This window comes from Ideonella sp. (genome assembly GCF_041287625.1).
Lineage (GTDB): Bacteria > Pseudomonadota > Gammaproteobacteria > Burkholderiales > Burkholderiaceae_C > Ideonella.
Genome location: NZ_JBGGNH010000025.1, coordinates 56,461 through 100,537, shown reverse-complemented (window position 1 = coordinate 100,537; position 44,077 = coordinate 56,461). Strand labels below are relative to the sequence as shown.

General features: G+C 66.6%; 32 protein-coding genes and 2 pseudogenes (1 of these 34 cut by a window edge). 11 read left to right on the top strand and 23 right to left on the bottom strand.

Translation table 11 applies throughout. The features are described 5' to 3' along the window. Window positions 1–789 precede the first annotated feature (789 nt). From ACAH41_RS09985 to ACAH41_RS09975, 3 genes are read right to left on the bottom strand one after another with little or no spacing between them, the layout of a single operon-like run. Complete coding sequence (locus ACAH41_RS09985) at window positions 790–1,572, bottom strand: citryl-CoA lyase (RefSeq protein ID WP_325652761.1); 783 nt, start codon at window positions 1,570–1,572, stop codon at window positions 790–792. A 9-nt stretch (window positions 1,573–1,581) separates the two neighbouring features. Further along, window positions 1,582–3,087 (bottom strand): AMP-binding protein, encoded by a 1,506-nt coding sequence (locus tag ACAH41_RS09980; protein WP_325652759.1) that lies wholly within the window; start codon window positions 3,085–3,087, stop codon window positions 1,582–1,584. 15 nt (window positions 3,088–3,102) lie between these two features. Then, complete coding sequence (locus ACAH41_RS09975; RefSeq protein ID WP_325652757.1) at window positions 3,103–4,098, bottom strand: tripartite tricarboxylate transporter substrate binding protein; 996 nt, start codon at window positions 4,096–4,098, stop codon at window positions 3,103–3,105. A gap of 103 nt (window positions 4,099–4,201) precedes the next feature. On the opposite strand from ACAH41_RS09975, the gene ACAH41_RS09970 reads away from it, so the two are divergent. Then, a complete protein-coding gene (locus ACAH41_RS09970) occupies window positions 4,202–5,020 on the top strand; it encodes an IclR family transcriptional regulator C-terminal domain-containing protein (protein WP_325652755.1) in 819 nt (272 codons plus the stop codon). Window positions 5,021–5,049: 29 nt separating this feature from the next. On the opposite strand, the gene ACAH41_RS09965 is transcribed toward ACAH41_RS09970, so the two are convergent. Next, a complete protein-coding gene (locus ACAH41_RS09965; protein ID WP_325652753.1) occupies window positions 5,050–5,973 on the bottom strand; it encodes a LysR family transcriptional regulator in 924 nt (307 codons plus the stop codon). Between the two features lie 198 nt (window positions 5,974–6,171). On the opposite strand from ACAH41_RS09965, the gene ACAH41_RS09960 reads away from it, so the two are divergent. The 3 genes from ACAH41_RS09960 (at window position 6,172) to ACAH41_RS09950 (ending at window position 11,617) form a co-directional block, all read left to right on the top strand. Further along, a complete protein-coding gene (locus ACAH41_RS09960) occupies window positions 6,172–6,816 on the top strand; it encodes an NAD(P)-binding domain-containing protein (protein ID WP_325652766.1) in 645 nt (214 codons plus the stop codon). Between the two features lie 300 nt (window positions 6,817–7,116). Continuing rightward, on the top strand, window positions 7,117–8,022 hold the full coding sequence (locus ACAH41_RS09955) for an ABC transporter ATP-binding protein (protein ID WP_325652751.1): 906 nt from the start codon (window positions 7,117–7,119) through the stop codon (window positions 8,020–8,022). A 1-nt stretch (window position 8,023) separates the two neighbouring features. Then, a complete protein-coding gene (locus ACAH41_RS09950; RefSeq protein WP_325652749.1) occupies window positions 8,024–11,617 on the top strand; it encodes a M1 family aminopeptidase in 3,594 nt (1,197 codons plus the stop codon). A gap of 40 nt (window positions 11,618–11,657) precedes the next feature. Here ACAH41_RS09950 and ACAH41_RS09945 read toward each other — a convergent pair. Continuing rightward, window positions 11,658–12,417, bottom strand: a pseudogene (locus ACAH41_RS09945) (SDR family oxidoreductase). A gap of 133 nt (window positions 12,418–12,550) precedes the next feature. Here ACAH41_RS09945 and ACAH41_RS09940 point away from each other — a divergent pair. After that, window positions 12,551–13,444 (top strand): LysR family transcriptional regulator, encoded by an 894-nt coding sequence (locus tag ACAH41_RS09940; RefSeq protein ID WP_325652747.1) that lies wholly within the window; start codon window positions 12,551–12,553, stop codon window positions 13,442–13,444. 70 nt (window positions 13,445–13,514) lie between these two features. Here the strand turns inward: ACAH41_RS09940 and ACAH41_RS09935 are convergent, their stop codons facing one another. Both ACAH41_RS09935 and ACAH41_RS09930 read right to left on the bottom strand, forming a co-directional pair. After that, window positions 13,515–14,849, bottom strand: a complete 1,335-nt coding sequence (locus ACAH41_RS09935) for an alkaline phosphatase PhoX (protein WP_325652746.1) — start codon at window positions 14,847–14,849, stop codon at window positions 13,515–13,517. A 264-nt stretch (window positions 14,850–15,113) separates the two neighbouring features. Then, on the bottom strand, window positions 15,114–16,061 hold the full coding sequence (locus ACAH41_RS09930) for a M14 family metallocarboxypeptidase (RefSeq protein ID WP_325652745.1): 948 nt from the start codon (window positions 16,059–16,061) through the stop codon (window positions 15,114–15,116). Between the two features lie 199 nt (window positions 16,062–16,260). Between ACAH41_RS09930 and ACAH41_RS09925 the strand changes: the two genes are divergently transcribed. Both ACAH41_RS09925 and ACAH41_RS09920 read left to right on the top strand, forming a co-directional pair. Further along, complete coding sequence (locus tag ACAH41_RS09925) at window positions 16,261–18,699, top strand: membrane-bound PQQ-dependent dehydrogenase, glucose/quinate/shikimate family (protein ID WP_325652744.1); 2,439 nt, start codon at window positions 16,261–16,263, stop codon at window positions 18,697–18,699. A gap of 25 nt (window positions 18,700–18,724) precedes the next feature. Beyond that, window positions 18,725–19,192, top strand: a complete 468-nt coding sequence (locus tag ACAH41_RS09920) for a MarR family winged helix-turn-helix transcriptional regulator (protein ID WP_141287270.1) — start codon at window positions 18,725–18,727, stop codon at window positions 19,190–19,192. Between the two features lie 17 nt (window positions 19,193–19,209). On the opposite strand, the gene ACAH41_RS09915 is transcribed toward ACAH41_RS09920, so the two are convergent. The 3 genes from ACAH41_RS09915 to ACAH41_RS09905 are packed head-to-tail and all read right to left on the bottom strand — an operon-like array spanning window position 19,210 to window position 21,780. Then, on the bottom strand, window positions 19,210–20,526 hold the full coding sequence (locus ACAH41_RS09915) for an Nramp family divalent metal transporter (protein WP_325652742.1): 1,317 nt from the start codon (window positions 20,524–20,526) through the stop codon (window positions 19,210–19,212). Window positions 20,527–20,583: 57 nt separating this feature from the next. Continuing rightward, entirely contained in the window at window positions 20,584–21,312 is a 729-nt protein-coding gene (locus ACAH41_RS09910) for a GNAT family protein (RefSeq protein ID WP_325652741.1), read from the bottom strand. A 15-nt stretch (window positions 21,313–21,327) separates the two neighbouring features. Next, the gene (locus ACAH41_RS09905) at window positions 21,328–21,780 is read right to left on the bottom strand and encodes a GNAT family N-acetyltransferase (protein WP_325652739.1); all 453 of its coding nucleotides are present in this window, start codon (window positions 21,778–21,780) and stop codon (window positions 21,328–21,330) included. An 83-nt stretch (window positions 21,781–21,863) separates the two neighbouring features. On the opposite strand from ACAH41_RS09905, the gene ACAH41_RS09900 reads away from it, so the two are divergent. Then, the gene (locus ACAH41_RS09900; protein ID WP_370538275.1) at window positions 21,864–23,366 is read left to right on the top strand and encodes a PLP-dependent aminotransferase family protein; all 1,503 of its coding nucleotides are present in this window, start codon (window positions 21,864–21,866) and stop codon (window positions 23,364–23,366) included. Here ACAH41_RS09900 and ACAH41_RS09895 read toward each other — a convergent pair. Beyond that, the gene (locus ACAH41_RS09895; RefSeq protein WP_325652736.1) at window positions 23,342–23,938 is read right to left on the bottom strand and encodes a flavodoxin family protein; all 597 of its coding nucleotides are present in this window, start codon (window positions 23,936–23,938) and stop codon (window positions 23,342–23,344) included. The genes ACAH41_RS09900 and ACAH41_RS09895 overlap by 25 nt on opposite strands. 30 nt (window positions 23,939–23,968) lie before the next feature. After that, entirely contained in the window at window positions 23,969–24,439 is a 471-nt protein-coding gene (locus ACAH41_RS09890) for an ester cyclase (RefSeq protein ID WP_325652734.1), read from the bottom strand. Window positions 24,440–24,506: 67 nt separating this feature from the next. On the opposite strand from ACAH41_RS09890, the gene ACAH41_RS09885 reads away from it, so the two are divergent. After that, on the top strand, window positions 24,507–25,499 hold the full coding sequence (locus ACAH41_RS09885) for a LysR family transcriptional regulator (RefSeq protein WP_325652732.1): 993 nt from the start codon (window positions 24,507–24,509) through the stop codon (window positions 25,497–25,499). On the opposite strand, the gene ACAH41_RS09880 is transcribed toward ACAH41_RS09885, so the two are convergent. Next, window positions 25,447–25,758 carry a transcriptional regulator gene (locus ACAH41_RS09880; RefSeq protein ID WP_325652730.1) on the bottom strand — a complete coding sequence of 104 codons (312 nt, stop codon included), beginning with the start codon at window positions 25,756–25,758 and terminating at the stop codon, window positions 25,447–25,449. The genes ACAH41_RS09885 and ACAH41_RS09880 overlap by 53 nt on opposite strands. A gap of 5 nt (window positions 25,759–25,763) precedes the next feature. Beyond that, window positions 25,764–27,098 carry a HipA domain-containing protein gene (locus tag ACAH41_RS09875; protein ID WP_325652728.1) on the bottom strand — a complete coding sequence of 445 codons (1,335 nt, stop codon included), beginning with the start codon at window positions 27,096–27,098 and terminating at the stop codon, window positions 25,764–25,766. Window positions 27,099–27,477: 379 nt separating this feature from the next. Here ACAH41_RS09875 and ACAH41_RS09870 point away from each other — a divergent pair, with 379 nt between their 5' ends. Further along, complete coding sequence (locus ACAH41_RS09870; RefSeq protein ID WP_325652727.1) at window positions 27,478–28,266, top strand: SDR family oxidoreductase; 789 nt, start codon at window positions 27,478–27,480, stop codon at window positions 28,264–28,266. A gap of 36 nt (window positions 28,267–28,302) precedes the next feature. Here ACAH41_RS09870 and ACAH41_RS09865 read toward each other — a convergent pair whose 3' ends face one another. Continuing rightward, window positions 28,303–28,581 carry a hypothetical protein gene (locus ACAH41_RS09865; protein WP_325652725.1) on the bottom strand — a complete coding sequence of 93 codons (279 nt, stop codon included), beginning with the start codon at window positions 28,579–28,581 and terminating at the stop codon, window positions 28,303–28,305. Window positions 28,582–28,850: 269 nt separating this feature from the next. Between ACAH41_RS09865 and ACAH41_RS09860 the strand changes: the two genes are divergently transcribed. Beyond that, entirely contained in the window at window positions 28,851–29,942 is a 1,092-nt protein-coding gene (locus ACAH41_RS09860) for a hypothetical protein (protein ID WP_325652724.1), read from the top strand. On the opposite strand, the gene ACAH41_RS09855 is transcribed toward ACAH41_RS09860, so the two are convergent. The 8 genes and pseudogenes from ACAH41_RS09855 to ACAH41_RS09820 form a co-directional block, all read right to left on the bottom strand. After that, a complete protein-coding gene (locus ACAH41_RS09855) occupies window positions 29,924–31,117 on the bottom strand; it encodes a YbaK/EbsC family protein (RefSeq protein WP_325652722.1) in 1,194 nt (397 codons plus the stop codon). The genes ACAH41_RS09860 and ACAH41_RS09855 overlap by 19 nt on opposite strands. 156 nt (window positions 31,118–31,273) lie before the next feature. Further along, window positions 31,274–31,480 carry an MbtH family NRPS accessory protein gene (locus tag ACAH41_RS09850; protein ID WP_325652721.1) on the bottom strand — a complete coding sequence of 69 codons (207 nt, stop codon included), beginning with the start codon at window positions 31,478–31,480 and terminating at the stop codon, window positions 31,274–31,276. Between the two features lie 78 nt (window positions 31,481–31,558). Continuing rightward, window positions 31,559–33,430 (bottom strand): non-ribosomal peptide synthetase, encoded by a 1,872-nt coding sequence (locus ACAH41_RS09845; protein ID WP_325652720.1) that lies wholly within the window; start codon window positions 33,428–33,430, stop codon window positions 31,559–31,561. 42 nt (window positions 33,431–33,472) lie between these two features. Continuing rightward, window positions 33,473–38,974, bottom strand: a complete 5,502-nt coding sequence (locus ACAH41_RS09840) for a non-ribosomal peptide synthetase (RefSeq protein ID WP_325652718.1) — start codon at window positions 38,972–38,974, stop codon at window positions 33,473–33,475. Continuing rightward, window positions 38,971–42,249, bottom strand: coding sequence for an amino acid adenylation domain-containing protein (locus ACAH41_RS09835; RefSeq protein ID WP_325652716.1), 3,279 nt, complete (start codon window positions 42,247–42,249; stop codon window positions 38,971–38,973). Before ACAH41_RS09835 ends, ACAH41_RS09840 begins: the two co-directional genes overlap by 4 nt. Before the next feature lies 1 nt (window position 42,250). Beyond that, window positions 42,251–42,610, bottom strand: a complete 360-nt coding sequence (locus ACAH41_RS09830) for a hypothetical protein (protein ID WP_325652715.1) — start codon at window positions 42,608–42,610, stop codon at window positions 42,251–42,253. A 348-nt stretch (window positions 42,611–42,958) separates the two neighbouring features. Then, window positions 42,959–43,153: pseudogene (locus ACAH41_RS09825) on the bottom strand (ATP-binding protein); the annotation flags it as partial. A gap of 16 nt (window positions 43,154–43,169) precedes the next feature. Further along, a protein-coding gene (locus tag ACAH41_RS09820) for a sn-glycerol-3-phosphate ABC transporter ATP-binding protein UgpC (RefSeq protein WP_325652713.1) crosses the window boundary here: on the bottom strand, window positions 43,170–44,077 show its 3' portion. 235 nt of this gene lie beyond the right edge of the window; only the last 908 of its 1,143 coding nucleotides appear in the window; its start codon lies beyond the right edge, outside the window; it ends in the stop codon at window positions 43,170–43,172.

Here is a 44,077-nt window from a genome sequence, read left to right as displayed (position 1 = left end):
AGCATTCCGCAGCCACACCGGACGTTGGGAGCCGCTGCCGGGCGCTGGCAACCTCCCCGAAGTCACAGCCCTGGTCGTCGACATGCTGGCTCCGTATCTCGACCTGAATAGTTAAACTTATTTACGGGATATTGTACTAGCGCGTCAACTGCCACATCGAGCGTGATGGAGCATCCGATGGGATGCGTACGAGACTCCGGGCGCTTTCCAGCGGCGCGCAGAGTCGAAACACCGATTGGTGCGGCCACAGTCGAGATGTGATGCCCGGACGTTTGCGGCCGGTCTGCTCTGCACCTGGTGCCGTATGCCGCAGTCATCATTGGGTTGCAGAGCTGGGCTCCGGTGCGACACGCCGCCGCGTTTGGTGACCTGTCGTACGGGACGTACCTGTGGGCGTGGCCGGTACAACAGGTGGGGTCCTCCTGCTCGGCAAGGATCGGCCCATCGCCTTGCTCCTCGCGGTGACGATCTCCGTGACGTTACCGCTTGCATATCTCTCGTGGAGGCTCATCGAGAAGCCTGCATGGAAGCTCAAGCCACGACGGAAGCCTGCGCTTGCTGCATCGACAATGCCCGAAGGCCAGCCGGCGAGTTGAACAGGGGGCAACGACAAGATTGAAGCTGCATGAGTTCTACGCCTTGAGCGCGCCAGGAGAAGCACCTGAGAAGGCCAGACCCACAGCGCGCAAGAAGAAAGATGCCGCGGCGTGATCGCCGATCTCAGGCAGCACACGGCGTATCAGGATTGCCGCATCCACTGCGTTCCGCGCACTTCCTCCACGCCCGGTCCTACGCATCTGGCGCCACAAACGGAATCGCCTGCTCCACCGTCTCCCAGATGAAGCGCCCCGACGGGCTTTGCTGTTCCTCCACGACGTGGGCGACGAGCCCGGCGGCGCGCGAGATGACGGCGAAGCCGCGCATGACTTCGGTCGGCACGCCGATCTCGCCGAGCAGCGCGGCGACGGCGCCGGTGGCGTTGAGGGTGATGGGCTTGCCGGCCACGGTGTCGACCGCGCGGGACAGGGTTTCGAGGGCGCGCAGGTGGGCGCCGGGCAACTCGGGTTCGGCGCGGGCCAGGTCCAGCAGCTTGTAGGCGCGCGGGTCCACCGGCTTGTGCAGGTGATGGCCGAAGCCGGGCACGGGCTGCTTGCGGGCCTGGTGTTCGCGGGCGATGAGCAGCGCTTCAGCTTGCGGGTCGGCCGCGGCCTGCAGGCGGTCCAGCAGGCGTGAGCAGTTTTCCATCGTGCCGACGAAGCTGCTGCCCACGGCCATCAGGCCGGCGGCGACGGCGCCCTGCAGGTTTTCCGGCGCGCTCATGTAGACCAGCCGGGTGGCAATGGCGCTTGGCGTGAGGCCGTGTTCCATCAGCACGATGAGCACCACATCTGCCATGCGCATGTCGACCGGGCGCGGCGTGCGGCCGAGGATCTGCATCAGCAGCACCTCGGTGAAGGTTTTCTGGCCCATCAGGTCGTCGACCAGGTTGGCGCCGCCGTAGTGCAGGCTGGTCAGCGTGTGGCGGCACAGGCTTGTGGTGGGCGCGGCCCGGGTCTTTGAAGAAGTGGTCATGGCTGACTTTCAGTTCGAGGGCGCCAGCGCGAGTTCGCGCACGGCCGCCTTCAGCACCTTGCCAACGGGCGAGCGCGGCAGGCTGGCGTGGAAATGGATGCGCTTGGGCGTGTGTACCGGCCCCAGGCGTTCGCGCACGAAGGCGATCAGCTCGGCCTCGGCCGCATGCTGGCCCGGCCGCAACTGCACCGCGGCCTGCACGGCCTCGCCCCACTTGTCGTCCGGCACGCCGAACACCGCGCATTCGTGCACCGCCGGGTGCTGGCCCAGCGCGTTTTCCACATCCACCGGGTAGACGTTGAAGCCGCCGGTGATGACCAGGTCCTTCAGCCTGTCCTTGAGGTACAGGAATCCGCGGTCGTCGATCAGGCCGCGGTCGCCGGTGTGCAGCCAGCCGTCCACCAGGGTCTCGGCGGTCTTCTCGGGCAGGCGCCAGTAGCCGCTCATCAGCAGGTCGCCACGGGCCACGACTTCCCCGACATCGCCGCGCGGCAGCAATTCGCCGGTCGGCGCCATGACGGCCACGTCGCTGAACCAGGTGGTGCGGCCGACCGAGGCCCAGTTGGCCTCGTCCTCGAAGTCCTCTGGCCGCATCACGGTGAGGATCTGCGGCGCCTCGGTCTGGCCGTAGGTCGTGCCCAGCACCGGGCCGAAGAAGGCACGCACCGCGCGGATCTTCTCGGGGGGCATGGCTGCACCGCCGTAGATCAGGCGGCGCAACTGTGGGAAGTCGGCCCGCGAGGCATCGGGCAGCGCCATCAGCATGTAGATCAAGGTGGGCGGCATGAAGCAGGCGGTGCCGCCGCGAGTCTTGAAGGCCTGGCGCACGGCCTCGGCGCCACCACCGGCCAGCACCACATGGCAGCCGCCCTGCGCCAGGATGGGCAGCAGGTAGGTGGAGGTTCCGTGCGTGATGGGCGCGGCCAGCACGTAGCGTTCGTCTTCGTCGAAGCCCCAGGCCTGGACCTGGTTGGCAATGTTGGCCAGCCAGGCGCGGTAGGGCTGCATCACGCCCTTGGGCGCACCGGTGGTGCCGCCGGTGAACTTGATGGCCTGCGTGGCTTCCACTGGCAGGTCGATCACCGGGCGCGGCGCGCCGGCGTGCTGCGCGGCCAGCGAGGCGATGTCCAGGCTGTCCTGGCCCGTTTCGCAATGGATGCGCGTGCCCGGCGCGTCGCCCAGCAGCGCCATGCCGTCGGCGTCGGCCACCAGCAGCGTGGGTTCGGTCGCGTCCACCAGGCGCCGGATCTCGGGGGCGGTGCTCTTCACGTTCAACGGCACCCACACCTTGCCGCTGGCCAGCACCGCCAGCAGCGCAACGATGTGGGCCGTGCTATTCGCCGCGCAGATGCCCACGCGGCTCTGCGGCGTCGGGTCCAGCGCGATGAAGGCCGCCGCCAGTGCGCTGACGTGCGCGGCCAGCGTGTCGTAGCGCAGCAGGCCCTCGGGCGCGTCGATGGCGATGCGCTCGGGCCAGCGGTCAGCGGCGCGCCAGAAGAAGTCGATCGGGTGCATGAAAGGTGGTCCTGCTCAGTCGGGTTTGATGCCGGCCTGCTTGATCACGTCGCGCCAGCGCTTGGCTTCGGCGGTGATCAGGTTTTGCAGCTGCGCGGGCGTGCCGGGTTCGGGCGTGGCGGCCATGTCGCGCAGGCGCTGGGCGATCTCTGGCTCGGCCAGCACCTTGTTCAGCTCGCTGTTGAGCCGGGTGATGACGGCGCGCGGCGTGCCGGCGGGTGCCGCCAGGCTGAACCAGGACTGCACGTCGAAACCGGGGAAGCCGGACTCGGCCAGCGTGGGCACGTCCGGCAGCAGCGGCGAGCGCTGCGCGCTGGTGATGGCCAGCGCGCGCAGCTTGCCGGCCTTCACGTGCGGCAGCACCGAGGGCGTGTTGTCGAACATGGCCTGGACCTGGCCGCCCATCAGGTCGGTCAGCGCCGGTGCACTGCCGCGGTATGGCACGTGCAGCAGGTTGGCCTTGGCGACGATCTTGAACAACTCGCCCGACAGGTGGATGGTGGAGCCGCTGCCGGAGGACGCGAAGCTCAGGCCCGCAGGCGCCTGCGCCAGCTTCACGAACTCGGCCACGTTCTTCGCCGGCAGCGCCGGGTTGACCACCAGCAGGTTGGGCACGCGGGCGATCAGGCCGATGGGCTCGAAGTCCTTCAGCGGGTCGTAGCCCAGCTTCTCGTAGAGCGAGGCGTTCACGGTGTTGGCGACCGTGTAGACGTACAGCGTGTAGCCGTCGGCCGGCGCGTGGGCCACGGCTTCGGCGCCGATGTTGCTGTTCGCGCCGGTGCGGTTGTCCACCATCACCGGCTGGCCCAGGCGCTCGCCCAGCTTGCCGGCGACCAGGCGCGCGACCACGTCGGTGGCGCCGCCGGCGGCGTAGCCCACCACCAGGCGGATCGGCTTGGTCGGCCAGGGCGTGGCGGTCTGGGCCCGGGCGAACGGCACCGCCGCGAGGCCCAGGCTGCACAAGGCGGCGGCCAGCCAACGGCGGCGCGGCGCAAGGGAGGAAATCTTCATGGCTTGTCTCCTGTTCTGATCTTGGCAAGCCCGCAGCACGACCGCGCCCGGCTCGGTCGGCACCGCGGCACACTGCAGCTTCCGACGACACCGATTCTTCGCCATGCCCACCCGCACTGCGAGTCAAAACGTCCGCCAGCCGGACGTTGAGTCTTCAACACCCGTACCCGATGACCCCGGCGCACGCACGCTGCGCCGCGGCCTGCAGCTGCTGGACCTGGTGATGGACGCGCCGCCCGAGGGTCTGCGTGTGGTGGACCTGTGCCGCGCCGCCGGCCTGGAGCGCGCCACCGTGCACCGGCTGCTGCACACGCTGCTGGAAAGCGGCCACCTGGCGCGCCAGGGGCGCTTTCGCCTGGTGGTCGGCCCGCGCCTGGGCGCGACTACCCGCGTGCGCCCCGGCCCATCCGGCATCGCCGCACGGCTGCAACCGGTGCTGGCGAAGATCAGCGCCGCCAGCGGCGACGCCGCCTTTGCCATCGTCCGCGAGGGCCCCACCTCGCACTGCATCGCCCGCCAGGTCGGCACGCACCCGGTGCAGATCCTGGTGATCGAGGTCGGCTCGCGCCAGCCGCTGGGCGTGGGCGCCGCCGGGCTGGCCTTGCTGGCCGCGCTGCCGGACGAAGAAGTCGCCCACACGCTGGCCGCCAATGCCCCGCTGCTGCCCACCTACGGCGGCATGAGCCCCGAGCGCATGCAGCTGCTGGTGCGCGCCACCCGCGAACGCGGCTGGTCGCTGATCGGCAACCACGCCGCGCGCAACATCCTGGCCGTCGGCATGGCCGTGCGGGACGCCCGCGGCGCGCCACTGGCTGGCATCAGCGTGGCCAGCACGGTGGCGCGCATGCAGAAGGACAGGCAGCAGCAGATCGTGAAGTGGATGCGGGGAGCACTGGCGGAGGTGGTGCCGAAGGGGTTGTGACCGGCCAGCAAGCGCGGCGCTTGCCTCGCTCAGGCCGGGCCGTAAGCCGCCGGCAGTTCTTCGACCGCCCCCAGCTTGTCGACCACCAAGTCAATGAACGCCGAGACGGCGGGTGGCAGATGGCGCCGGCTTGGGTAGACCAGGTTCACGCCATGGCCCTCGCGGTGGTGCCCGGGCAGCACAGGCACCAGCAGACCGGCCCGCAGGTCACGCCGGGTCAAGGTGGACGGCAGCAGCGCGATGCCCAGCCCGGCCAGCGCGGCCTTGCGCAAGGCCTGCACCGTGTTGCCACTGAAGCGGCCCGCCACCTGCACTTCTGCTTCGGTTTCACCGGGCCCGGACAGCCGCCAGGTGACACGGCCACTGGCATGACCGAAGCCCAGGCAGTCGTGGTCCGCCAGGTCCTGCGGCGTGCCCGGAGCGCCGCGCGCGGCGATGTAGGCAGGGCTGGCCACCAGGCCGTCGAGGCCGGCGTCCAGGACCTTGCGCGCGAACAAGCCTGAGTCCTCCAGCGGACCGCCGCGGATCGCGACGTCGACGCGTTCGGCGATGAGGTCGGCTCGCGCATCGCTGAGCACGAAGTCCACGCGAACCCGGGGATGTGCGGCCAGGAACTCCGCCAGCCACGCCATCAGGAAGAAGTCGAAGAAATCGGCCGGCGCGGCCACCCGCACCAGGCCGCCGGGCGCCTGGCTGCCAGACATCAGTTCCTGGCCTGCATCGACCAGCCCGTCCACCGCGCCGGCGCAGCGGTCATGGAAGGCCTGCCCGGCGCTGGTGAGCGCCAGCTTGCGCGTGGAGCGCTGCATCAGCCGGGTGCCAAGCCGCGTTTCGAGCTGCTGCACGCGACGACTCAGTGTGTTCGGAGGAACACCCAGGCGCCGCGAAGCCTCCGCGAAGCTGCCAAAGCGCACCACCTGCACGAACACGGCAACGTCGTTGAGGTCCAGCATCTGAATGATTCCTTGCACAAATGGATGAGTGAAATCCAATTGTGCCGGCTAGTCACCCAATGGCGGATTTCCTAAGCTGCGGGCATCGGATCCACCAAGGCAAGGTCAAGCATGTCCTCCACCCAATCCACCCAAGCACCCACCGACATCACCACGGGCTCGACGCAGCAGGGCCCCAACGAATCAACGGACAAGACCATGAACATCGGCATCATCGGTTCCGGCGCGCTCGGCGCCAACGTGGCACGGGCGCTTGCGCGCAAGGGCCTGTCGGCCACGATCGCCAACCAACGCGGACCCGCTTCGCTGGCAGCCCTGGTCGAGGAACTGGGGCCCACGATCAAGGCAGGCACGGTGGCGCAGGCCGCCGCCGCCGACATCGTCCTGGTCGCCGTGCGCTGGGTTGACCTCGGCCGGGCCCTGGGTGGCCTGCCGGCATGGAACGGCCGCATCGTCATCGACGGCACCAACCCGGTCGAGTTCCTCGACCCCGACTCGCCGGACGCGAAGGACCCGAGCAACCCGCTCGCCGCCTACGGCATCAAGGCCATTGATCTGCAGGGCAGGTATTCGAGCGAAGTCTTTCGCGAGTTCGTTCCCGGCGCACGGGTCGTCAAGGCGTTGAACCACCTCGATGTGAAGGTGCTGACACAGCCGGAAGTCTCGGGCGGCCAGCGAGTCCAGTTCTATTCGGGCGACGATGCCGAAGCGAAGGCCGAAGTTCGGAAGATCCTCGAAGCCATCGGCCACTTTGCCGTCGACCTCGGTTCCCTGGCGGTCGGCGGACGACTGGCGGAACTCCCCTTCGGACCGCTGGCGGCGACGAACTTCATCAAGATCTAGCACCGCGGCTGCCTGTTGCGCTCCTGCGGTGGCGTGGGAATGACGCCTCCTGCGGCCAGGAATGGATGTGGGAGGAAGTGACTGGCTGGGCCTCGGCGACACATCAAAGGCCTGCTGAGGCAGGTGGCTGAAGCTGGCGATTGATGCGGGACGCATGGCGCCCGCCACGCCGCCGATCTCGCCTGCGGACAGCCTGTACCCCGCTCCTCGCTGTTCATCGCAGCCCTGCCCTGTTGGCCCCGCCTGCTCTTTAAAGTGCACCGCCATGCGCGGCCCGTCGGCCGCACCGCACGGTGCCCTATGCTTGCGATCCGCCAACTCACCCACACCTACCCCAACGGCGTGCGCGCCCTCGACGATGTGTCGCTGGAGATCCCCGCCGGCATGTTCGGCCTGCTGGGCCCGAACGGCGCCGGCAAAAGCAGCCTGATGCGCTGCCTGGCCACGCTGCAGGTGCCCAGCGCCGGGCAGATCCGTTTCGGCGACATCGACGTGATTGCCCAGCCCGATGCGTTGCGCGCCACGCTGGGCTACCTGCCGCAGGACTTCGGCGTCTACCCGCGCGTCTCGGCCGCCGACATGCTGGACCACCTGGCGGTGCTCAAGGGCATTGCCAGCCGCGGCGAGCGCCGCGAGACGGTTGAAGCGCTGCTGCGCCAGGTCAACCTGTGGGAGGTGCGCAAGTCGGCCATCGCCGGCTTCTCAGGCGGCATGCGCCAGCGCTTCGGCATCGCGCAGGCGCTGATCGGCAACCCGCGGCTGATCATCGTGGACGAGCCCACCGCGGGCCTGGACCCGGAGGAGCGCAACCGCTTCAACAACCTGCTGGCCGAGATCGGCGAAAACGTGGTGGTCATCCTCTCCACTCACATCGTCGACGACGTGACCGACCTCTGCCCGCGCACCGCCATCCTGGTCGGCGGGCGCATCGTGCAGGCGGGCACGCCCACCGCGCTGATCGCCGAGCTGCAGGGCCACATCTGGCAGGCCAGCATCGACAAGCAGGAACTCGACACCGCGAAGGCGCGCCACGCGGTGATCGCCACCCGCCTGCGCGGTGGCCGCACCGTGATCCGGGTGCTGGCGGATGCCTCACCCGGTATCGGCTTCACGCCCGCCGAGCCGGGGCTGGAGGACGTGTACTTCTCCACCCTCTACCGTCACCGCGCCGCCCAGCCGGCCGCTGCCGACATGAAGGCGGCCTGACATGTCTGCCCGCATGTTCGCCCCCGTGGCCGCCTTCGAATGGCGCTACCAGCTCAGGAGCCCGGTGTTCTGGGTCGGTTGCCTGATCTTTTTCCTGCTGACCTTCGGCGCCACCACGGTGGACCAGATCCAGATCGGCAGCCGTGGCAACGTCAACATCAACTCGCCCTACGCGATCCTGCAGACGCTCAGCATCATGAATGTCTTCGCAGTCTTCATCGTCGTGGCGATGGTGGCCGGCACGGTGTTGCGGGACGACGAGACCGGCTTTGCGCCCATCCTGCGCAGCACGCGCGTGGGCAAAGGCGCCTACCTCACCGGGCGCTTCACCGGCGCGGTCGCGGCGGCGCTGCTGGTCCTGGCGGCCGTGCCGCTGGCGATTGCCGTGGGCTCGGCCATGCCCTGGCTGGACGCCGAGAAGATCGGCCCCTTCGTGCCGGGCGACTACCTGTACGCGCTGTTCGTGTTCGGCCTGCCGACGCTGCTCATCACCGGCGCCGCCTTCTTCGCGCTGGCCACGGCCACGCGCTCGATGATGTGGACCTACGTGGGCGCCGTCACGCTGCTGGTGCTGTTCTTCGTGACCCGCGGCCTGCTGCGCGACGTGCAGCACGACACGCTGGCAGCCCTGAGCGACCCCTTCGGCCTGACGGCGCTTCGCATCGTCACCAAGTACTGGACCGCCGCCGAGCGCAACACCCGCCTGCCCGAGATCACAGGCCTGCTGCTGGCCAACCGCGTGCTGTGGACCGGCATTGCCCTGGCGCTCTTCGCGGGCGCCTGGTGGCGCTTCCGCTTCGAGGTGCGCGGCAGCAAGGCAGCGCCCAAGCCGGCCCGCGCAGGAACGGCACCCGTGGCACGCAGCGGGCCGCTGCCCATGCCGCGCAGCGACGCGGCAACCCGCCGTGCGCAGTTCGCCGCGCTGGCGCGCTTCGATATGGCCTTCGTGTTCCGCAGCCCCACCTTCTTCGTGCTGCTGTTCATCGGCGTCATCAATGCCGCTGGCACGGCCTGGTACACGGGCGAGTGGTACGGCGCGAGCAACATCCCCGTCACGCGGCTGATGGTGCAGGCCTTGCAGGGCGCGTTCACGCTGATGCCCGTCATCATCGCCATCTACTACGGCGGCGAGCTGGTCTGGCGCGACCGCGAACGCCGCATGCATGAGATCGTGGACGCCACCGCCGCGCCGGACTGGGCCCACCTGGTGCCCAAGATCGCGGCCATCGCCCTGGTGCTCGTGGCCTCTTCGCTGGTGGCCGTGCTGACCGGCATGCTGGTGCAGCTGCTCAAGGGCTACACACACTTCCAGCTCGGCGCTTACCTGCTGTGGTTCGTCTGGCCCACCGTCGTGGGGGCCTTGCAGCTGGCGGTGCTGTCGGTCTTCGTCCAGGTGCTGGTGCCGCAGAAGTTCATCGGTTGGGGGCTGATGCTGCTGTACCTGGTGGCCAATGTCGCGCTGGCTTCCGCGGGCTTCGAGCACAACCTCTACAACTACGGCGGCACGCCGCCGGTGCCACTGTCGGACATGAACGGCATGGCGCGCTTCTGGATCGGCCAGAGCTGGTTCCATCTGTACTGGAGCGCGTTCGCCACGCTGCTCGCCGTCTGCGCTCATGCCTTCTGGCGCCGGGGCGTGGTGTCGCCGCTGCGGCTTCGACTGCCAGGCGCGCGCCAGCGGCTGCGCGGTGGTGCGCTGGCCATTGGCGGCGCTGCGCTGGCCACCTTCGTGGCAAGCGGCGCGTTCATCTTCTGGAACACCAACATCCTGAACGAGTACATGCCCGCGCCGGAGCGCGAGGCATCCCTCGCCGAGGCCGAGCGCCAGCTGCTGCCTTTCGAGAAGTTGCCCATGCCGCGCGTCACGACCGTCACGCTCGATGTGCAGCTCTATCCCAAGGAAACCAAGGCGGTGACCAGCGGCAGCTACCGCATCGAGAACCGAAGCGGGCAGCCGATCTCCGAGCTGCACCTGAGCTGGGCCAAGCCCATGCAGCTCGATGAAGTGACACTGCCGGGCGCCAGCCTGCAGAAGGAATACGCGCAGTGGTCCTACCGCATCTACCGGCTGCAGCCGGCCATGCAGCCAGGCGAAGTGCGCACCCTGGCGTTCAAGACCACGCTGCAGCAGCGGGGCTTTTCCAATGGCGCGCCACTGACGCGGCTGGTCGACAACGGCAGCTTCATCGAGAACAGCGCCATCTCGCCCAGCATCGGCATCAACCGCGACGACTTCCTGAAGGACCGCGCCAAGCGCCGCAAGCACGGGCTGCCGGCCGACCTGCGTCCGCCAACGCTGGAGGACGAAGCCGGCCGCGCGCACTCGCTGCTGCGGGCCGACAGTGACTGGGTGGACGCCGACATCACGGTCACGACCGACGCCGATCAGGTCCCCATCGCCCCCGGCTACACGCTCAGCGACACGATGGCCAACGGCCGCCGCAGCGCGCACTTCAAGCCGGATGCGCCCATCAACCACTTCTTCTCCATCCAGTCCGGCCGCTACGCCGTCACGACCGACGCGCTCAGCGTGGCCGGCAGGAAGATCGCCCTGGCCGTCTACCACCAGCCCGAACACGCGTACAACGTGCCGCGCATGCTGGCGGCCATGAAAAGTTCGCTGACGCTGTTCAGCGAGAAGTTCTCGCCCTACCAGTTCCGCCAGGCCCGCATCCTCGAATTCCCGAGCTACGCCGACTTCGCGCAGAGCTTCGCCAACACGATCCCGTACTCCGAGAACCTGGGCTTCCTCACCAAGCTGGGCGACGAAGACAAGATCGACGTGGTCACCTACGTCACCGCGCACGAGATCGCCCACCAGTGGTGGGGCCACCAGCTCGTGCCCAGCAGCCAGCAGGGCGGCACGATGCTGGTCGAAAGCTTCGCGCAGTACTCTGCCTTGCTGGTGATGGAGCGGCTGTACGGCAAGGAGCAGATGCGCCGCTTCCTGAAGTACGAGCTGGACCGCTACCTGCGCTCGCGCGGGGGCGAGGTGGTCGAAGAACTGCCGCTGGACCGCGTCGAGAACCAGCCCTACATCCACTACCAGAAGGGCTCGCTGGCCATGTACTGGCTGAAGGAGGTGGTGGGCGAGGACGTGGTCAACCGCGCCATGGCCGCGCTGCTGAAGCAGCATGCGTTCAAGCCCGCGCCGTATGCCAACTCGCTGGATTTCCTGCGCATCCTGCGTGCCGAAGCGGGCCCGCAACACCAGCAACTGATCACCGACCTGTTCGAGAAGATCACGCTGCTGGACGTGAAGGCATCGCAGGCCAAGGCCGTCCGGCGCGCCGACGGCAAGTACGAGGTCAGCTTCGTCGTCGAAGCGAAGAAGTTCTACGCCGACGGCAAGGGCAAGGAAACCGAAGCGCCGCTGGCCGAGCCCTTCGACATCGGCGTCTTCAGCGCCGAGCCGGGCCGGCCGGGCTACACCGCCAAATCGGTGCTGTCCTTCGCGCAGCAGGCCATCCACACCGGCCGCCAGACGGTCACCGTGGTGGTGGACCAGGCGCCGGCCTGGGTGGGCGTGGACCCGTACAACAAGCGAATCGACCGCAACTCGGAGGACAACCTGAGCCGCATCGAAAGCCCTTGAGCGTTCGGCAGCGCGAGGCGCCTGCCCAGCAGCCAGACCCTCAGACCATGCCGCCGTTGGCGCGCAAGGTCTGCCCGTTGATCCAGCCGCCATCGGGGCCGACCAGGAAGGCCACGGTGTTGGCAATGTCCGCCGGCTCGCCCAGGCGCTCCAGCGGCGGCGCCTTGGCCAGCCGTTCGACCAGCTCGGGCGACTTGCCGTCCAGGAACAGCGCAGTGGCCGTCGGGCCGGGCGCCACGGCGTTGACGGTGATGTTCTTGCCGCGCAGCTCGCGGGCCAGCACCAGGGTCATGGTCTCGATGGCGGCCTTGGTCGCGGCGTAGACCGAATAGCCGGGCAGCGCGGTGCCGACCAGGCTGCTGGAGAAGTTGACGATGCGGCCGCCCGGCGCCAGGCGCCTGGCGGCTTCGCGCATCGCGTTGAAACTTCCTTTGACGTTGATCGCGAACAGCTTGTCGAAGCTCTGCGTCTTCGGTGTCGACCAGCATCGGCAGCTGCGGCGGCATCACGCCGGCGTTGTTGACCAGCACGTCGATGCGGCCGAAGGCCTGCGCCGCGGCGTCGAACAGCCCGCGCACCGCCGAAGGGTCGGCCACGTCGGCCTGCACGGCCAGCGCCTGGCCGCCGCTGGACTGGATGGCTTCGACCACGCGTGCGGCCTCGTCGGCGCGGCCGGCGTAGTTGACGATGACCGCGTGGCCGTCGGCCGCCAGGCGCTGCGCGATGGCGGCGCCGATGCCGCGTGAAGCGCCGGTCACGATGGCGACGCGAGGACTGGTGGAAGTTGCTGGGGTGTTCATGGCGGATTCCTGATGGGTTTGGTGGCAGGACCGTGGTCCGATCCCGTACCGCCAATTTATTGTTCTTCCCGATTCGAATAAATAAGCCGTTCAATCCATCAGAATCCAATCCATCTAAACAATCGAGGTGTGCATGGACCGGCTGGATGCGATGCACCTGTTCGTGCGCATCGTCGACCTGGGCAGCTTCACCAAGGCGGCCGACGAGCTGCAGCTGCCGCGCGCTTCCGTCAGCCTGGCGCTGCAGCAGCTGGAGCTGCGGCTGGGCGTGCGCCTGCTGAACCGCACGACCCGGCACGTCAGCGCCACGCTGGACGGCGAGGCCTACTACCTGCGCTGCCAGCAGATCCTGCAGGACGTGGGCGACAGCGAGGACCTGTTCCGCAGCGCCCAGCTGCGGCCCAAAGGCAAGCTGCGCGTGGACCTGCAGGGCACGCAGGCGCTGCATTTCGTGCTGCCGCACCTGGGCGAGTTCCACGCGCGCTACCCGGACATCGAGCTGGAGATCGGCCTGGGTGACCGGCTGGTGGACCTGGTGCGCGAAGGCATCGACTGCGTGCTGCGCTCCGGCGAACCGAAGGACTCTTCGATGGTGGGCCGGCGCGTGGCGCTGCTGGGCCTGGTGACCTGCGCCAGCCGCAGCTACCTCGCGCGGCGCGGCACGCCACAGACGCTGGATGAGTTCCGCCAACACGACGCCGTCAACTACGCCGGCAGCAGCGGCCGCGTGCTGCCCTTCGACTTCCTGGTGGACGGCGAGAAGCGCAGCCTGATGCTGCGCGGTCCGGTCACGGTCAGCAGCGCCTACGCCTATTCAGCCTGCTGCCTCGCCGGCCTGGGGTTTGTCCAGGTGCCGCGCTATCACGTCGAGGCGCAGCTGCAAAGCGGCGAGCTGGTGGAGGTCTTCCCGGAACTGCGCCCGGCCCCGATGCCGGTCTCGGTGCTCTACCCGCATGCGCGCCAGCTGTCCTCCCGCGTGCGAGTGTTCGTGGACTGGCTGGCGGAACGGATGGCGGGGGCGAGCTGAGGGTGCATGCAGGGCGAGACACGCTGCTGCCAAGCAAGGCCCGCTGCGTTGCCTCGCCCCTCAAGGCCGCTCAGAGCACGCCGCGCTCCCAGGGGCCGGTGATGGCGAGCGTGAGGCCGGGGTACTGGACGTTCAGGAACATCCACTTCCCGTCCGGGCTGAAGCACACGCCCGAGAACTCGCTGACGCCGAAGGACTTGCCGGGCTCCGGGTAGTCCTCATCGTCCACGAGGTTCAGGTCGATCTGCTTGATGTTCTGGGCGAAGTCGAACACCTTGCCCTTGGGCGTGAGCACGCGCAGCCAGTTGTCGCCGCCCTCGTCCTCGCCGTCGCCGTCCTCGCACATCACGACCGCCCCGTTGGGTGAGACGGTGATGTTGTCGGGCTGGTCCAGCACCGAGCCATCGGTCGACTCGTACAGCAGTTTGAGCGTGCCGCCGTCGCCGTCGGGCGTGAAGCTCCACACCTGCCCGAATTCCTTGTCGCCAGCCTCAGAGCCGACGAAGTAGGCCACGCCGTCCTGCAGCGCCATGCCCTCAAGGCCCATGAACTGGGCCCCGCCCAGGGCCAGCCCCTGGAGGAACACGGCGGCCGGCTCGTCTTCGGCGTCCACCGGGTCGGGATCGGCAATGTCGACCCATTCGGTCTTGTACTCCACGCCGACGGTCTGGCCCCGGTAGAGCACCAGCTGCGGCCGGCCCTTGACCGCCAGCATCTGCAATTGCCCGCCCTGGGACAGGTCCATCTTGTCGGCCGGCACGAAGCGGTAGAAGCCGTCGGCCGGGTCGCCGTTGTCCTCGGTCATGTAGACCACGCCGGTGCTCGCGTCCTGGCGCGCAGCCTCGTGCTCGAAGCGGCCCATGGCCTTGAGCGGCACGGGCGTCTCGATCAGCGCCGTGGTCGTGGCGGGCACCTCAAACACGTAGCCGTGCGGCTGGGTGTAGCCGGCGCCGATCCCATCGGTGGTCTCCTCGCAGCTGAGCCAGGCGCCGCTCAGGCTGGTGCCGCCGTTGCAGTTCTCGATCGTGCCCAGCAAGGCCGCAAAGCTCTTGACCGCCTTTTCGCTGGCAGGATCGAACACCGTGACGGTGACGCCGCCCGCGCCGAGGCCGTCGTAGAAGCGCGTGTCGTCGACCAAGGCATCGCTGGACGACAGCTCGTAGTTGCGCAGCAAGAGCAGCGTGCCGTCGGGTCCGGCGAAGCAGGTCATGCCGTCGTGGGCGCCGGGCATCGTGCGGCCATCGCTCATCAGGGAGCCGGCCGCCGCCAGCTCCACGTAGCGGAAGCCCTCGGGCAGCGAGATGGTGCCGTTCTGCGCCGACAGCGGGCCGTAGCTGTCGTCGCGACCATCGTCGTCCCCGCCGCCACAAGCGCTCAGGATGTGCGCCAGGCTGACCGCGGTCATGCCTCTCAGAACAGTCCGTCGTGAAAGCGTGTTCTTGTCGTCGAAAGGCACCTGGGTTCCCCGGGTTGGTTCAAAACCGGAGTTGTAACAGCCGCGCATGGCGCGCCGGTGACACGCCAAGCGTCAACGTCAACCTCACGACCGCGCGCAAGACTCGACATGAACACGCGTCGCCGAGTAGCAGGCGCGGTGCCCCACCCCGCCGATGGCGCAGCCGGCCCACAGGGTCCGGTTGCTTATGCGCTTCGGGGACGACAACCGCCCTCAAGCCCGCTGCAGATACTCGATCGCCGCGGTGACTGTCACGGCCTGCGCCTGGTTGCACTGGGCGGGACTGGCCGTGGGGCTGTCGGGGTAGACCTCGGTGGTGGTGACCAGGCGGGCAGCGGTCATGCCGCCGCACAGGCCGAGCGCGCGCTTGGGGTAGTGGATGACGCCGGCCTGCTGCAGCGGCGCGCCGATGATGCAGCCGTGTTCGTCGGCCTCGGCGATGTGGGTCACACGGCGGACGGCTTCGATCAGCGCGCGCTGGAACCCGGGCGCGGGGCGCTCGGTGTCGCCCACCAGGTAGAAGCCGTCGGGGATGGCGTGCCAGTCGAACGCGACGCCATCGCGCGCGGCCTTGGCGGGCCCGAACTCGCTGTTGTCGGTGTCGGTGGTTTCATGCAGGTCCACGTGCAGGTCGACCCGGGTGCAGTTGGCTGCCACGCAGGCCATGGCCAGCGCCGACTCGGCCGCCGGGCTGGCCGGCTTGAACTGCCGGTTCGGGTCCAGCGCATCGGGGTTCCAGCGGTTCACCGTCTCGTAGCCCCAGGGGCTGATGCACGGCAGCACCAGCAGGTTCACGCCTTCGGCATGGCGGCCGAATTCATGTTCAAGCCACTGCAGCGCGCCCTGCACGCCACTGGTCTCGTAGCCGTGCACGCCACCCGTGACCAGCACCACCGGATGATCGGCGCGCCATGCACGGCTGCGCACCGCCCACAGCGGATAACTGCCCAGGCCCAGGCGCGTGTAGTCCAGCGTGCCGTACTGGAACAGCTCGGCCTGGGCGGGCAGGCGGGCGGTGAGCGCCTTGAGCGGCGCCACGACCTCATCGGCGTAGCTTCTCCGAAGAGGCTGGCGGGCGAGCCAGGCGGCGCGTTCGGCGGCACCCCAGGGCGTGCCTGGCGTGCCGATGGGATAGGGCGTGATGGATGGAGAAGTGCTCACGAAAGCCACCCTGGTTTTGGCGCGATGCCGCGCACGATACACCGCGGCGTGCCGCCGCCAAGCCCCTTGGCCCGAGGCGAATTCCGCACGCTTCTACACTGGCCTGCATGCGGCGCGCGCGGGGTCCGCCCGCTGCAGCCGCCAGGCAGCAGTGGCCATTGCGCCCTGCCGGCACTTCTTCTTGCTCACCGGGAAGCCCATGCGCCATACAGGAACCTTCGCCGCCGCGCCCATCTCCACCCCCTGGCCCGCCGCAGCGCTGGGCGGTGTGCTGGTCCTGATCGGCCTCGCGCTGGCCGCGGGCGGCGCCCTGCTGATCGCCAGGGCGGGCAGCGCCTACTACCTGGCCATGGGCCTGGCGCTGGTGGTCTCGGGCGCGCTGCTGATGCGCGGCAAGCGCTCGGCGCTGGTGATCTATGCGCTGGCATTTGCCGCCACCGTGGGCTGGGCACTGTGGGAAGCCGGGCTGGACTTCTGGGCCCTGCATGCGCGCCTCTTCACCTTCGCCGGACTGCTGCTGCTCGTGCTGTTGGTGCAGCCGGCGTTGCGCCGCCGCGCGGCCCTCGCGCCGCGCACGGGCCTGTTCATGGGCCTGTCGGCACTGCTGCTAGCCGGCCTGGTGGGCACCGCCTGGGGCATGTTCCAGCCGCATGGCATCCACCACACGACCATTGCCTCGGGCCAGATGCCAGCCCCTGCCGAAAGCGCGGTCTCCAACTGGTCGCACTATGGCAACGGCCCGGGTGGCGACCGCTTCGGCGCGCTGGACCAGATCAACCGCCAAAACGTGGGCGATCTCACCGTGGCCTGGACCTACCGCACCGGCGACGTGCCGCAGTCGGACGGCAATGGCGCGGAGGACCAGCTCACGCCGCTGCAGATCGGCAACACCGTCTACCTCTGCACGCCGCACAACAACGTGATCGCACTGGACGGCGACACCGGCGCGGAAAAGTGGAAGCGCGTGATCGACGCCCATGCCAAGGTCTGGATGCGCTGCCGCGGGCTTGCCTATTTCGATGCCAACCAGCCGCTGCTGCAGCCGACCGACCCGGGCAGCAGCCCAGTGCCACCGGCCATGGCGGCGGAAGGCGCGCCGTGCCAGCGGCGCATCCTGATGAACACCATCGCCGACGAGCTGATCGCGCTGGACGCCGACACCGGCGACTTCTGCCCGGACTTCGGCCGCAACGGCCGCGTGGACCTGCGCGAAGGCATGGGCGACGCGCCAGACCCGCTGTACGCGCTGACCTCGGCCCCGACGATGGCGGGCACCACGGTGGTCGTCGGCGGGCGGGTGGCGGACAACGTGGCGCTGGACATGCCCGGCGGCGTGGCGCGCGGCTACGACGTCATCACGGGCGCGCTGCGCTGGGCCTTCGACCCCGGCAACCCGGACGACAAGCAGGCCCCCGCGCCCGGCAAGACCTACACCCGCTCGACGCCCAACGTCTGGGCCCCCATGTCCTACGACCCGGCGCTGAACACCGTGTTCATGCCCACCGGCAGCGCCGCCATCGACCTCTGGGGCGCCAAGCGCACCGCGCGCGACCGCCAGTTCGGCGCCTCGATGCTGGCACTGGACGCGACCACCGGCCAGCAGCGCTGGCTGTTCCAGACCGTGCACAACGACCTCTGGGATTTCGACGTGCCGATGCAGCCCACCTTCTTCGACTTCAAGAAGACCGAAGGCGGCACCGTGCCAGCACTGGTCTTCGGCACCAAGGCCGGCCAGCTCTACGTGCTGGAACGCGCCACCGGCAAGCCGCTGACCAACGTCATCGAGACTCCCGTGAAGCCGGCCGGCATTCCCGGCGAGCCCTACGCGCCGACGCAGCCGATGTCGGTCGGCATGCCGCAGATCGGTGCGCAGACGCTGACCGAGGCCGACATGTGGGGCGCCACGCCCTTCGACCAGCTGATGTGCCGCATTGCCTTCCGCGGCATGCGCTATGACGGCCTGTACACCGCGCCCGGCACCGACACCTCGCTCAGCTTCCCTGGCTCGCTGGGTGGCATGAACTGGGGCGGCCTGTCGATCGACCCGAACACCAACACCCTCTATGCCAACGACATGCGCCTGGGGCTGTGGGTGCGCATGGTGCCGCAGCAGCCGGCCAGCGGCGGCGCTTCGGCGCCTGCAGGGGCCGAAGCGGTGAACGCCGGCATGGGCGCGGTGCCGCTGAAGGGCACGCCGTATTCGGTGGTCAAGGACCGCTTCCTCTCACCCATCGGCATCCCCTGCCAGAAACCGCCTTTCGGCTCGCTGACCGCCGTCAACCTGGACACCCGCCAGGTGGCCTGGGAAGTGCCGCTGGGCACCGTGCGCGACTCGGTGCTGCACGGCGTGCGGCTGGGCCTGCCGATGCCGGTGGGCATGCCGACCATCGGCGGCTCGCTGACGACGCAGGGCGGCCTGGTCTTCTTCGCCGCCACGCAGGATTTCTACCTGCGCGCCTTCGACAGCGGCAATGGCCAGGAGCTCTGGAAGGCGCGCCTGCCCGTGGGCAGCCAGGGCACGCCCATCACCTACCGCTCGCCGAAGACGGGCAGGCAATACGTGCTGATCTCGGCCGGCGGCGCACGCCAGTCGCCGGAACGGGGGGACTACGTGGTGGCGTATTCGCTCTCGCACTGACCATCGTGCTCACTACACTGGCCGGATGTCCTCCGCCCCCGAACCCCACGCACCCGGCGTCGATCAAACCTGCCTGGCACACCTGCTGGGCTACCAGCTGGCCCAGGCGGACATTCCGCTGAAGAAGATCTTCTTCAAGCGCATTGCCGAGCCCTTCGGCCTGCGGCCGGTGGAGTTCACGACCCTGGTGCTGGTGAAATTCAATCCGGGCATCAACGGCAAGCAGCTCGCGCAGACGCTGGCTGTCACCGCCGCCAACATCACGCTGATGCTGGACAAGCTCAGCGAAAAAGGCCTGCTGGCGCGGGTGCGCAGCGAGACGGACCGGCGCGCACAAAACGTGCACCTCACGGCGGCCGGCGAAGTGCTGGCAGCGAAGGCGCACGAGGTGTCGCTGACGATGGAACAAGACCTGCTGAGGCACCTCAGTGCCGGTGAGCGGGTGATGCTGCTGGAGCTGTTGCAGAAGCTGGCGAAGCACCGCAGGGTCTGAGAGGCTGAGCCGCCAGCTCAGGTCAGCAGTTCACGCAGCAGCGCGACATTGGCCACGCAGATCAGCGCGAGCAGCGCCCAGGCGGCGAGCTTCAAGGCACCGCGCAACTGGAAGCGGCCCATCAGCTTCGCGTCCCCATTCAGGCGCAACAGCGGCCAGATGGCAAACGGCAGCTGCAGGCTCAGCACCACCTGGCTGCCGACCAGCATCGTGCCCACGCCCGCCTCGCCCAGCCACAACACGCCGAAAAAAGCCGGCACCAGTGCCAGCACGCGCGTGGCCAGGCGGCGCTGCCAGCACGGGATCTTCAGCTTCAGGAAGCCTTCCATGATGACCTGGCCGGCGATGGTGCCGGTGAAGGTGGAGCTCTGGCCTGCCGCCAGCAGCGCCACGCCGAACAGCACCGACGCGATGGATGCACCGACCAGCGGGTCCAGCAGGTGGTAGGCCTGCTGGATCTCGGTCACCTCGGTCTGGCCCTTGGCATGGAAGGCCGAAGCCGCCAGCGTCAGGATCGCGCCATTGACCAGCAGCGCAAGCGACAGCGAGATCACCGTGTCCCAGGTGGACAGCTGGATCGCCTCGCGCCTGGCCTTGTCGTCCGCCGCGAAGTGGCGCGTCTGCACGATGGACGAATGCAGGTAGAGGTTGTGCGGCATCACGGTCGCGCCGAGGATGCCGACTGCCAGCATCAGCGCCCGCGGGTCGTGCAGCACCAGGCCGGTCGGGACCAGGCCCTGCGCCACCGCATGCCAGTCCGGGCGGACCAGGACGATCTGCACCAGGAAGCACACGCCAATCGTCATCACCAGCCCCAGCACGATGGCCTCGACCTGCCGAAAGCCGCGGCCCTTGAGGCCCAGCACGAACAGCGTGTCCAGCGCGGTGACCGCAATGCCCGCCAGCAGCGACATGCCAAACAGCAGGTGCAGCGCCAAAGCCGTGCCCAGCACCTCCGCCACGTCGCAGGCCACGATGGCCAGCTCGGCCATGACCCACAGCGCGCGGTTCACCGCCGGCCCGTAGCGCGCCCTGCAAGCCTGCGCCAGGTCCAGCCCGGTGACCAGCCCGAGGCGCAGCGCGAGCGTCTGCAGCAGCATCGCCGCCACGCTGGACAGCACGACCACCCACAGCAGCGCCGGCCCGAAGCGCGAACCGGCCTCGATGTCGGTCGCCCAGTTGCCCGGGTCCATGTAGCCGACCGACACCAGCAACCCCGGCCCGGCCACCTTCGCCAGCCGCTTCCACAGCGGCTGCGAGGAGGAAACATCAACCGAGCCGCGAACCTCGGACGGACAGAACGGCGCCGTGGCCGTGGTGGGCAGACCAAACATGCCGCCGATTCTCGGCGACGCGGCCGCAGCTGCACCGCGACCAAAGCATGCGCCGTGTCAGCGACCTAACGCGCCCCTCACCAGTTCCCCCAACCGGCTGCGCTGCTGCCCTTTCGCGTCGAAGTTCTCCGGCGCCAGCCATTGCACGAAGGCCGGGCGGATGGCTGGCCATTCGTGGTCCAGCATCGAGAACCAGGCGGTGTCGCGGCTGCGGCCTTTCATGACGGCGGCCTGGCGGAAGATGCCTTCGAACTGGAAGCCGTAGCGTTCGGCGGCGCGGCGCGAGGGGGCGTTCAGCGCGTTGCATTTCCATTCGTAGCGGCGGTAGCCGAGTTCGTCGAAGATGCGCTGCATCAACAGGAACTGCGCTTCGGTGCCCATGGGGGTGCGCTGCACCAGCCGCGAATAGGCCACGGCGCCGACCTCGATGACGCCATTGGCGGGGTCGATGCGCATCAGCGCCAGCGTGCCGACGGCCTGGCCGGTGGCGTTGTCGATGATGGCGTGGTGCAGCGGGTCAGCCGAAGCTTCGGCCTTGGTGAGGTATTCGGTGAGCGCAGCCATCGAAGGGAACGGGCCGGCCGGCATGTAGGTCCAGTCGCGGCCGTCTGCCTGCACGCTGTAGGCGGCGTACAGCGCCTCGGCATGCCTGGCCACGCTGAGCGGCTCCAGGCGGCACCAATGGCCCGCCAGGGGCGTGCGCGGCGGTAGCGCGCGCGGCTGCCAGCCTTCGAGCCTGGGGCCGACAGGCTGGCCGTATTCGTTGAAGTGCAGGTCCTGGATCATGGTCGTCTCGGTGGGTCAGAGCAGGTGGCGGTATTGCACGAAGCCAGGCTTGCTGGCGATGCGGTCGTAGAGCTTCATGGCTTCGGTGTTGGTCTCGTGCGTGAGCCAGTGCACGCGCGAGCAGCCGGCTGCCGCGGCCTGGGCATAGACCCACTCGATCAGCGCGCGGCCCACGCCGCCGCCACGCACTTCCGGGTCGACGAACAGGTCCTGCAGGTAGCAGTAGTCGCCGACGGTCCAGCAGCTGCGGTGGCGGATGCAGTGCACGAGGCCGACGACCCGGCCGTCCCGCTCGGCCAGGGCCGCGAACATCGGCTCGGACGGGTCCAGGAAACGGGCGAACGTGGTCTGCGTGGTCGCCAGCGGGAGGTCGGTCTTGTAAAAGGCTTGGTAGCCGCGCCACAGCGGCAGCCACGCGTCGAAATCGGTTTCGGCCAGCGGCCGGACCTGCAGGGTGGAGGCAGTCATGCGGTTCTGCGAATGCAGTCAGTGGAAGCATGCACGATAGGCGCAACGTGGCATCATGAAAAGTACCACGCCATTGACTTTCGATGGAACCACGACCTTCCATGATTCCGATGACCCTGGACTCCCCACTGCTCGCCGGCCCGTTGGCACGCGGCCCCGGCGCCGCGCCGCGCCAGACCCAGCTGACCCAGCGCCTCAAGCTGGCCATCCTGGCCGGTGAGTTGCCGGCCGGCGGCAAGCTGCCGTCCTCTCGCGCGCTGAGCGAATCGCTGGGCGTGGCTCGCAACACCGTGTTGATCGCCTACGAGCAACTGGCCGCCGAAGGCTTTGTGGTGGCCGACACGCAGGGCACGCGGGTGGCAGCGCTGCAGGGCCGCCCGGTGGCCAGGCCGAAGCCCGTGCCTGCGGCGCAGGCGCCCACGCAGACCGCGCAGCGCCTGTCCCGGCTGCAGCCCACGCGCGGTGCGGCGCCCGGCCCGTTGCCGCTGGCGCCCGGCATTCCGGCGCTGGCCCAGTTCCCGCTCGCAGCCTGGCGGCGCGCCCACGAGCAGGTGCTGAAAGAAGCGCTGCCGGCCACGCTGGCTTATGGCGACCCTCTCGGCGAGCCGGCCCTGCGCGAGGCGCTGGCCCGGCAACTGCGCGCCTCGCGCGGCGTGCGCTGCGAACCGGCGCAGGTCATCGTCACCGAGGGCGCGCAGGAGGCGCTCGCGCTGTGCGTGCGCCTGCTCACCAACCCTGGCGACACCGTGTGGCTGGAAGACCCGGGCTACCGCGGCGCGCGAGCCGCCTTCAATGCCGGCGACCTGAAGCTGGTGCCGATGCGGGTGGACGCGCAAGGCCTGCAGGCGCCCCCACAAGCCTGGCGCGAGGCGCCACCGCGCCTGATCCAGGCCACGCCAGCCCACCAGTACCCCACCGGCGCCGTGCTCTCGGTGGCGCGCCGGCTGGACCTGCTGCAGCGCGCAGCCGAGGCCGGCGCCTGGATCATCGAGGACGACTACGACAGCGAATTCCGCCACCAGGGCGAGCCGATTGCCGCGATGCAGGGCCTGCGGCCCGACGCGCCGGTGCTCTACATCGGCACCTTCAGCAAGACCATGTTCCCCGCGCTGCGCCTGGGCTTCCTGGTGCTGCCGGCAGCACTGCAGGACGCAGCCGCCGGCCCCATGGCCGAGCTGCTGCGCGGCGGCCACCGGCTGGAACAACTGGCGATGGCCCGCTTCATCGAAAGCGGCCAGTTCGCCCGCCACCTCGGCCGCATGCGCCGCCTCTACCGCGAACGCCAGCAGGCCCTGCGCGAAGCGCTGGCCACGCAGCTGGGCGTGGCCCACGAGGTGCTCGGCGGCCAGGGCGGCCTGCACCTCACGGTGCGCCTGCCGCCAGCGCTGCGCGACCAGTCCATCGTCGACGCCGCCCGCCGGCAAGGCCTGGGCGTGGGCGCGCTGTCCAGCCATGCGATGCGGCCGCTGCCAGAGGACAACGGCCTGGTGATCGGTTATGGCAACACCTCGGCGGAGCAGATGGGGCCGATGGTGAAGCGGCTGGGGCGGATTGCGAAGGCTCAGGCGGGCAAGGCTGCTGGCTGAGGCAACCAGCGTTGCACCATGCGCGCCAGGTGCTCGCCGAAGCGGCGGGCGGACAGCGCGTCCGCCTCGCTGAGCGACGGTGCTTCGCCCGGACCAGCAGGGTTGTGGCCCATCAGGCCGAGGAAGCTGCCGAGGTGGTTGGTGCCGTCGGGCTGGCGTGGCAGCGCATCCCAGCTCAGCCAGTGCATGCCGTGCTGCGCGGCCAGCAGCGAGAGGTAGCTCAATGTGGCCAGCTTGTCGCCGCTGGGGCTGCCGCTGGTGGTGAAGCCTGCCGCGAGCTTGCCGGTCCAGGCGCGGCCGAACCAGAGGCCGGCGGTGGCGTCTGCAAAGGCCTTGAACTGCGCGGCCGGGCCGCCCATGAAGGTGGGCGCGCCGAAGACGATCAGGTCGGCAGCGCTGAGCTTGGCCAGCGCCGCGTCGTCCTGCCAGCGGCCTTCGTGGACCTGGGTGCCGTGCAGACGGACAAGCTGCACGCCGGCCTGGCCGGACTGGCGCGCGCCAGCGGCGATCTGCTCGGCCAGCAGGTGCGTGCTGCCGCCTTGGGAAAAATAGACGAGGGCGATGGTGGGCATGGGGTTGCGCATTGGAAAGGAACGTGGGGATCAGGCTTGGCGCGGCCAGGCGCCGAGCTGGCCCAAGAGGCCGAACCAGTCTTCAAGGTGGTAGGTGTGCGAGATGCGGCCGTCGCGCAGGTGGTGCACCTCGTGCATCACCACGTCGATGGGCTTGCCGGTTGGCGCAATGCCGAAGAACTCGCCGCGGTGCGTGCCGGTGATGCGCGCGCGCACTGCTGCGCGGCCCTGGTGGCCGAACATCTCCTGCACGGTGATGCGCACGTCCGGGAAGGCCTGCGCAAACATGGCAATGACGGGGCCGAGGCCGGCGGGGCCAGGCGCCTGGCCGGGGCCCAGCGGGATGTCCTGCCAGTCGGGCGTGGTGGCCTCATGGACCAGCGCCGGGGCCTGCTCGTTGAAGGCGCGGTAGAGGGTTTCGATGGCGCGCTGCTCGGCGGCACTGAGGCCGTTGGACTGCACCGCGGCGGCGGAGGAAAAGGAAGAGGTGTCGGAAGGCATGGCGCCACTGTAGAAACCGCGCCCACCCAGGTCCAATCGAATAACGGTATGCAGCAAAATCCACGGCATGGATCTTCATGCGGTGGACCTGAACCTGCTGGTGGCCTTCGACGCGCTGATGCGCGAGCGCAGCGTGACACGCGCCGGGCTGCGCATTGGCCGCACCCAGCCGGCGATGAGCGCTGCGCTTTCGCGGCTGCGCCACCTGCTGAAGGACGAGCTGTTCGTGCGCAGCGCCGCCGGCCTGCGGCCCACGCCCCGCGCCACCGAGTTGGCAGAGCCGATTGCCGCGGCCCTCGCGCAACTGCAGCAGACGCTGGCCTTCACGCAGCCCTTCGACCCAGCCACCAGCACGGCCACGTTCACGCTGGCCGTGTCGGACCACCCTGCCCTGGTGGTGCTGCCACGCCTGGTGCCGCTGCTGGCCCGTGCAGCGCCCGGCGTGACGCTGCGCGTGAAGGCCTTCACCGCACGCGAAGACGCGGTGGCGATGCTGGACGCAGGCGAGGCCGACGCCGCCGTGGGCGTGCCGGGCTCGTCCACGCCGCGCATCCTCACCGCGCCGATGTTCAGCGAGCGCTTCGTCTGCGTGCTGCGCCGCGGCCATGCCCAGGCCAAACGCCGGCTCACGCTGGAACGCTTCCTGGCCATGGACCACCTGCTGGTCTCGCCCGAGGGCGACGGCATTGGCCTGGTCGACCTGAAGCTGGCCGAACAAGGCCGGCAGCGCCGCGTGGCACTGCGGCTGCCCCAGCTTTTTGCCGCATCGGCCGTCATCACCCGCAGCGACCTGATGGCCACGCTGATGGCGGGCGCCGTGCAGGCCTCCGGCCTGGGCGAGCAGCTGGTGCAGATGCCGCCGCCACTGGCCGTGGACTCAGTGCCTTTCGTGCTGCACTGGCACCGCCGCAGCGACGCGCTGGCCAGCCAGCGCTGGTTCCGCGAGCAGGTGCTGGCGGTGGGCGGCGAGCTGGCGGTGGAACGGGCGGTTCAGACAGCAACGGACATCAAGTTTCGCGCGAAGCCTGTGCAGGTGCCGGCGCGATCCGGGCGACACTGAGCTTGAGCCCCAGCATGCCGAAGATGCGGTTCATCGTCTGCACGCTGCCTTCGCTGCGCTCCTGCTCGATGTCCTGCATCGTGCGGTAGGCCACGCCCGAGAGCTTGGCCATTTCCGCAGTGGTGAGCCGCATGGTCTTCTTGAGGTGGCGCACCGCCTGAGCCAGCGACCACTCGGGATGCGCGAGCACGTCCTCCACGGCCTTGCGGCGAAGTACCAGCTGCTCCGGGATGGAAAGGGTGTTGAAGCGCTTGTCCATGCCGGTCAGCTCAAAGCATCCAGTTCGCCGGCCCTGGCCAGCAGGTGTGGCCGCAGGTGATCCAGCACCTCGGCTTCCAGTCCCATGGCCAGCCCGTTGGCGGCGATCTGGCGCAGTCCGGGTGCCGTCTCCCGCAACCCCGCGACCAGCGCTTCTCGCACCAGCAGGCCCGTGCCACCCTTCTTCTTGCGCGGCGCCTTTCCGGCCTGCGCGGCGAGCTCGCATACCCGGTCCACCACGCGCCGCCAGTCCGGCTGGCCGTTGTCGTTGTTCTGCCAGCGAATGCGCCGTGCGATGCCGTCCGGATGCAGGTACATCGGCGCGAAGTCGTACAGCGGCGTGAGCGAAATGCTGCCCGCAAAGTCACGCTGGACGGCCGTGTTGCGTGCGTGGTTGTCCTTGTTGAGCAAGGCCAGGTTGGCCACGTCGCGCTTGATGTATTCGAGCACCTCGGCCTGCGGGTCCGTGCAATGGCGGATCAGCGCCTCGCAGACCTGGTCATGGCTTGGCGCCGCGTCAAAGCCTGGCATGCCAGTCAGCGTGGCAATGCTTTCCTGGGCCAACCTCGTCACGGCGCCGCCTTCGACGCGACGGTCAAAGCGCGGTATGAACAGCGCACGCTGGCGCAGCACCAGCGGCGCATGCACACGCAGGCCCAGCAACCGCGCAATGTCCATGTACGGTGCCTCGTGCCGGAGGATGCTGGCCAGTTGGGCATCCGTGCCACGGCCGAACTTGACGATGTAGTGCGCCACGGCGCGTTCATCGGGCAACGTGTGGTCCAGGTACAGCAGACCGTCGTCCGCCCGGGTCAGGAGGATCTTGGGCCACTCGCCCTGAACACCGGAGGAGCCGGCGACAAAGAGGCCATGCGAGGCGAGGTATTCCGAGAAGTCGTCGCTCCGTTGGGCAACCTCGTCGTCCGTGAAGCCGCGCAGCGGACCGGCATTCGCGGCCAGCCATTCGGCCGCTTCCTTCACCCGCAGGTTGCCCACCGGATTGCCAGCACCGGCAAGCAGCAAAGGCCAGTCCGCCGATACGCCGGCCAGGGGCGACTGCCCGATGCGGCGCAGCAATTCCTGGCGGCCGAAACCCTGCGGCAGCATGTCGATGAGGAACACCGGCCAATGCGGCACCTGCAAGGGCGCCAGGCCCACCGGCCAGTTCGCGCACAAAGCATGCGCGTCCGCCTCGCCGAGGTGCGCGAAGGCCCAGGCGTCGGCATAGCCCGAGTAGGTCGTGGCCCGCCAACCCTCGGCCTCCGGGCCGAACAGGCTGACACTGGCCACGTCGTGCCAGGCACCTTGTGCATGCAGCTGAAGGGTACAGGTCTCCGTCATTTACACAGAATTCTATCTATATTTAGATGTTCTTGCGATATGAATCGCCTGTTTTTTCGTGCACATACGGGGCTGGCTGCGTCACGCGCTGACGCACAGGCCTGCTGGCTTTGCTGAGCTTGCGGTTCGCAGGACCACGCGCTGCCGCCTGCTTGATTGCTCAACGTCTCACCGCAGCTGAGCCCTCCCGTCAGGGTCACGCCTGCCTCCCTCCACGGCATCAAGCGCCGTGCGGCCCATCTGTCGATCATGGGATCAGGCGCCGACCAGCCCGCTCCCGGGCCGCCGGTGCTTCAATCGTTCCACCAGATGCCGCGCAAGCAAGCAAACCAGCAAGCAAGCGGCCCACCACACTCCCCCTCCAAGGAACTGATTCACCATGAACATCGTCCTGAACGGCAAGACCGCCATCGTCACTGGCTCTACCCGCGGCATCGGCTATGCCATCGCGCTCGGCCTGGCAGGTGCCGGCGCCACCGTCGTGGTCACCGGCCGCAAGCAGGCCGACGTGGACCAGGCCCTGGCCAAGCTGCGCGCTGCGGTGCCCGGCGCCCAGGTGCGTGGCGTGGCGGCTGACCTGGGCGGCGCGGCGGGCTTCGAGGTGCTGAAGGCTGCCGAGCCGCATGCCGACATCCTGGTCAACAACGTGGGCGTGTTCAACCTGCAGCCCTTCGCGGAAATCCCGGACGAAGAGTGGACGCGCATGTTCGAGGTCAACGTGATGTCCGGCGTGCGCGCCAGCCGCGCCTACCTGCCCGGCATGCAGCAGAACAACTGGGGCCGCATCGTGTTCATCTCGTCCGAGTCGGGCCTGAACATTCCCGCCGACATGATCCACTACGGCTTCAGCAAGACCGGCAACCTGGCCGTCTCACGCGGCCTGGCCAAAAGCCTGGCCGGCACCGGCATCACGGTGAACGCCGTGCTGCCCGGCCCCACGCTCTCCGAAGGCGTGCAGCAACTGGTGGCACCTGGCGGCGACCTCGCCACCGCCGAACGCATCGCCAACGAGTTCGTCAAGGCCCACCGCAGCTCGTCCATCCTGCAGCGCGTGGCCACGCCGGAGGAAGTGGCGAACATGGTGGTCTATGTCTGCTCGCCGCAGGCTTCGGCGACGACGGGCGCGGCGTTGCGGGTGGATGGTGGGGTGGTGGACACAATTGCTTGATTGAACGGCCCGGGCGGGGCCGCAACAAACCCCGTCTCAACCCTGCTTGGCTTTGCGGGCTTCCATGAGCTCCTTCTTGCAATCGGGCGAGAGCTCCTTGCGGTGCTCCTTCATGCAAGCCTTGAGCGTGCCGTCGCCCGGCTTGATGCCGGGGCAGTACTTCTCGACGTCGGCCTTGCAGGCCGCAGCCACGTCGGCGGCCGATGGCGCGGCCTCAGCAGCGTGAGCGGCGACGGACACCAGAAGGCCGGCGCAGGCCAGGGACAAGGCAGAGAAAGTGATTTTCATGGGCGGGATCTCCAGGTTGGATGACACGGGATACGACGCGAACCGCGGCGAATTCTCCCACCCGACATGCACCGCTGCGGCAGAGAGCTGCGAGGGTCAAAACCTGCCGGAGCCCTGCCAGTGTCAGGTCTTGCAACACGACATCCCAAAGCCGATGAAAGACGTCCAGCGTCAAGACGATGTCGCTTCGCAAGACCTGACACCAAGCCCTCCTTGAGAGAGTTGATGGAGGCCATCCCGTATGCATGGCCCCGTACCACGCGATTGCCGCAACGGCGGGGCTGCATACTGAGTGCATGTCCATCCGACGCCGCAAGATCATCATCATCTGCGTGCTCGCCACCACCGCCGCGGCGCTTGGCGCCCACTTCGTCAGCGGCGCAGTGAAAGGAAGCGGGCGGGGCTGTGGTCGGAGCGCAGAGGTTCCGACCACAGCCCGTCTGGCCGACATGCACATCCAGCAACCCTTGTTGCTGTTCCTGGCACACGGCCGGATGGTGCGCCGCAATCTCACCAGCGGCTCGGACACCGTCCTGTCGGACCACGGCTTCCTCTTCGAGCCTTCGGTGGTCCGTTCGGCCGACGGACGCTGGATCAGCTACAGCGGCGAACTCACTGACGAACGGCGCACGCAGTACTGGCTTTACGACATGTGGTCCGGACAGGACAGGTTGGTGCTGGAGACGCCGGCCTGGGGCGGTTCGATTCCCGTGTTTTCACCGGATGGGCACTACCTGGCCGTCGCCGCCAACTACGACAGCCGCTGGCCCGACGCGAGCATGGCCGGCACCTACGTGTTCGATACCTCGACCTTAAAGGCTTCGCGCTTGGGCATCCCGGCAGCTGCGCCTGCAGACACGGCTTGGACTGACCCCGAATGGTCAGCCGATGGCTCGCGCCTTCTACTCATGACCATTGACGAACGCAGCGGCCGCGAGCATCCGCGGGAATATCGAAGCTGGGCACCCGGCACGCCAGCTGCGACACCCATCGAAGCGCAATGGGTGGAAGAGCCCCAATCGGGCATAGGGCACAGCGTATGGCGGTTGGACGGCGCGGAAGTGCCGGTATTCGAGCAGCGCCTGTTGCAAGGCCAAGGCGGTAATGCGCCCACGACTTCACCTGACGGATCGTGGACGGTGAAGGTCTTGGAGCCTGACGGCGAGGCCGCACTGGAGGTCACGGACAGGACGGGTAACACACGCCGCGTCGACACCGGCAACTACGACGGATGCGAAGGCTTCGCGTTCAAACTCGTTGGCTGGATCGACCCGGCGCATCTCGTCTATCGCAAGCCAGGCCCGGTCACGCTAGTGGTTGAGCCGGCGACGAGTCGTGTGGCGCCGCTGCTGCAAACGCATGATCAGAGTTACTTGCTCGGGTGGTAGGCAGACGCCGATTGAGTCGCAGCTGTCAATGACAGCGGTTGCGCATTGCATAGGGTCCTGAGATCCGTTGGGGCAAGCTCGATCTCCACCCGCGGAACGCCGGCGCCAGTGAGTATGGTGGCGTGGCTAAACAGCGTTTCGTCAACGAATACAGGGATGTCCGGCACTGCAATCGGCGTTACCGAAGTTGGAGGGTAGCCGACCAGATCGCGCAGTTCAGACAAGGATGCCATTTCCAGCCGCCCTTCATCCAATTTTGCCGCAAGGCTGTGCAGATCAATGCGTTTGTCCATGCCGCATACGACTAGATAGTGACGAGCCCCAACGCGCCCCTTCAAGAAAAGCGTTTTGGTGATGCGCGAAAGGTCATAACCCAGCGCATCGGCGAAGTCTGCCGGCGTCCGGATTGGTTGCTCGAAATCGTCATGGCGGCGTACGCTATAGAGGACCTTCGCTGTATTCAACACTTCCGTGATGCGAGGCGCAGCATGGACATGGTCTTGCGATGTGATCGTCATTTCAAACCGCTGGGCGGCCTCCTCGAAATGGCCTCGAAAGCGCTCGGGCACTGCGTTGCCATAGATTCTCGCGTATTCGTGAAAAAGCCGCGGGCTGTCTTTGAGGAACAGGATGTCCGTTGGCACCATGTGGCGGATGACCAGCATCGGTATCGGACTGTAGAGCGGACGGAACTCGGGATTCCAAAGGCCGCGCTTGTCTGGCGGCCCCGCATGAAACTCGCCGACCATCAGCCCATTCGGAACGAAGTGCAGTTGCAGGTCGGCTTGCGCTGCTTCGATCAGTTCCCCGACTTGCGTTTCGGCAACGCGAGGAAAAAGTACCATTAGGGACTTGAGCTGTGCTTCATTGCCAGATACAGGATCGAGTTCGATGAAGCGTTCCATCTCGCGCAGCAGGATGACCTTGATCGCATCGATGTCGAGGTCGTCATTTTCGTAGACGGTCGCGAACATGAGCTTCTTCATCAGCGCCACGGGTACAAACGGGCACATGGGACCATTGCGACCCAACTCCGGGTGCGGCGCGCACAGATAGTCCCGCGCCCAATGTGCGATGACCTCGGCAGCCGGGTGCCCTGCGGAAGCTGCGACATGCAAGGACAGCAGCGGAGGCATGCCGTGGTTCAACGGATTCCCGATCAATGTCTGAGTCATGGCGAATCGGTATCGGCGGTGTGATTGAATTGGTCGGCGGTGCGCCACACTGGCCCGCTGTTACTCTTCCAGCAGGCTGGCAACGTGTGTGCGGCCGACGTCCATTGCCTGGTCACGAGACTTCCGTGACCGCTGCAGCCATCGACGGCCGGGCGCTCATGTGCCAACCGCCATGTGGCGTCGCACGCTGAGAGGGCGCATGTCAATCCATTCCCTGTCGATGTGCGCCAAGCAGTCGGCTCGCGAGCCCTGATGGCCTTCGGCCCGCCAGCCCAGAGGGATGTCGCGCCCGCAGGGCCAGATCGAATACTGCAACTCGTCATTGATGACCACGACAAATTGGTCTTCGCTTGTGGTTTGCATGTGGATCCTTTTGACAACCAGTTCATCGCAACATGGCGAACAGGCAGTGGTGCGGGTACCGAGACTCGGCTTCGAATTTCAGGTCGGCCATGCGGCAGTGCGTCTTGCAAGCTTGAGCGCATGCACATGTGCAAACAGTTCTTCGAGCGAGTCCGCTTCAAACAAGGTAGCAAGCGGCACATCGACACCGTGCTGTTCGCTGATGACAGCGCAGAATCGCATGGCGCTGAGCGAATCGCCGCCGACGTCCATGAAGTGGTCGCTCGCCCGGATCTGCGGCTGTCCCAGCAACCGGCGCAGCCCTTCGAGAAGCTCCTTGGTCAGCTCGGCCGTTTCCCTTGTCGGGGCCTCTTCATCAACAACGGCCCCCTCGGTGTGATGCTGTAAACGTCCGATCAATGCGCGACGGTCGACCTTGCCGTTAATGGTCAATGGGAGCTCGTCGAGGAATGTGATGGTGCGCGGCACCATGTAGTCCGGGAGCACCGCACGAAGCTGCAACAGCAGGGCGGCTTCATCTACAGGATCGCCCCCCCCGCGTAGCGCCGCGAATGCGTGTAGCGTACCGGTGCTCGGTGATTGCCCAACATGGACAGCACAGGCGTCCACAAGCAGGCCGGTGGCGCGCAGAACGGTCTCGATTTCACCGAGCTCGACGCGAAAACCCCGGATCTTCACCTGGGTGTCGATGCGACCGAGATAGTCGAGTCGACCATCGCACGTCTGACGCACCAGGTCGCCCGTGCGGTACATGCGCGAGCCATCTGCCGCGAATGGATCGGGCAGAAAGCGTTCTGCCGTCAGCGCGGGCCGGCCCAGATATCCCTGCGCCAGCCCGGTGCCTGCGATGAACAGTTCTCCTTCGGTTTCCAGCGGTACAGCTTGGCCGTTCTCCTCGAGCACATAGGCGGCAGTGCCTGGGACTGGCGTGCCGATTGAAATCGCCGCATTGCCGGATACGGCGGACGTCATGACGTGGCAATGCGAGAAGGTTGTGACTTCGGTTGGGCCATAGCCGTTGACCAATACGCGGCCGCCCGACTGGATGAACCAACAGGCCGCCAATGGCGACATCACATCCCCACCTGCGAGCAGGACACGGATGCTGTCCAGGCGTGACAGGGCTGCCTCGCCCATCGCGTTGAACACCCCCGTGCTCAGCAGCAGCACAGTGACGCCATGGGCATCTATCAGCGCGCCTATCTCCTTTCCCGAAATGCGCGGCGGGGCCACTACCAGGGTCGCGCCTGTCAGCAAGGCACCCCAGATCTCAAAGGTAGAGCCGTCGAACGCGATGGACATACCGTGATAGACGACATCGTCCGGCATGAAGCCGCAATAGTTGGCTCCCATCACCAGATCGAGAACCGCCCGATGGGGAATGCACACGCCCTTGGCCTCGTTCGTTGAGCCCGAGGTGTAGATGACGTAGGCAAGTTCGAGCGGATGAAGGTCCAGCAGAACGGTTGGCCCCGCTTGGTCGGTCGATGCCAGGTCGATGACAAGCAGTTCACCGGTGAACCACGCAGGTGCCTCCTCCCCTTTGGCAATGGCCAGAATCCTGATGCCCGCGGAGGCCGCTTGTGCTGCGAGGCGCTGTCCAGGTGCCGCAGGGTCTAAGGGCACATACGCGGCGCCGATCTTGAGAATAGCCAGCATCGCCACGAGCGCTGCAGCCGACCGGTCCATGTGCAAACCGAGATATTCGCCGCGCCTTGCGCCTTGTCCGATCAAGACAACTGCAGCGACTTCGGCCAGTCGGTCAAGCTCACCGTAGCTAAGACGCACTGAGCCGTCGATGACGGCCGTCTTCTCCGGCATGGCGCGCACGACACGCGAGAACGCGATCGGCAAGGAACCTGAAGGCGACAATGGCGTGTGGTTGTTGCACGCGATGCTTGCGCCGGAAACGGCATTGGGCACAACGTGTTCGACAGGTTGATCGTCCATCCATCCTCCTCGAGCCTTGTCCTGCATCGTGCCTGGGCACATTCATGTGATGGTGGCGCCAGCCGACTGCGGCTGCTTCGTCCAGGGCCAGGAACGTCGGGCAAGCGCCTCGTCGGCCTGTTGCTGGATGGCGTCCTTGTCCAGAATGACTGAATCGGGGATTGCATCAGGCAAGGTCTCTTCCAGGTGGCGCAAGGGCCGATAGAGCAACCCAAGCAAGGTCAGTGCGACCGATAGGAGCCCCAGGATCATGATCAGGACCGCCGCGCCGCGCCCGGCTCCATGGTCTGCCCATTGCTGGAAGAACGAAGGCGCCTGCCCATCGGCAACCATTGCCTGGAAGGCGTGGTCGACTAGCCACCCGGCCAGCAGCGTTCCCAAGGGCATCAGCGAACGGGCCAGCGTCTGGTTGGCGGCGATCACCCGCCCTTGCAGTTCCAGGCCCACCTTGACCTGCACCAGCGAGAGCCAATGCGCATTGATGAAAGCGCTGCACACGCCAATGCCAAACATTCCGGTCATTGCGTAGATCTCAGCCGGGCCTGTTGCAACAATCACGGCCGATACGCCGAACAAGGCAACGAACCCGATCATGCCGACGACACGGTGGCGCAAGCCGCCCCACAGGCCCATGGCGAGGCTGCCTACCAGCATGCCTGCGCCGTTCATGGCCATCACCGTGCCAAGCGTCGCTGTGTTGGAGAACGCCAAGACCAACGGCGTCACCAGCACCAGCACCATGCTCGCAAGGCAATTGCCCAGCGCAAAAAATACAGCCAGCGCGATCATGCCGTGTCGCTTCAGGATGTAGCGCCAGCCGAGCATCATCTCTTTCCAGAAGGGCTCTTCCTGCCGGCGAAACAGCGCGTACGGGAAGCGCACAGCGAGCAGCGTCGCCAAGGCAATGACGTAGCTGGCGATGTCCAGCAGCAGGACGTGGTCGAGGCCCAGCCGCAGCATCAATACGCCGCCGAACATCTGTCCGATTAGCAAGCCGGATGCGCTGCCCAGTTGTACGAACCCATTCGCGTGCCCAAGGTACCGCTTGGGCGCAAGTTGCGCGATGGCCGCCGTATAGGCGGGCTGCCGGAACGCGCTGGCAATGGCGCTCAATGTCGCGACGGCGTAGAGCGTGCCAACATGCAGTTGCCCGGTCCAGGCCAGCGCCGCTGTGACCGCCGCCAGCAACACGCAGAACAGATCGCAGGTCATCATGATCTTGCGCCGATCCCAACGGTCGGCTGCCGCGCCTGCGACGGGCAGCACCAGGACCCCAGGCAGGATGCCCAGTGCCGACATCATCGCGAAGTCGGAGATGGCACCCGACTGTTGGTACACCCAGACGCCCAGCGCAAACGTGGACAACCCAGTGCCGATCACCGAGATGAGCTGGCCCAGCGAGACCAGCAAGAACGTGGCGAGCGTCGAAGTCGACCGTCGCACCGCCTGCTTCGGCGGCGACACAAGTGCGGTTCGCTCGACCTGCTCAGCCGTACCGTGTTGCCAGCGCCTGGCCTCCTTCGTGCCGAGTTCGGCCAGCTCGCGCGCCTGGTGCTTCTGGAAAAAGTGTCCAGCGCCGGGGATGATCGCCAGAGATACCTCACGACTGAAACGTTGCCATTCCAGGTATTCCTCAACGTGGAATTCGGTGGCACGGTCGCGCTCGCCCACCACACACAGGAGTGGAACATCAAGCAGTGGGGTGTTGGGTGCTCGATAGTGGGACGTGTAGAACGCCTCTGCTTGCCTTCCGTCATGGCGCATGTTGCGCACGAGGAACACCAACTCCTCGGGGTCCTCGTCACCCACCGCGCCACCGGTGACCAGCAGCCCATCCAGGATGGCGCGGGTGGAGAGCAGGCCGTCGGTGGGAAGTACCCGGCTGATGGCATCGAAGACCTTGCCCGGAAGGCGCGGAATAGGGAAGGAGCCGCCCACGACGACACCCAGCACGTTCTTCGCGCCGCGCACTTGCAACTGCTGCGCGATGGCTACCGCCATGCCCGCTCCCAGGCAATGGCCGTAGAGCAGAACAGACCCGCGAATGGTGCGCTCGATTTCGTCGGCGCATTGCATGGCCACCGCGTCGAATGGCTGCAGCGGATCGTCTGGCCGAGCGAAGTCATGTCCTGGAAGCTCTACGGCATGCAGCGCGTCGCCCTCCGGCAGGTGATTCGACAGCGCCAAATAGGAGATGGCGCTCCCACCTCCGAACGGCACGCAAACCCAGGTGATGCCGTCCGGTCGCGCTTCGCGCGGCGTGAGTCGATGCAGCAAGCCCTCGTGGCCGGATGTCGCGCGGGAAATGTGACCGGCCAGCAACTCCACGGTGGGATGGCGGAACAGATCCATGACGCTCAGGCCACGGCCGATGCTGCGAACGGCGCGGACCGCCTTGAAAGAATCGCCACCCAGGTCGAAAAAGTTCTCGTCGATGCCGAAGCCTTCCAAACCGAGCAGCGCGGCCCAGATGGCTGCGATTTGCATCTCGAGCGGGTTGCGCGGAAGGCGATTAGCTGCGGTGGCCGGGAGGTGGTCTTGGCTGGGGGCCGGCAAGGCGAAGCGGTCGAGCTTGCCGTTGGCGTTCAGCGGCAGCCGAGCGATCGGCACGAAGGCCGTGGGCACCATGTAATCGGGTAACACCGCACGCAGTGCGAGGCGCAGGGAATCGATGATTTCGCGATATCGGTCGCGTGCCGTGCTTTCGGTCATCACCAGGTAGGCCACGAGGCGCTTGTCACCCGGTGTGTCCTCGCGAAGGACCACGCGGGCCTCCTGCACGTCATCGTGCGTCAGCATGGCCTCGATTTCGGCCGTCTCGACGCGATAGCCGCGTATCTTGACCTGATGGTCCATGCGCCCCAGGAACTCCACGGTGCCGTCCGCGCGCACACGGGCCAGATCACCGGTGCGATAGAGCCGGCCACCAGATGCCCCAAACGGATCGGGGATGAACCGCTCGGCCGTCAGCGACGGCCGGTCCAGGTAGCCTCGTGTGATGCCGTTGCCCCCGATGTGCAACTCGCCAGGAATGCCGGTTGCCATGAGTTGAAGGTTGGCGTCGAGCACGTAGGTCCGAACGTTGCCGAGCGGTCGACCCAGCGGCAACGTGCCATCCGAATTGGGCAGTTCTGCGGGTACGGCATAGGTGAGCGCCGCCACGCTGCTTTCGGTGGGGCCGTAGTGGTTCTGTATGGCGAGTTCCGGCCTCACCGCTCGTACCTGGGCCACGGTTTGCAAGGTACAGGCTTCGCCGGCAAATACCAGGCAGCGCTGCGGCAGCAGGTCCTCGATGGGCGCCATGGAACACAGCGTTTCGAAGTGGCTGGGCACCAGTTTCAGCACGTCGGGACGGCGCCGGCGCATGTAATCGGCAAATGCCAGCGGCTCGGTAATTCGAGCGTGGGACATGACATGCACGCAGCCGCCGCTGGTCAGGGCCCCGTACAACATCGTGGTACCCAGGTCGGCGGCAAAGGTGGACACCATCGCGAAATGGCAGCCCTGGGGCACGTCCAGCCGGTGCATCACCCCGCGCAGGTAGTTAAGGTATTGCCGATGCTCAACAGCCACACCCTTGGGACGTCCCGTCGAACCCGAGGTGAACAGCACGTACATCAGGTTGTCGGTGCTGTTCGCCACGAGAACCGGCGCGGTTGATTGAGCAGCGATCGTCGACTCGTCGCGGTCCATGCAGATCGCGAGGATGCCTTCCTGAGCGTCGAATGGGGCGAGCAGGTGCGATTCGGTGAGGCACAGCGTTGCGCCTGCATCCTCGAGCATGAAACGCACGCGGTCGACAGGATAGGTGGCGTCGACGGGAACGTAGGCTGCACCGGCCTTGAGGATGCCGAGCAGAGCTGCCACCGTCTTGTGCGTGCGCTCCATGTACAGCCCCACGCGCTGGTCAGCACTCGCGCCGTGCGACCTGAGAAGGGCCGCAATGCGATTGGACCACTCATCAAGCTCGCGGTAGCTCAGGCAGGCCTCTTCATGGATCACCGCAGGCGCATCGGGTGTCCTTGCAGCGTGGGCGCCGAACAGCTCGACGACGTCGCGTACCCCCGGGTACGTGACCGCCGTGTCGTTGAAGGTCGCCTGCAGCGCTTTGCGTTCCTCATCGGCGATCAAGTCCAGCAGCGCGAGCGGAGCGTCCGGGCGGCGCAGCATGTCCCGCAGAAGGTTGTGCAGGTGGTCCACCATCCGCACCACCGTGCTGCGGTCGTACAGATCAGTGTTGTAGGTCACCGAGCCGCTAAGCCCATCGTCGAGGTCGTCGATGGCCCAACTCAGGTCGAACTTGGCGCAACCGATGTCAATCGGCACATCGCGCACCACGACACTTGCCAGGTCAAGCGCCACGCGAGGCACATTGTTGATGGACAGCATGACCTGAAACACGGGTGTATGGCCGAACTGGCGCCCAGGCGCCATCTTCTCGACCAGCTTGTCGAATGGAAGAGATTGGTGATCGACCACGGCCATCCATTCGGCCCTCACCTGCCGCATCAGTTCGCGTGCGCTGGCCGCCAGACCCGGGCGAACGCGCATGGCCAGCGTATTGACGAAGCAGCCGATCAGGTTTTCCCACTCGGCAGCATGACGGCCCGCCACTGGCGTGCCGATGACAAGGTCGCCTTGCCCGCTATAGCGCTGATACAGCGCACCAAGCGCAGCAAGGAAGATGATGAAGGGTGTGACGTGCTCTTGCTGGGCAAATGCCTTCAGCGCTTTGCGTGTGTCATCGTCCAGGCGAAATCTTTCAATGGCGCCAGACGCGCTCTGCACCGCGGGGCGCGGGCGATCGGTCGGCAGTTCAACCAGTGGCGGCGCTCCAGCGAGTCTCTGCTGCCAAACACCAAGCTGGAGATTGAGTGCGTCCGCGTGCAGCTGCTGTGCCTGCCAGTATGCAAAGTCGGCGTATTGAAGCGCTGGCGCCGACGTGCCATCCGTTTGACCGCGCGGGGCAGCGTTGTAGAACATACCCAGTTCGCGCAGCAGCACGCCTACTGACCATCCGTCCGCAGCGATGTGATGCAGGTTGATCAGCAGAACGTTTTCGTCTGTGCCTGTGCGCCATAAGGTGGCACGAAACGGCGGTTCGTGTTCCAGCGCGAAGGGCGTGCCGGCTTCCTTGGTCACGCGGGAATGCAGCTGATCGATGGACTCGCCATCATCGCCGTCGATCACCCGTAGGCATATCTCATGCACGGGGCGGACGAAGGCCACCGGTTCACCGCCGTCGTCGCGATAGCTGGTGCGCAATATCTCGTGCCTTTGCGCGACACTCTGCAAGGCCAGTTCCAGCTGCGAGGCGTCAAGCTGTCCGTGCAGGGCAAAAGCGACGGGAATGTTGTAGGCGGCGTTCCCAGGCTGCCATAGGTCCAGAAACCATAGGCGCCGCTGGATGGACGAAAGCGGCGTTCCGGCCTCGGCGGGTCTCTGCGTGAACCGTGGCTTCTCCTGATTCACCGACTGCGCCTTGCGCAGACGCTGCTCCAGCAGGCGGCGACGAGCATCCATGTCCGACCCGAGCGCGCTCATGCGACGCTCCCTCCGCTGGCTAGCAACCCCGCGGCTGCTTGGCTGTCGTTCAGGGCCAGTGCACGTGCGACGTCAGCACTGTCCATGGCCTCGATCTGCGCCATCAAAGCCGCCTCAATGCGCAGCGCAAGCGCCGCTGCCGTTGGCCATTCGAACAAGAGCCGCAACGACAAATGGAGTTCGAAACGTTCGCTGGCGCGCGCCATGACCTGCGCTGCGAGAATGGATTGCCCACCCAGCGCGAAGAAATCATCCTCAACGCTCACTTCGCTCAGCCCCAGCACTTCGCAGAAGATGGCAGCAAGGATCTCCTCCGTCAGCGTACGTGGTGCAACGTGTTCATGCCGCGCGCCATACCCAAGCGTCTCTGGTAACGGCAAGGCGCGTCGATCAATCTTTCCATTGGCTGTTCGGGGGAATGCCGCCAGCGAGAGGATGGCTACGGGAATCATGTGTTCTGGCAGCTGAGCGCGCAGCTCGGTTGCAAGCCCCTGGCCATCAATTGCACTTCCTGTCTGTGACACGACGTAAGCCACAAGTTGCTTGCCACCAGCCCCTATCGATTGAGCTGTGACGACGGCATCCTGCACATGCGGGTGCTGTCGGAGCACGGCCGCTATCTCGCCCAGCTCAATGCGGAAGCCGCGGATCTTGACTTGGTCGTCGACGCGCTCGACGAAGGCAATCGAGCCGTCAGGCAAGTACCGCGCATGGTCACCGGTTCGATATAGGCGTGCACCCGGTGGCACGGAAGGATCTTGCGCGGCGAAAGGATCAGGAATGAAACATTCGGCTGTGAGGCCCGGGCGGCCGAGGTAGCCACGAGCCAGTCCTGCGCCGCCGATGTACAACTCTCCCGTTACACCCGGAGGTACCGGCTCCAAGTTGGCGTCGAGTACATAGACACGTACATGTGGGATCGGCCGCCCGATGGATGGCGGACCGCCATGCGGGGCGCACTGGGCCATCGTCGTGCAGATGGAGGCCTCGGTCGGCCCATAGGCGTTGATGAAGCGCCGCTGTTCTGCCCAGCGATTCACCAGTTCTTCGGAGCATGCCTCTCCACCTGCAATGACTGACTCCAGCGCAGGCAAATCGTTTGCCGGTACCGTGGCCAGCACCGACGCCGGCAGGACGATGACGTTCACACCTTGTTCGCGCAGCAGCCTCGCCAGCGGTTCTCCGCCGATGACACCGGCTGGGCGCAGCAGCAGACGGGCGCCCACCGCCAAGGTCATGCACACGTCTGACACGGAGACGTCGAAACCGAACGAGACGAACTGGAGGACGCAACTGCGCGGATAGACGCCGAAGCCCGCGATCTTTGCCTTGACCAGGTTGAAGAACGCGCCATGGGAAACCTCCACGCCCTTTGGCTTGCCGGTGGATCCGGAGGTATAGATGATGTAGGCGAGATTGTCCGAGGCCGGGCCATCACCCAGCGGATCTCCCGGCAGATCATCCAGCGCTGCACCATCATCCTGCCAATCCCAGGTGACTGGAGGACGAGGAGACGCTTGCCGCGCGAGCAGCGCGTCTAGCCGCTTTTTGAGGCCCTGGCCGCTGACCAATAGGCCCAGCCGCGAATCGTCAATCATGAAGGCGATTCGCTCATCCGGATAGGCAGGATCGATGGGCAGATACACCCCGCCCGCCTTAAATATGGCAAGCATGGTGCAAACGAGTTCCGGGCTGCGTTCCAGCAGTACGCCCACCGGGGCTTCCCGGCGTATGCCCCGTTGGCGCAATAGATTCGCCATTTGGTTGGCGCGACGGTCCAGCTCGCCGTAGGTCCATTCGATACGGCCGGAAATGAGTGCTATCGCGTCTGGCCTGTCTTGCGCGCGGGCCTCGAAGAGCCTGTACGCAAGGCCTGGCGTCGGCTCGCCTCCAGTGTCGTTCCACGCCAGAACGGCTTGTGCGCGTTCGGCTGAATCAAGCAATGGCAGTTCGTTCGTTGTAGTGTCTGGACTGGCAATCGCTTCCGACAACAGAACGTTGAAGTGCGAGAGCATGCGCCGCGCCGTCGTTGCATCGAACAAGTCGCTGTTGTATTCCAGTGACAACGTGGTGCCAGCTTCAAGCGGATCGAGCACCAGCGCAAGATCGAAGCGTGCGCGATCGGTCGGCACTTCTCCCGCATAGCTCGCATGCAGTCCAGGCGCCAGTTGCACCGGTGGCCGCGCGTTTTGCACCACGAGCATTGCCTGGAATACCGGCGAATGAGAGAAATCGCGCTGCCCCCCCAAGGCTCCGATGAGTTCAGCGAAGGGAAGTTCGCCGTGAGAATATGCTTTGAGGCATGCATCGCGTACGCGGCGAAGAAACTGCCGAAATGGCACACCATCCCCCATCCGGACGCGGATAGCCAAGGTATTGACCAGGAAACCGATCAGGTCCTGCGTTTCTTGGTCGGAGCGCAGTGCGAATGGGGTACCAATGACCACCTCCTGCTGCCCTGCATATCTACATAGCCAGATTGCATACGCGGCCAGCACGTACATAAAGGGAGTGACCCGCTCGCCGCGGCTGGCACGCTCCAGTTGCTCCATCCATGTACCTGCAATTGGTACCGTTACCGTTGCGCCACGATACGTCTGGACAGAAGGACGATGCCGATCTGAAGGCAGTGCGAGCACGGGGAGTTCGCCCCCCAGTTCGCCTGTCCAAAAATCCATCAGGCGTTGACGATGTACGCCGTGAAAGCGCAGTCGCTCAATGGCAGCAACATCCTGGAACTGCAGCGCAAGAGCGGGCAATGGCGCCGCTCTTTCGTCCACGAAGGCCGGATAAATTGCACCGAGTTCCCGCAAAAACACGCCAATAGAAGCGCCGTCGAAGATGATGTGATGGACCGTCAGCGCAAGCTGATGCACGCATTCATCGAAGTGGTACAACACCGCCCGAAACAACGGCGGCGACGCCAGATCGAACGGTTGGTTGAGCACGGTGCCTTGGTGCTCCCGGGCCAGTTCCAACAGGTGCTTGCGGCCGCGCAAGTCTTCAACGGGAAGCGAAAACGCTGCAACTGGCATCTGAACAAGCGCCGCTTCTCCGTTCTTCTCCATGAAGCCCGTGCGGAGCACATCGTGGCGCCTGATCACTTCGACGATAGATCGCTCCAGCGCAGCGATATTCACCATGCCGCGCAAGTCGACAATCATTGCGGCGTTATATAGCGCCTTGTCCTCTACAATCTGGTCAATTATCCAGAGACGCTCTTGCGCGAAAGACAGTGCTTGCGCTGCGACGGGAGTCGGCAACCTATCGACCATGTCAACGCAGGCCCACGCTCGAACGAGTTGCAGGGAATCCGTGCATATGCCGAGCCGCGTATGTCACTGTAAGACGGCGATCCACCCCAGAACTTAGCGGTTCGTCGTCATGAATCGCATCATGTTTCTGCATGAACGCCTGCGCGCGCAGGGCATGGTTGATCGCTTCGCAAAACAGATCGGGCCCCAAAGCCTTTCCGAGTTGCCAGCACCGGGCAAGTTGCGAAACTCCGTCGTAGTAGCGTCCAGCTTGAACTGATAACGGGAGCACGACGGATCCGTGCTCCAACCCGATTGCCCACGCCTCGCACATCTTCTTCTCTCCATCGAGAACGCCCATTGCGTCGGTGGCTCCGTCCATGCGAAGTTGCTTGCTCAATGTGATCGCATCGAATCCAACTGGCCGCGATCAAACTCTAGCCACCTTGCCATTTTGGCGGTCCGGAAAACTAACCCTAGCTGTAAGACCTGACAGGGTTACCTGTCACAACCAGTTCACGACAGACCGCCGACCTTGCTGTATAGCGTCGAATCTCTGTACAGCGGGCTCGTCGACATCGGCTTTGCCCACGACACGCTGCCGACCAAGACACCTAGCAGTGGGTCAACGTCATGCAGCGCGTCGCCGGCAACTTTGACAGCGCGCTCTGCACGCTGCGCAAGCTCAGAGGTCTGGTGTCAACGGACAACCTGGGCATTGGCACAGAGCGCTCTCGTTGCCGACGATATGGCAGGGGGCCGTGAGTCGGTCTAGCAAGGCTGTCGTCATCTTCGCTTCGCCGACGACAGAGGACCGTCCTGCGAAGTCCAGGTTGGTCGTGATGATCACGCTGGTGCGCTCGCAACGCTTGGACAGAAGGTGGAACGGCAACGCACCGCCAGCCTGGCTGAACGGCAGGTAGCCTGGATAAAGCTGCTTTTCAAGCGCTGGCCGCCCCCGCCACCAACCGCCTCTCCAACGCCGTCCCATCCTCCCGGAACACATGCACGCTTTCCGGCGATGCGACCAGGCGCAGCATGTCGCCCACGTGGAAGTTCTCGTCGTGGACCTTTGCGATGAGGGTGGCGTTGCCGTCTCGCAGCTTGGCGTGCACGTAGCCGTGTTCGCCGAGGTGTTCGACGTGCTGGACCTGGGCGGGCCAGCCAGTGTCCTGGCCCGGGGCTTCGCGCTGGGCCAGCAGGTGCTCGGGGCGGATGCCCAGCGTGGCGCGTTGGCCGGGTTGCAGGCTGCGGCCGTCCACGCACGCGAGTTGCGATTGGCCGGCGCAGTCCAGCAGCACGCGTTCGGCGTCCGCCGCCGCCACGCCGGCTTCGACGAAGTTCATCGCGGGGGAGCCGATGAAGCCGGCGACGAAGCGGTTGGCGGGGTGGTGGTAGAGCGTGAGCGGCGAGCCGACCTGGGCGATGCCGGGCTCGCCACGGGCACCGGCGCCGGGTGTGAGCAGCACGATCTTGTCGGCCAGGGTCATGGCCTCGACCTGGTCGTGGGTGACGTAGATCATGCTGGCCGAGCCGATCTGGCGGTGCAGCTTGGCGATCTCGACGCGGGTGTTGACGCGCAGCGCGGCGTCCAGGTTGGACAGCGGCTCGTCAAAGAGGAACACCTTTGGCTTGCGCACGATGGCGCGGCCAATGGCCACGCGCTGCCGCTGGCCGCCGGAGAGCTGCTTGGGCTTGCGGTCCAGCAGTTCGTTCAGCTGCAGGATGCGCGAAGCCTCCTTCACGCGCGCTTCCACCTCGGCCTTGGGCAGCTTCTGCTGCTGCAGGCCGAAGGCCATGTTCTGGTAGACGCTCATGTGCGGGTACAGGGCGTAGCTCTGGAAGACCA

Coding starts and splice junctions, on each gene's coding strand:
- ACAH41_RS09935 (WP_325652746.1), bottom strand. CDS start 14,849: ATGACCGCGGTCAGCCTGGCGCACATCCTGAGCGCTTGTGGCGGCGGG.
- ACAH41_RS09980 (WP_325652759.1), bottom strand. CDS start 3,087: ATGCACCCGATCGACTTCTTCTGGCGCGCCGCTGACCGCTGGCCCGAG.
- ACAH41_RS09940 (WP_325652747.1), top strand. CDS start 12,551: ATGGACCGGCTGGATGCGATGCACCTGTTCGTGCGCATCGTCGACCTG.
- ACAH41_RS09965 (WP_325652753.1), bottom strand. CDS start 5,973: ATGCTGGACCTCAACGACGTTGCCGTGTTCGTGCAGGTGGTGCGCTTT.
- ACAH41_RS09895 (WP_325652736.1), bottom strand. CDS start 23,938: ATGCCCACCATCGCCCTCGTCTATTTTTCCCAAGGCGGCAGCACGCAC.
- ACAH41_RS09845 (WP_325652720.1), bottom strand. CDS start 33,430: ATGGACGATCAACCTGTCGAACACGTTGTGCCCAATGCCGTTTCCGGC.
- ACAH41_RS09955 (WP_325652751.1), top strand. CDS start 7,117: ATGCTTGCGATCCGCCAACTCACCCACACCTACCCCAACGGCGTGCGC.
- ACAH41_RS09915 (WP_325652742.1), bottom strand. CDS start 20,526: ATGTTTGGTCTGCCCACCACGGCCACGGCGCCGTTCTGTCCGTCCGAG.
- ACAH41_RS09925 (WP_325652744.1), top strand. CDS start 16,261: ATGCGCCATACAGGAACCTTCGCCGCCGCGCCCATCTCCACCCCCTGG.
- ACAH41_RS09870 (WP_325652727.1), top strand. CDS start 27,478: ATGAACATCGTCCTGAACGGCAAGACCGCCATCGTCACTGGCTCTACC.
- ACAH41_RS09950 (WP_325652749.1), top strand. CDS start 8,024: ATGTCTGCCCGCATGTTCGCCCCCGTGGCCGCCTTCGAATGGCGCTAC.
- ACAH41_RS09900 (WP_370538275.1), top strand. CDS start 21,864: ATGGAACCACGACCTTCCATGATTCCGATGACCCTGGACTCCCCACTG.
- ACAH41_RS09850 (WP_325652721.1), bottom strand. CDS start 31,480: ATGCAAACCACAAGCGAAGACCAATTTGTCGTGGTCATCAATGACGAG.
- ACAH41_RS09910 (WP_325652741.1), bottom strand. CDS start 21,312: ATGATCCAGGACCTGCACTTCAACGAATACGGCCAGCCTGTCGGCCCC.
- ACAH41_RS09875 (WP_325652728.1), bottom strand. CDS start 27,098: ATGACGGAGACCTGTACCCTTCAGCTGCATGCACAAGGTGCCTGGCAC.
- ACAH41_RS09860 (WP_325652724.1), top strand. CDS start 28,851: ATGTCCATCCGACGCCGCAAGATCATCATCATCTGCGTGCTCGCCACC.
- ACAH41_RS09840 (WP_325652718.1), bottom strand. CDS start 38,974: ATGAGCGCGCTCGGGTCGGACATGGATGCTCGTCGCCGCCTGCTGGAG.
- ACAH41_RS09890 (WP_325652734.1), bottom strand. CDS start 24,439: ATGCCTTCCGACACCTCTTCCTTTTCCTCCGCCGCCGCGGTGCAGTCC.
- ACAH41_RS09985 (WP_325652761.1), bottom strand. CDS start 1,572: ATGACCACTTCTTCAAAGACCCGGGCCGCGCCCACCACAAGCCTGTGC.
- ACAH41_RS09970 (WP_325652755.1), top strand. CDS start 4,202: ATGCCCACCCGCACTGCGAGTCAAAACGTCCGCCAGCCGGACGTTGAG.
- ACAH41_RS09830 (WP_325652715.1), bottom strand. CDS start 42,610: ATGGACGGAGCCACCGACGCAATGGGCGTTCTCGATGGAGAGAAGAAG.
- ACAH41_RS09905 (WP_325652739.1), bottom strand. CDS start 21,780: ATGACTGCCTCCACCCTGCAGGTCCGGCCGCTGGCCGAAACCGATTTC.
- ACAH41_RS09880 (WP_325652730.1), bottom strand. CDS start 25,758: ATGGACAAGCGCTTCAACACCCTTTCCATCCCGGAGCAGCTGGTACTT.
- ACAH41_RS09920 (WP_141287270.1), top strand. CDS start 18,725: ATGTCCTCCGCCCCCGAACCCCACGCACCCGGCGTCGATCAAACCTGC.
- ACAH41_RS09975 (WP_325652757.1), bottom strand. CDS start 4,098: ATGAAGATTTCCTCCCTTGCGCCGCGCCGCCGTTGGCTGGCCGCCGCC.
- ACAH41_RS09960 (WP_325652766.1), top strand. CDS start 6,172: ATGAACATCGGCATCATCGGTTCCGGCGCGCTCGGCGCCAACGTGGCA.
- ACAH41_RS09855 (WP_325652722.1), bottom strand. CDS start 31,117: ATGACTCAGACATTGATCGGGAATCCGTTGAACCACGGCATGCCTCCG.
- ACAH41_RS09835 (WP_325652716.1), bottom strand. CDS start 42,249: ATGGTCGATAGGTTGCCGACTCCCGTCGCAGCGCAAGCACTGTCTTTC.
- ACAH41_RS09885 (WP_325652732.1), top strand. CDS start 24,507: ATGGATCTTCATGCGGTGGACCTGAACCTGCTGGTGGCCTTCGACGCG.